This window comes from Pseudomonas sp. MF6747 (assembly GCF_963890955.1).
In the GTDB taxonomy this organism is placed as follows: domain Bacteria; phylum Pseudomonadota; class Gammaproteobacteria; order Pseudomonadales; family Pseudomonadaceae; genus Aquipseudomonas.
Map to the genome: position 1 here is coordinate 229011 of NZ_CAWPSZ010000053.1, position 55691 is coordinate 284701.

A 55691-nucleotide genomic window follows, 5' to 3' on the forward strand; every position below is an offset into this window, starting at 1 on the left:
CGGGCAAGCCTTGTGAAGAGCTGAAAGGCGAAATCGCAGCGAAAATCGACGCCAAGGGCGCCTCGGGTTACTCGCTGGAGGTGGTAGACAAAGGCGCGGCACCCAGCGACCACAAAGTCGTCGGTAGCTGCGAAGCCGGCACCAAGGAAATCGTCTACAAGCGCGGTTAACCCCTTGCTCCAGACATAAAAAACGACGCACAGGTGCGTCGTTTTTTTTTGCCTGCCGATGTTAGCCCTTCATCAACTGCGCCAGCAGCTCGTAGGAATGAATCCGGTCGGCATGCTCGTACAGGTCGCAGGTAAAGATCAGCTCATCGGCACCGGTCTGCTCAACCAGCACGTCCAGTTTCGCGCGGATCTTCGCCGGGCTGCCGACCATTGCCAGGCCGAGGAAGCTGCCAACCGCGTCTTTTTCATGGGGCAGCCACAGGCCGTCCATGGTCTTGACCGGCGGACGTTGCACCAGGCTTTGCCCGCGCATCAGCGCGAGGATGCGCTGGTACACCGAGGTGGCCAGGTAATCGGCCTGCTCGTCGGTATCGGCGGCCACCAGCGGGATGCCCAGCATCACGTAGGGCTTGTCCAATACGGCTGAAGGCTTGAAGTGATTGCGGTACACGCGAATAGCTTCATGCATCAGGCGTGGTGCGAAATGCGAGGCGAACGCGTAGGGCAAACCGCGCTCACCGGCCAATTGCGCGCTGAACAAACTGGAGCCGAGCAACCACACGGGCACGTTGGTTCCGGTGCCCGGCACGGCAATAACCCGTTGATCCGGCGTGCGAGGGCCCAGGTAAGCCATCAGCTCGGCCACATCATCAGGGAAGTCGTCGGCGCTGCCCGAGCGTTCGCGGCGCAGGGCGCGGGCGGTCATCTGATCAGAACCCGGCGCGCGGCCCAGGCCCAGGTCGATCCGGCCCGGATACAGGCTTTCCAGGGTGCCGAACTGCTCAGCGATCACCAACGGTGCATGGTTGGGCAGCATTACGCCGCCGGAGCCGACACGGATGGTCGAGGTGCCACCGGCCAGGTAGCCGAGCAATACCGAGGTGGCAGAGCTGGCGATGCCATCCATGTTGTGGTGTTCGGCGACCCAGAAACGGTTGTAGCCAAACTTTTCCACGTGCTGGGCCAGGTCCAGGGAATTGCGCAACGACTGCGCCGGGCTGCCGTTGGCGCGCACGGGCACCAGGTCCAGGGTCGAGAATTTCACGTCGGACAGCGATTTCATAAGCCTGCTTCTCCAATAGGTGCGCAGGCTTATAGACGAACCAAAACCTGCCGCTTCATGTGCATGTTCTATGCAATGAGGGCATATACCCGAGATTCAATAGCAGGTGGGGAAATTTCCTACTGGAATGCTAGGTTTCTCCGACAAGATGAACTTTGCCAGAGCTTCTATCCTCAGAACCTTACTGAAGCAAAACCACCGTTCGAGGAGACCGCTATGAGTATCGTTAAAAAAGCATCCGCGCATTGGGAAGGTGATCTGAAGACAGGCCTGGGTTCCATTTCCACTGAAACCGGCGTACTGCGCGAAGCGCCCTACGGCTTCAAGGCCCGTTTCGAAGGCGGCAAGGGCACAAACCCTGAGGAACTGATTGGTGCGGCGCACGCCGGCTGCTTCTCCATGGCGTTTTCGATGATTCTGGGCGACGCCGGCCTCAAGGCTGACAGCATCGACACCCAGGCCGAAGTGACGCTGGACCAGGTCGACGGTGGCTTTGCGATTACTGCCGTGCATTTGGTATTGAAAGCCAAGATCCCGGGCGCAAGCCAGGCGCAGTTCGACGAACTGAGCAAGAAGGCGAAGGAAGGCTGCCCGGTGTCCAAGGTGCTGAATGCCAAGATCAGCCTGGATGCCACGCTCGTCAGCTAATGCGGTCTGCGTAGCAGCGTAGATCCAGTGTGGGAGTGGGTGTGTGTAAGAACCGCGCTTGCCCGCGATAGGTACACCTCAGTTTTGCAGTTGCACCGAGGCGCTGCCATCGCAGGCAAGCCAGTTTCACACACGCCCACTCCCACATTTAGTTCTGCTTTAAATCAGAACTCGTGTTTCCCCTATGTGGTCCTATAGCCTATGCAGCTAGGTGCACACTCGTGCGCATGCATTCAGGGAGCTTCACACATGAAACGTTTTGCCTTGGCGATCATCTGCGGTGTTTTGGCCACTTCGGCCGTGGCCGCTCCAAAAGATTGTGAAGAGCTTAGAAAAGAGATCGAGGTCAAGATCCAGGCTAACGCCGTGCCGTCCTACACCTTGGAAATCGTCAGCAAGGAAGAAGCAGACAAGCATGACAGCGCCATGGTCGTCGGCAGCTGTGAAAACGGCACCAAAGCCATCGTTTATCAGAAGAACAACGACTGATCAGATGCAGTTCACGCTGCGTTCCTGCGCCAGCAACTGACGCGCTGAGTTATACAGCCGAATGTTGGGCGTGAAGGCCAGCGAGCGCCCTTCCAGCACATAGCGCTGGCCTGCCTGGAAATTGTCGTACTGCAGGGTCATGAAACAGGTGCGGTCGTGCGTCTGGTCCAGCCCGCCAAAGCCTGTACCCGTGTTCACTTCGAAATCAAAGCGCACCATCAGCTCGTGGCTGCCGGGTGGCACTTGGAAAAAACGCCCGTCATTCAGATTCTTGCCGTCCAGGCGCTGGGCCATCACCAGTTTGGCGCCGGGTGTCGGGGTGGCGAAGTCGACCCAGGCTTGGTGCGGATCCACCGGAGGAATCGGCGTAGAAGCACAGGCGCTGAGAAACAGGACGGTGACAGGTAACAGGAGCTGGCGCATGGCAGGCACTCAACGGTAGGAAGGAATTGAGCCCGGCACCGATGGCAGCAGACTCCTCTTGAGTATAAACACGCTACGCCATGGAAAAATTCCGTGCAGGCAGGATAGGCTGGCGAGCAAATTACCCAGGAGCAGTCGGAGCATGTTGAGGCGTTTTCTTCCAGGGTTGATGGCGGTGCTGCTCAGCGGCTGCTCGAGTGTCAGTTATTACAGCCAGCTCGCCAGCGGCCAATGGCAATTGCTGCGAGCCCGTGAGCCGGTTGCCGAGGTGATTGCCGACCCTTCTCGCCCACAGGTATTGCGTGAGCACTTGGTGCAGTCGCAAAAAGCCCGCACGTTCGCCAGTGAGCACCTGCACTTGCCCGACAACCAGAGTTACAGGTTGTACGCGGACATTGGCCGGCCTTACGTAGTCTGGAATGTATTCGCCACGACGGAATTTTCCCTCTCTCCCGAAACCCATTGCTTCCCGATTGCCGGATGCGTCGCCTATCGCGGTTATTACAACCAGGGCGCGGCGCGCGGTGAGGCGGCGTTGCTGCAGCAACGAGGCATGGACGTGTCGATTGGTGGCGTCGAGGCTTATTCCACCTTGGGCTGGTTCAACGACCCGATCATGAATTCGATGATGAACTGGGGCGATGAGCGTCTGGCCACACTGATTTTTCATGAGCTGGCGCACCAGCGTTTTTATGTGAAGGACGACACCGAGTTCAACGAGTCGTATGCCAACTTCGTCGAGCAGGAAGGCACGCGTCAGTGGCGTGCGGCGCGGGGTTTGGCGCCTCTGAGCGATGCAGCGTTGCAGCAGCGTGATCAATTTATCCGATTGGTGCTGGATACCCGTAAACGCCTCGAAAAGCTCTACGCACAGCCCTTGGCAGTTGATGTGATGCGACAGGCCAAGGCGGCGGAGTTCGAGCGTTTGCGCAGCGATTACCGGCAAATGCGCGATAGCCAGTGGGGAGGTGATAAACGTTACGACATGTGGATCAACCAACCGATGAACAACGCGCGGTTGCTGCCGTTTGGGCTGTATGACCAATGGGTGCCGGCGTTTGCGGCGTTGTTTGCGCAGGAAGGCGGGGACTGGGTGAAGTTCTATGCAGCGGTGGAGAAGCTGGGTGGGTTGCCGGTGGAGCAGCGGAAGGCGGCGTTGCGGCAGTTGGTGGGCGGTGGCCACTAGGGCCTCTTCGCGAGCAAGCCCGCGCCCACATTCGACCGCATGCTCATGTTGAAACTCGGTCAGTGTGGGCGCGGGCTTGCTCGCGAAAGCGGTATCAAGCGCGCTGCAAAAACGCCTGATGCATCTCATCCAGCGTCTCAAAATGCCAAGTCGGCGCCTCAGCGCTCAACTCTTCAAAACTGCCAAACCCATACCCCACCGCCGCCGAGTCAAGCCCATTGCTGCGCGCGCCGATCAGGTCATGCTTGCGATCCCCGATCATCAACGTGGTCGCCGGGTCCAGGCCCTCTTCATTCATCAAATGCGCAATCAACTCAACTTTGTTGGTGCGCGTGCCGTCCAGCTCGCTGCCGTAGATCACCTTGAAGTGCTTGGCAAAATCGAAGTGCCGGGCAATCTCGCGGGCGAATACCCAAGGCTTGGATGTGGCCACATACAGCTGGCGGCCCTGGCCATTGAGCGCTTCGAGCAGCGGCATCACGCCGTCGAACACGCGGTTTTCATACAGCCCGGTAACCTTGAAGCGCTCGCGATAGAAATTCACCGCCTCCCACGCCTTGGCCTCGTCAAAACCGTAGAACTGCATGAAGGCTTGCAGCAACGGCGGGCCGATGAAGTGTTCCAGCTGGGTCAGGTCCGGTTCGTCAATGCCGAGTTTGGCGAGGGCGTACTGGATCGAACGGGTGATGCCCTCACGCGGGTCGGTCAGGGTGCCATCCAGGTCGAACAGGACGGTTTGGTAACGCTGGGTCATTGATCAAATCCTTCAGCCAGGTGCAGGTCTTTGAGCTTCACGTAGTTCGCCGCGCTGTAGGTGAAAAAGGCGCGTTCCTTGTCAGTCAGCGCGCGGACTTGTTTAACCGGACTGCCCACGTACAAAAAACCGCTGTCGAGCTTCTTGCCCGGCGGCACCAGGCTGCCGGCGCCGATGATCACGTCGTCCTCCACTACGGCGCCGTCCATCACGATGCTGCCCATGCCGATCAGGATGCGGTTGCCCACCGTGCAGCCATGCAGCATGACCTTGTGGGCGATGGTTACGTCATCGCCGATCAGCAGCGGGAAGCCGTCCGGGTTGAATGGCCCGGCATGAGTGATGTGCAACACGCAGCCGTCCTGCACGCTGGTGCGCGCACCGATACGGATGCGGTGCATGTCGCCGCGAATCACCGTCAGCGGCCAAACCGAGCTGTCGGCGCCGATTTCGACATCGCCGATCACCACCGCCGAAATATCGACAAAAGCCCCGGCGCCCAGGGTTGGCGTGTGGTTCTGATAGGTGCGAAGGGTCACGATAGCCTCTCTCTCTTCTGCTGATAGCTGCGGTGGGTGTTGATTGTAATTAAGATGGCCCCATCTTTGTTCTTACATGTTTCTTCAGCCAAGGTGCCCACCGTGAGCGCGAACAACCCTCTTCTGCAGTCCTACGACCTGCCGCCGTTCTCGGCGATCCGTGCCGAGCACGTGCAACCGGCCATCGAACAGATCCTCGCCGACAACCGTGTTGCCATCGAAGGCATCCTGCAAAGCCAGGGTAAACATCCGACATGGGCTGGCCTGGTGCTGGCAATGGACGAATTGAATGACCGCCTGGGCGCCGCCTGGAGCCCGGTCAGCCACCTCAATGCCGTGTGCAACAGCGCCGAATTGCGTGAAGCCTACGAGGCTTGCCTGCCGGCATTGAGCGCCTACTCCACCGAGATGGGCCAGAACCGCGCACTGTTCCAGGCCTTCGAAGCCTTGGCCAACAGCCCCGAGGCTGCCGATTTTGACGTGGCGCAAAAAACTATCCTTGAGCACTCGCTGCGCGACTTCCGCCTGTCGGGTATCGATTTGCCGCCTGAGCAGCAAAAGCGCTACGCCGAAGTGCAAAGCAAGCTGTCCGAGCTGGGCAGCAAATTTTCCAACCAACTGTTGGATGCCACCCAGGCCTGGACCAAGCACGTCACCGATGAAGCCACCCTCGCCGGCCTGACCGATTCGGCCAAGGCGCAAATGGCCGCCGCCGCCCAGGCCAAAGGCCTCGATGGCTGGCTGATCACCCTGGAATTCCCCAGCTACTACGCGGTAATGACCTACGCCCACGACCGCGCCCTGCGCGAAGAGGTTTACGCGGCCTACTGCACCCGCGCGTCGGACCAAGGCCCGAATGCCGGTAAGAATGATAACGGCCCGGTGATGGAACAGATCCTCGACCTGCGTCAGGAGCTGGCCCAACTGCTGGGCTATGCGTCGTTCTCCGAGCTGAGCCTGGCGACCAAAATGGCCGAGTCCAGCGACCAGGTGCTGAGCTTCCTGCGCGACCTGGCCAAGCGCAGCAAGCCGTTTGCCGCCCAGGACCTGCAACAGCTCAAGGCGTATGCCGCCGAACAAGGCTGTGCCGATCTGCAAAGCTGGGACAGTGGTTTCTACGGCGAAAAGCTCCGCGAGCAGCGCTACAGCGTGTCCCAGGAAGCCCTGCGCGCCTACTTCCCGATCGACAAAGTGTTGGGCGGCCTGTTTGCCATCGTTCAGCGCCTGTACGGCATCGAGATTGCCGAGCAAAAAGGTTTCGACACCTGGCATCCGGACGTTCGCCTGTTCGAAATCAAGGAAAATGGCCAGCACGTCGGCCGCTTTTTCTTCGACCTGTACGCCCGCGCCAACAAGCGTGGCGGCGCCTGGATGGACGGCGCGCGTGACCGTCGCCGCACGGTTGACGGCGTGCTGCAAAGCCCGGTGGCTAACCTGGTGTGCAACTTCACCCCGGCCGACAGCGGCAAGCCTGCCCTGCTGACCCACGATGAAGTGACCACGCTGTTCCACGAATTCGGCCACGGCCTGCATCACCTGCTGACCCGTGTCGAACACGCCGGCGTTTCCGGCATCAACGGCGTGGCCTGGGATGCGGTGGAATTGCCGAGCCAGTTCATGGAGAACTGGTGCTGGGAGCCGGAAGGCCTGGCGCTGATCTCCGGTCATTATGAAACCGGCGAGCCGCTGCCCCAGGACCTGCTGGAAAAAATGCTCGCGGCGAAGAACTTCCAGTCCGGCCTGATGATGGTGCGCCAGCTCGAATTCTCGCTGTTCGACTTCGAGCTGCATGCCACCCACGGCGATGGCCGCAGCGTTGCGCAGGTGCTTGAAGGCGTGCGCGATGAGGTCTCGGTCATGCGTCCACCGGCGTACAACCGCTTCCCTAACAGCTTCGCGCATATCTTTGCCGGCGGTTACGCGGCGGGTTACTACAGCTACAAGTGGGCGGAAGTACTGTCGGCGGATGCCTTCTCCAAGTTTGAAGAAGACGGTGTGCTGAACGCCGAGACCGGCCGCGCCTTCCGCGAAGCCATTCTGGCGCGCGGCGGTTCGCAGGCACCGATGGTGCTGTTCGTCGACTTCCGCGGACGTGCGCCGTCGATTGACGCACTCTTGCGCCACAGCGGCCTGAGTGAGGACGCGGCAGCATGAGCGAAGGGCCTGTGATTACCAAAAAGCAATTTATCGCCGGGGCGGTCTGCCCGGCGTGCAGTGAGCCAGACAAGTTGAAGATGTGGACCGAAGACAACGTGCCGCACCGCGAATGTGTAGCCTGCGGTTATACCGACACGTTGAATGACCAAGGTCTGTCGGTGCCCAAGGAATTGGGCACGCGGGTGAATACATCGGCATTGAAAGCGCCGGACCCGAAGGTGCAGGCCGTGCAGTTTTTTCCCAATCCTAAGCTGAAAAAAGACTGACGCCCATCAGGGTGTCAGCACCAGTTCAGCGTCTTTTTTGGTGTCGACACGGCTGCTATTGGCCGTGTTGAGCCAACTGTTCATCGAGCACAGGGCAAACGCACTGGTGCTGCAATCGCCATTCGCCAAGGCCGTACGCAACTTGTCGACATCGGCTTTCATCATGTAGCGAACACTGTCCCTGAAACCGTTGCTGGTACCAAAACCGCCCAGGGTCATTTCGTTCAGCGCATCTTCCTTGCTCCAGCCCTGGATCACCACGCGGTACATCGCCGCCATCAGACCTGTGCGGTCCGAGCCGTGTTTGCAGTGCATCAGCACCGGGCCTTTGGTTTCTGCATCCTGGATGGCCCTTAATGCCGCGAGCACGTCCGAATCGTCGACGTGATTGGTGCGATAAGTCAGCTGCACCTGTTTGATATCAGATGTCTTTAGCCACGTCGCATCAGATTCCGGCAGAAAGTTGATCACCGTGGCGATCTTCAGATTTTCCAATACGGGAAGCGCATTGCTGTTGGGCAGCGCGCTGCGATACAGCGTGGGCGTCATTTGGTGCAGATTGAACTGGTCGCCCACAGGCTGGGCCCACTCCGGTGAGCGTAGGGAGGAGGCGCCGTCAGCCCGGGCGTGCGCGGTGGCGAACAAGGCCAGGAACGCCATGCCGAGGGCAGGCAGCAATCGAGTCTCGAACATGTGCGTTGTAACCGAATAGGGAAATGGCTGATGGGCCAAAGATTCGCCTACGCGGGGTCAATGCGGCGTGAGGTACTCGTCAAAGAATCGTGAAGGCCGATCTGATCTGCTGTTTTTCTCGCTGAACGGATTCTTCTCAATTCTTGCCTGCTATCATTTGTAACTATTGTTTGCCACTGTGTTCTATCCTTTTGGATCCCATTTCCTGGCAAGCCTTCACGCTGCTCCCAGAAGCGGCTGATAAACCCGTGACCACATGATGAGGTGCACCCATGTCTGATCAAGATCAAGACAACCCCCGGCGTGATTTTTTGCGCAAATCCTTGACCTTGATCCCGGTGGTCACGGTTGCCAGCACCGGCTTTGGTGGTTCGATGCTGATGGCTACGCCGGAACCGGTGCAGGCTGCCGAGGCTAAACCGCCGGTCAGCGACAAAGCCTACGAACCCGGCTACTTCACCGCCGAAGAGTGGGCGTTTCTCAACGCCGCGGTCGCGCGTTTGATTCCCGCTGATGCCCAAGGCCCTGGCGCCCTGGAGGCCGGTGCGCCGGAATACATCGACCGCCAGATGAATACGCCTTACGCCGCGGGCGCGCTGTGGTTCATGCAGGGCCCGTTCAACGCCGATGCGGCCCCGGAGATGGGCTGGCAGAGCAAGCTGGTGCCCAAGGATATTTATCGCCTGGGCATTGCCGCGACGGATGCGTGGTCGAAGGCGTTCAACGGCAAGGCTTTTGCTGCGCAAGACAGCGCTACCCAAGACGATATGCTGCGCCGCCTTGAAGCAGGCGGCAGCGAAGTGACTGCGCACTTTGAGACAGTGCCGGCAAAGATGTTTTTCAACTTGCTGCTGCAAAACACCAAGGAAGGGTTCTTCTGCGACCCGATCCACGGCGGCAACAAAGGCATGGTTGGCTGGACCATGATCGGCTTCCCCGGCGCCCGCGCCGACTTTATGGACTGGGTTGAACGCAACGAGCAATACCCCTTCCCGGCTGTTTCCATTCGCGGCGAGAGGGCATAAACGTGGCGACCATCATGAAGAAAGTGGATGCGGTGATCGTGGGCTTCGGCTGGACTGGCGCGATCATGGCCAAGGAACTCACGGAAGCTGGCCTCAACGTGGTAGCGCTGGAGCGCGGCCCGATGCAGGACACCTACCCGGACGGCAACTATCCGCAGGTCATCGACGAATTGACCTACAGCGTGCGTAAAAAACTCTTCCAGGACATCTCCAAAGAAACGGTGACCATTCGCCATAGCGTGAATGACGTCGCCCTGCCCAACCGCCAGCTGGGTGCGTTTCTGCCGGGCAATGGCGTGGGCGGCGCGGGCCTGCACTGGTCGGGCGTGCACTTTCGTGTCGACCCTATCGAGTTGCGCATGCGCAGCCACTACGAAGAGCGCTACGGCAAAAACTTCATTCCCAAGGACATGACCATCCAGGACTTCGGCGTCAGCTACGAAGAGCTGGAACCGTTTTTCGACTACGCGGAAAAAGTCTTCGGCACCTCCGGCCAGGCCTGGACCGTAAAAGGTCAGGTGGTGGGCGAAGGCCGTGGTGGCAACCCGTATGCGCCGGATCGCTCCAACCCGTTCCCGTTGGAGTCGCAGAAAAACACCGTCTCCGCACAGCTGTTTCAGAAAGCGGCCGCCGAGGTTGGTTACAAACCCTACAACCTGCCGTCTGCCAATACGTCGGGGCCGTACACCAACCCCTACGGCGCACAGATGGGCCCGTGCAACTTCTGCGGTTTCTGCAGCGGCTACGTGTGCTACATGTACTCCAAGGCTTCGCCGAATGTGAACATCCTGCCGGCGCTGCGTCAGGTACCGAACTTTGAGCTGCGGGCCAATTCCCACGTGCTCAAGGTCAACCTCGACAGCACCAAGAGCAAGGCCACCGGCGTGACCTATATCGACGCCCAGGGGCGCGAATGCGAGCAGCCGGCTGACCTGGTGATCATCGGCTCTTTCCAGTTCAACAATGTGCGCCTCATGTTGCTCTCGGGTATCGGCAAACCCTACGACCCGATTACCAATGAGGGCGTGGTGGGCCGCAACTTCGCCTACCAGAACATGGGTACCATCAAAGCCTTCTTCGACAAGGACACCCACACCAATAACTTCATCGGTGCGGGCGGCAACGGCGTGGCCCTTGATGACTTCAACGCGGATAACTTCGACCACGGGCCACACGGTTTCGTCGGCGGTTCGCCGATGTGGGTCAACCAGGCGGGCAGCCGGCCGATTGCCGGTACGTCCAACCCACCCGGTACGCCGGCCTGGGGCAGTGCGTGGAAACGCGCCACCGCCGATTACTACACCCACCAGGTGTCGATGGACGCCCACGGCGCGCACCAATCCTACCGGGGCAACTACCTGGATCTGGACCCGGTGTACCGCGATGCCTACGGCCTCCCATTGCTGCGGATGACGTTTGACTGGCAGGAAAACGACATCAAGATGAACCGCTTCATGATGGAGAAAATGGGCAAGGTCGCCGAAGCGATGAACCCCAAGGCCATTGCTGTGCTCGGCAAAAAGGTCGGTGAGCACTTCAACACAGCGGCCTACCAGACCACTCACCTCAACGGTGGCGCGATCATGGGCACCGACCCGAAAACCAGTGCGTTGAACCGCTACCTGCAGAGCTGGGACGTACACAACGTGTTTGTCCCAGGCGCGTCAGCTTTCCCACAGGGCTTGGGCTACAACCCTACCGGCCTGGTGGCGGCACTGACCTATTGGTCGGCGCGGGCGATCCGCGAGCAGTACCTGAAAAACCCCGGCCCACTGGTTCAGGCATAAGGAGCGATGACCATGAAAGCACTTGTTATCGCCTCCCTGGCCCTCTTGAGCAGCTGTTCGGTAAGCGCCGCTGAAACCGACCTGGTCAAGCAGGGCGAATACCTGGCCCGCGCCGGTGACTGCGTGGCCTGCCACACCGCCAAGGGTGGCAAACCCTTTGCCGGCGGGCTGCCGATGGAAACTCCGATCGGCGTGATCTACTCCACCAACATCACCCCGGACAAGACCGGCCTGGGCGACTACAGCTTCGAAGATTTCGACAAGGCCGTGCGCCATGGCGTCGCCAAGAACGGTAGTACGCTTTACCCGGCGATGCCCTATCCGTCTTACGCGCGTGTCAGCGACAGCGACATGCAGGCGTTGTATGCCTACTTCATGAAGGGTGTGGAGCCGGTCGCCCAAGAGAACAAGGACAGCGATATTCCCTGGCCCTTGAGCATGCGCTGGCCGTTGGCGGCCTGGCGCTGGATGTTTGCGCCGGCCGTTGAGGAGCATCCGGCACAGCCGGCCGCCGATCCGGTGGTCAGCCGGGGCGCGTATCTGGTTGAAGGCTTGGGGCACTGCGGTGCCTGCCATACGCCGCGCGCCCTGACCATGCAGGAAAAAGCCCTCAGCGCCACTGACGGCAACGCCTTCCTGTCCGGCAGCGCGCCGTTGGAAGGCTGGATCGCGAAGAGCCTGCGTGGCGATCACAAGGACGGGCTCGGCAGCTGGAGCGAAGAGCAACTGGTGCAATTCCTCAAGACCGGCCGCAGTGATCGCAGTGCCGTGTTTGGCGGCATGAGCGATGTGGTGGTGCACAGCATGCAGTACATGTCGCAGGACGACCTGACCGCTATCGCCCGCTACCTCAAAAGCCTGCCGGCGGTGGATCCCAAGGATCAGCCGCATCAGTACGACAAACAGGTCGCCGAGGCGTTGTGGAAAGGTGACGACAGCAAGCCGGGCGCGTCGGTGTACATCGACAACTGCGCGGCGTGCCACCGTACCGATGGCCATGGCTATACGCGGGTGTTCCCGGCGCTGGCGGGTAACCCGGTGTTGCAGACAGCGGATGCCACGTCGCTGATCAACATTGTGTTGAACGGCGGTACCTTGCCGGCTACGCACACGGCGCCTTCGACGTTCACCATGCCGGCGTTTGCCTGGCGGTTGTCGGACCAGGAAGTGGCGGATGTAGTCAGTTTCGTCCGCGGCAGCTGGGGTAACAAAGGCGCGCCAGTAAAAGCCAGCGACGTGGCGGACCTGCGCAAGAGCGATATGCGCACCACCTCGGGCGATGACCTGGGGCAAGTGACGCAAAAGCACTGACCGCCAGACGGCACTGGTCATAACCATCACGCCCCTTTACTGTATATAAAAACAGTATTGGGGCGTTTTCATGTCTACACCTTTACCGCCCCGTGGCCGGGGCACGGCCACCAACCTGCACAATCGCTTTGCGCCTACCGTCAGTGTGGCCGAGGATGACGGCTGGTTTCAGGAAGTGCCGCCCACCCAAGGCACCGAAGTGCGCATCGAAACGGCCAAAAGCATCATCACCCGCAATAACTCGCCGGACCTGCCGTTCGATCGCTCGATCAACCCCTATCGCGGCTGCGAGCACGGTTGTATCTACTATGCGATAAGACACTGCGCAGTGGTTAGGTCAGTTTGACTGTCAGACGCCGCCTAGGCGTCATTTTGAGACGGTCAATGGTGACGGCTAACTCAACCGTTGAAGCACCGTCAGGTGCTAGCAAAATGGCTTTAAACCAATTTCCCCCTTGGGGGTTAGGGGGTAAATCAAACCATCAAAGTAATTTCAATATTGAGAACAACGCAGAAACTCACTGTGTGAGCTTCACGAAATCAACGCAAGAAAGTAGAGCCGAATGGCTCATTAATTCCGTATAGGCAATATTTAGCTTTGGACATATATGACCAAATCAATATGTTATAATGTAATAAACAACCGAGAGAAAAATGGAATATGCAGAAAGGAAAAAATTGCTGGGTGGAATAGGTGGAAAAATTTCTGGACTAAAAAGACGATGGAGGCAATCAGCGATAATTAATTTTATTCAATATCTTGAAATGCAAGAGGTGTATAATTTTTCGCAGACGCTTGCACAGCGTTTAGCGTTTAGCATTTGCTTTTTGCGGGAAAACTATAAATAGCAAAGTTTTGGTTCTTAACTTTAAATCTCATAGAAATGCTTCAAACAAATTTGACGTGTCAAGTATAGTCAAGGATTTGCATGAAAAGTTTGCAGATGAGTTTGAAGAGTATTGGAAAAGCTCAGAAGAATCTTTGTTATACGCAGTAAAAGAAGAGACTGAAAAACTAAAAGGCTTAAATCATATATGACCAAAGCCAAATATTGCGATATATGACAGAAGTAATGAGCCATTCGGCTCATTATCATTCTCTGTACACAAGCATATAATCTTTTAACTCACTACGAACAAACTCAGTTTCATAAGTGATTTTAAAATTATCTCTGTATAAACCCTCAGTTCCTTTGGTCAAATCCCCAGTCATTGTGGTTTTGTAGCAAGTCTTATCATACGAGTTAAATGCATACTCAACAGATATTGCACTTGTCGAACCATATTTTTCCCAGGACTTGGCATTACAATCTTTATATGCTTGTGCATACGCTGCTTTAATTTCTTCTGCTTCTTTTTTCAACCGTGCAACTCTATCTGCTTCTTCTATCTTTTTTTGTAGCGACTCTTCCCGAGTCATTACAATAGCTTGTCCAGTGCTATCAAACTTTAAACGATTCGTGAATGGAGGCATAAAAGGGTATTTCACATTAATCATGAATAATACAATTACTAACACAGCAACAATTGAACCTTCTCCACTTCTCATTATGCACCTTCTTCGTTCTCATCTTCATCTTCAAAATCCTCATCACGTTCTTGATATGCGTAGCAGTTGATAAAAGCTGATTCAATGAGGGTTTCAATAGTGTATTTCAAACTTTTCGTTTCTAAAATTTTAGCCAAATATTCAAGCTGTAATTTTTGTTTAGAGGCAAGTCTCAAAATATAATAATCATAGTCAATTTGACATTCATTACTCTTACTCATTCCGCATCACCATCTTCATATTCTTCTAAATCATCAAACGGTGATGGACCATCAAAATTAATTTCTTCAAGATTTTTTATTTCGGCTAATAGTGCATCACTCGTAATGCCTCTAAGATTCGCTTCTAATAGGATGGCTTCTGGGTCATCAACCAGTTCAGTTTTTACTGTTCTTTTAGCTTGTTTAGACCCTGAATATTCTATTGTCATTTTTAATTTCTTGTACTTAGCTCTATCTTTATAAACTTCTACCCATGGACCTTTACCAAACAATTCAGGATTTACCATGTAGCAGCCTCTGTCTTTTTGTCTGATAATGTCAGATTTTTTTAAGATGAGAAGAGTGTTGTCAAATGTTCCGATAGAAGTATTCAGAAAGGCGCAAATACGTTTTTTTACAGCTGCGTTAAGGATTATCTCACCGCCATAGTTTGTGATTTTTAATAGCTCATTCAGAACTGAATGGTTTGAAGAGTTGAGCTTATATATTGCTTGTATACCATCTAAGTATAACTTTACAAAAGCAGGCTCAGAAGATACTGAAAAAGCAGTCACTTCCTCTTGTTTTGTTAATTCCCCGGTTACACTGTCGTAGGTTTCTTTGATACTGTGTTTAAGGATTTTCTTGGTTTTATTAGGTTGGTTCATTGTAGTTTTATGTTGTTATATATCTATTATACATAATCCTCACTAAAGTCAATGAGGAAACTACATTTATTTTCTAATTATTTTTGATGAGGAAAAATCCTCATCTGGTAGATGAGAAAACCACATCTGCCAGATGAGGAAATCTAACTCATAGAGTGAGGAAAAACGGCTGTAAGCCACGTAACCCGTGATGTCTCCTTTCTATTATATTTACATCGAGGTTTTAATGCCCCCCTAACCCCCAAGGGGGAATTGGTTTAAAGCCATTTCAGCTAAAAGCAAAAGCATCAATCAAGGTTCAATGATGGACCATTTTTGTCATTACGAGGTTTGCTTTTTGGTGCAGAAGGTTTGTAGTGCAGTTCCCACTCGTTCTTGTCAGATTTTTTCGCTGGTGCAGATTTAGTTACAATTGGCTGGAAAATAGTCTCTGTTGGTCTTTGTTTTAATTCGGCTTTTGAAACTTGCTTAACTCTGGTTTCAAATTGCCTATTTTCAGGTTTGTAAATACCATCTATTGAATTAAACAATTCAAGTGATGCTGAGCTTTTGTCAGAGATGATTTTTTTAACTCTGTCATCAAACTCTTGTTCATCAAGAAGATCTCGCTTATAAAAGATTTTCCCAAGTAAACCTGTTTTGATTTTATCGTATAGAGGCAATATTCCTAAAATCTGAGTGTACAGTGTTCTCATATCTTTGAATAAAGTTTGGATGTATTTTTCACCCATATTGCGTAAGTTTTCTTCTTGTGTAGCCGCTTCTTCTTTAAGAGATTCATTTTTGACTGTTAAAGCTTTATTCTCTACCGTAAGTTTCTTTATGTCCTTATCTAAATCATTCTTAGTTTTGGTTTTTGTCTTAATCGTTTCATCTAACTCGGTGATTTTATTTTCTACATTGGTTTGATTTTTGGTTAGTATAGATATGTTGTTTGATACTATGCCCTTGCTCTTATTTAGCTCATCTATCTGTTCTTTTCTTTTGGTAATTATTTCATTGGCACGTTCCTTCGTGTTTTGAAAGTTTTCTTTAAGTTCATTTATTTTTAAGTCTTGGTCTTCAACCTGGCTAAGCAGAAAATTCAAGCGCCTTTCGCTTTTAGGAAGTTTGGATTGTTCATTCATAAACTCATAGACTTTCTTATTATCATCATTCTTTTTGTTAAATACAGCTACAAATCCCATTTCTGCATTTAATGAAAGTTTATTGAAATGTTTATAGAAGTATTTTTGGAGAGTTACTCCGCGCCATTTGTTGGTGCTGTTAAGAAATAGCTTATTTTGCTGTGTGGCGGTTCTGCGTGGATGAGCAAAATCCCCAAGAACGGGTTGTGAATTCTGATTCAAACGGTGGTTTAATTCTGCCAATGATTGTTCTTGCTTTACAAAATCATAGGCATTTGTTTTAGAGTTTTTGAGATTTACGAATAAATGGCAGTGGTTGGTTGTTTCATCGCTATGACTAAAACCGGCGATAATATTATTGTCAGGAAAATTATCTTTAAAGTAAGAAATAGCGGTTTGTAATAGAAAGTCGCTTGTCTTTTCATCTACTGATATACGGTTGGGTTTGGGTATGACAAGAATCACTTCTTTGACAAAGTTAGTGTCTACCTTTAATTTTTTTGATTTGGCTGGATTGTATTTTTCACTCAATTCGCAGTAGCTTTTTATGCAATTTAGCTTTTCACTGATTCGTTTTATTTTATGAGATTCAAGTAATTTTTGGTAATTAATTTCATTGAATGATGATGGCTCTTCAATCACACCTAATACATAGTTGCTAATTTCATCTTCTGATTTACCAGCAAATTCTACAAGCTTGTGCTTGAAACCTTTAAGACGTTTCCCATCAGTTTTTTCAAAATCTGTCTTAGTGTTTAGTTTAATTTCTTTATCAATTTGCGAAATTATTGACTCAAATATCGGGCGATAATTTTCTCTTGGATTGAAATTTTTTAGTTCATTATTGATAAAAATTTTGTTGTTTATTGATAGGTCTTCGTTATAAACGAGATTGTCAAAATCCTTTTGTCTGATTCTAAATGAGTGTTCAAGGCTTGATGATAATCCTTCAATGTTAGAATAATTTATGTCTCTTTTTAATATTGATATTTGTTTCATTATCTCCTCTGTGAGTTTTGTTTTTGTTTTTATAAGCGGAAAAGTTAAAGTGAGAACGTAACTTTTTAAGCGAATTTCTTTTGATTTTGCCTCTGCTTCCGGCAGGACCTGCGTATATGGTTACTGGTTCAAACGAGCGAAGCGAAGTTTGAAACTGTAACCATATACATAGCAGGTAATATAAGGTTCCATTTTCTCCGAAAATTCCACTATATAAATGTTATACCATATCCAGAAGAGGTTTTATTACGATAGCTTGTTTGTGCTGACTTGTTTTCGTAAGAGTCCTTTAAGTTAGACAATTTTCAATTGTCCAACTTAAAGGGCTAGCCTAGTATTTGGTGTCAGCAAATGATTTAAATTGAATCAGCTCATTGTGCATTTCTTGAAACGATTCAACAAAAGTTTTTGCCCCAACATCTTCATCATCACGGACCATTTCTGTTTCAATGATGATTCTTGTTGTGCCATTTTTGAATTTAATAAATAGAGCGGGTTCACCAGCAGAGCGTTTGTCTGGTTTACCAGTGATTGGGTCTTTCTTAGAGAATCCACGCCAAAATATTTTTATCTCTGAAATGATTTGAGAAAGGTGATTGTTAATTGAGATCCGTTTTCTGATTCCTTCATCACTTCTATCATTTAGTAGTTCAAGAATATTCTGCTGTGTGAAGCTTCTCGAAATTTCCAAACGTGTGATGTATTGATTTTTTTCATTCCGCAATAAATCAATTTTTGTAGCAAGTTCTTTTTGAAGAGTTTCGAACTCAATCATCATGTCATTTAGAGTTGAAGAAATACCTTTGCCTTGAATCAGAATTTCTTTAATCTGAGTTTTGAGACGTGCCAATTGTAATGAGTTATTCTTTTGGTCTCTCTCATATTTTTTCAGTTCTGTGTTTAGCCTGAGTAAGTCAGAATCATTTTCAAAAATATCAGACAAATTAAGTTTGTCAGTTTTTTCAAAAAAATACTGCATCGTCTGACTTGCACTGTAAGACAAGCGCCATTTAACTTGGCATTTGTTTGTCATTGAGTTAGTACAAACGAAATATTGTTTGTTGCTTCTGCCTTCACCTGATTTATCCATAAATCTGATTGTGCCGTCACAGTGGTAGCACTTTATAAAACCTTGAAAAATATTCAAGCGCGATTTATTAAATCGACCTGAAAATGGCTTTCGACCAGAAATTTTCTCTTGTACTTCTTCAAAAATCGACTTATCTATAATGGCAGGATAATAATCATGAATAGTCGGACCTTCTGGTATTAGCTTCATTTCACCCGTTTCACTTTCGTGAAATTTCATCGGCTGATGTTCGCCTATTACTTTCCTGTTCTTTAATAGATATTGGATTTGATGAATGGAATATTTAGATTCGGAAGGTTCAAGCCATTCGTTCACAGCTTTGGCTGTTTCGCTCAATCCTCTTGCTAATGCTAAATCGAAAATTTTCCTAATTTTATTAGCTTCATTTTCAATCACGAAAAACTTTGCTGGTTCATCACCTGGGCGTGCCTTAACAACACCAGAAACGCCTATCCAAGAAGGGGTTTTACGAGTTTTAACAGCTTTGCTATTCCTCATTTCATTGCGATGAATATTCCAAGCCGAACTTGTAAAATCGCTTTTGCGTGAAGATTCTGCGTTTGCACGTTCAAACTCAATAATAGCGATGAAAAAATCCGATGTAAGAAGATTGTTCTTGGAGTAGATTTTTCATGTATCTAATACAGCAATATCAATATCACGGTTTAGAAGGTTCAGAAATATTTGCGTTGATTTAATAATTTTCTGCCTTGACAAACGGTCAAAGTTTTCAATCAGCAGAATTGAATTTTGTTCTATCAACCCACTTTCAACAAGGTCAATAAACCCACCTAATTGACCCTGTTTAGCATTTTTGCCTCGAAAAGCAGAAACGCCCAAGTCTTCTAAGGTCGTATCTACTATAAGGTTGTGCTTATCAACGAAATGCTGAATATCGCTCTGCCTAGCAAATGACGTTCCAAGCTCTTGTTTTTTATGAGAAAACCTCACATAGGAATAGCATTTGCGTTGCATTTAGGTCGTTCCGTCAGTGTCAGGGTCTTATAGCGTAACACAGGTGCATCTACTGCTACGCGCGGCCCAGTCACGCCTACTGGGACATGTCGCCGGGGCTGGATTTCGAAACCAAGCTGATCGCCAAGACCAATGCCGCCCAGGTGCTGGAGCAACAGCTGTCGAAGCCGGGGTATGTGTGCGCGCCGATCAATCTGGGCTCCAATACCGACCCTTACCAGCCCATCGAGCGCGAGTACACGATCACCCGGCAGACCCTCGAAGTGCTGCTGCGCTACCGCCACCCGGTGACCATCATCACCAAGGGCTCGCTGATTTTGCGTGACCTCGACCTGCTGACCGAGCTGGCCCGGCAGCGACTGGTGGCAGTCATGATCAGCCTCACGAGCCTGGACGATGAGCTCAAGCGCATTCTGGAACCGCGCACGGCGGCGCCCAAGGCGCGATTGCGGGCGATTCGGGTAATGCGTGAGGCCGGCATCCCGGTGGGCGTGTTGTGTTCACCGATGATTCCGATGATCAACGACAGCGAGCTCGAAAGTCTGCTGACCGAAGCCCACGCGGCGGGTGCCCAAAGTGCGGCCTACATGATGCTGCGCCTGCCGCTGGAGGTGGCGCCGCTGTTCGAGGAGTGGCTGGCGGCGCATTACCCGCAGCGGGCGGCCCATGTGATGAGCCTGGTGCGCCAGGTGCGCGGGGGTGAGGTGTATGACAGCCGCTTTGGTGTGCGCATGCGGGGTGAGGGGCCGTTCGCCGATCTGCTGGCGCAGCGCTTCAGCAAGGCGATCAAGCGCCTGGGGCTTAATCATCGGGAAGGGTTTAATCTGGATTGCACGGCGTTCTGCCCACCGGGCAGGCAGATGGCATTGTTGTAAACTGACGACGAAGAGCGCGATAGGTCTGTAGGAATAGTCGCGTTTTGATATCACTGAAACCCGCGATCTAGAGCGGTTCATTCAGTTTGAGTTAAGTTTCGACGGTTACCTTGTTCAGCGAGTGACGGGTGGGTCGGAACCGTGGTCTTCAGCGTTTTACAACTAATCCACTGGCCCAGCGTCGAAATGACCTGAACACTCTCCCTGCATTAATCAAGAGGATGAATCATGAGTGACAAGGATAAACAGCCGTTGGCTGCGTCGGCTTCAGCCCCTCAGGTGGCCGAATCCGCCGATGCAGCGCTAAAGCACATCGTTGACGGCTTTTTGCATTTCCATCACGACGTCTTCCCCCAGCAGGAAGAACTCTTCAAAAAACTCGCCACGGCCCAAAGCCCACGGGCGATGTTTATCACCTGTGCCGATTCGCGGATCGTGCCTGAGCTGATCACCCAAAGCTCCCCTGGCGACCTGTTCGTCACGCGTAACGTCGGCAACGTGGTGCCACCCTACGGACAGATGAACGGCGGCGTTTCCACGGCCATCGAGTACGCGGTTCTCGCCCTGGGCGTGCAGCACATTATCGTGTGCGGGCATTCCGACTGTGGCGCCATGCGCGCGGTACTCAACCCCCAGAGCCTGGAAAAAATGCCGACAGTCCGGGCTTGGCTGCGTCATGCCGAAGTCGCCAAGTCGATGGTTGAGGACAACTGCGACTGCGCCAATGAAGGCGAAAGCATGAAAGTGCTGACCGAAGAAAACGTCATCGCCCAGTTGCAGCATTTGCGCACCCACCCTTCCGTGGCCTCACGCATGGCCAATGGTCATTTGTTTATCCATGGCTGGATCTACAACATCGAGACCAGCGAAATTCGAGCCTACGATGCAGATCAGGCGGCATTTCGACCGCTGAGCGGCGACGGCCCCATCCCTTGCGCGACGCCTAAAGCGCGCTTCTAAAACACTTCCCTGCCGGGTAATGCGGTGGCTGCCATGGATGCAGCCAGGCATTGCCGCGCCCGGCGAATGCCTTGGGAGAGTCATTATGCGTGCTGCTCAATTGAAAGCTGTATTGCCTCGGGAGCTGCTCGCGTCCGTGGTTGTGTTTCTGGTCGCCCTGCCCTTGTGCATGGGCATCGCGATTGCGTCTGGCATGCCGCCGGCCAAAGGGCTGATCACCGGGATCATCGGTGGCCTGGTGGTGGGTTGGCTGGCTGGGTCGCCGCTGCAGGTCAGCGGGCCCGCCGCAGGTTTGGCAGTGTTGGTGTTCGAACTGGTGCGCCAGCACGGCATGATGATGCTCGGCCCTATTCTGTTGCTGGCGGGGTTCCTGCAATTGGTGGCCGGGCGATTGCGTCTGGGCTGCTGGTTCCGTGTCACTGCGCCGGCGGTGGTGTACGGCATGCTGGCGGGGATCGGCGTGCTGATTGTGCTCTCGCAGGTCCATGTGATGCTCGACGGCGCGCCCAAGCCTTCCGGGCTGGATAACCTGGCGGGCTTCCCGGCCGCCGTGGTTGAGGCGATGCCGACTCTGGGCGGTGGCCTTGGCTGGCAAGCGGGTTTGCTGGGGCTGTCGACGATGCTGGTGATGTACCTGTGGGATAAATTACGCCCGCAAAAACTGCGATTTGTGCCAGGCGCGTTGTTGGGCGTGGGCTTGGCGACGGTCACCAGCCTGATACTGGCGCTGCAGGTCAAGCGTGTGGAAGTCCCGGAAAACCTTGCCGATGCCATTGACTGGCTACACCCCAGCGACTTGCTGAACCTGGCCGATCCGCAACTGTTGATCGCCGCGTTCGCCGTGGCCTTTATCGCCAGTGCCGAAACCCTGCTGTCGGCTGCTGCGGTTGACCGCATGCACAGCGGTCAGCGCTCCGATTTCGACAAGGAATTGTCCGCACAAGGTGTAGGCAACATGCTTTGTGGCCTGGTCGGCGCGCTGCCGATGACCGGCGTGATCGTGCGCAGCTCGGCCAACGTGCAGGCCGGTGCGACCACGCGCTTGTCGGCGATGTTCCACGGTGTATGGCTGCTGGGGTTCGTGCTGCTGCTGTCGAGCGTGCTGCAAAGCATCCCGGTGGCGAGCCTGGCGGGCGTGCTGGTGTACACCGGGATCAAGCTGGTGGACGTGAAAGCGTTTCGCGCCTTGGGCCGATACGGGCGGATGCCGATGTTCACCTATGCCGCGACGGCGCTGGCGATCATTTTTACCGATTTGCTGACCGGTGTACTGGTGGGCTTCGGGCTGACGTTGGTCAAGTTGGCCTTCAAGGCGTCGCGACTGAAAATCAGCCTGATCGACCTGCCCCAGGACGGTGAGATGGAGTTGCGCCTGACCGGTGCGGCGACTTTCCTTAAAGTGCCGGCACTGACCCAAGTGCTGTCGACGGTGCCTGCGGGGACCGCGTTGCACGTGCCGCTGAGCAACTTGAGTTACATCGACCATTCCTGCCTGGAATTACTCGAGGAATGGGGCCGGGCCAATGCGGCCAAGGGCTCACAACTGGTAATCGAGGCGCGCGGCTTGAAGCGCAGGCTTGAAGGCCGGGTGCGCACGACCGTGGGGATAGGTTCGGCGCCCGTCTGAACACCACAAACCAATGTGGGAGCCGGGCTTGCCCGCGATTAAAGGCGTGTCAGTCAACCCATTAGCTGACTGATCCACCGCCATCGCGGGCAAGCCCGGCTCCCACAGTGATTGCTGTGCAGTCCGCACATTTACGCCGGCTGATCCAACGCCAGCTCAACCCCCAACTGACGCGACAGGCACGGCCAGCGCTTCCACGCCGCTTCCGTGTTCGGGCTCTTGAGCGTCTCGCGGTAAGCCTCGACCGACTCCAGCGCAAAGCTGTCTTCGTTGAGCATTTCATCCACCGCCAAATGCACGGCTTCGTCCAACTGGTTGGCAAATGCTTCGCCGATCAGCTGATGAGCGATCAAGTTGGCCACGGTGGTGTCCGCCGGAATCAACGGCTGACCAAAGTGCTTGATGTACAGATCGTTGACTTCTTCTACCAGGCGATGGGCCAGGTAGGCCTCGTCCAGCAGGCCGTCGAGGCCTTCGTGGCCAGCAAGAATCGCGGGCGGTTGCAGGAAGAAATGCTCGGCGATTTTCAGTACCGGCTTGATCTGGCTTTCGATGCCAGCTTCGCGGGCCACGTCATTGGCGGCTTCCAGCAAGTCAGGGACAAGCTCGATGTAGGCGGTAACAAAACGGGTCATGACAATGTTGCGATCACCGTCAGCCAGGGAAATGGCCGAATGCAGGTGCGGCAATTGTTTTTCCAGTTGCTGGGCAAGCTGGCCAGTGCTGGCTTCGTGTTGATGGGCACGGGAAATCTGCTCGCGCAATGCGGCGGTGTTCATGAAAGCTCCAGTGAAACAGGCGTAGGAAAAGGGAAAGGACAAGGTAGCTCGTTTATACGAGGGCCTAAGACGCGTTTGTCATAATTATTTCATGGTTATGCGCATGCGTTATATCGAATCGCCATCGTTCGTCGGATAAACGTTTGCGCCCCCGTATTTATTGGGCCCGCCCGTCTGTTTGTGCTCATTTGCCCCTACACATTGCGGGGTTGCCCCGGCTGTCTATACTCGATTTTGTACGCAATTAGCTGATGACGCCCAACTGCATGAAGCAGGCAAGGCTTGGCGGTTGTAAGCAGTATGGAAGCCGCTCCCTTCGCCGCAGGTGCAAACCGGCGGGATAACAAGAAACATAAAGGGGAACCCGCAATGACGCGACATCCACACGTTTGGATGGGCCTACTGTTGTGGTCGGTATTCGGCCAGGCGCACGCCGCCTGGACAACGAATATGGCGCCAGGGGCTACTGAAGTCAGTCACGCCGTGTTTGACCTGCACATGACCATCTTCTGGATTTGTGTGGTGATCGGCATTGTCGTGTTTGGCGCGATGTTCTGGTCGATGATCCTGCACCGCCGGTCCACGGGCCAGGTGGCTGCCAAATTTCACGAGAGCACGACCGTGGAAATCCTCTGGACCGTGGTGCCCCTGCTGATCCTGGTAGCGATGGCCATTCCGGCGACCAAGACCCTGATCAACATCTATGACAGCACCGAGTCGGATATCGATATCCAGGTCACCGGTTACCAGTGGAAGTGGCATTACAAATACCTGGGCCAGGACGTGGAATTCTTCAGCAACCTGGCCACGCCCGCCGAGCAAATCCATAACCAGGCCACCAAGGGCGAGCACTATCTGCTCGAAGTCGATCAGCCGCTGGTGCTGCCGGTGGGCGCCAAAGTGCGCTTTCTGGTGACTGCCGCCGACGTGATCCATTCGTGGTGGGTGCCGGCCTTTGCGGTCAAGCGCGACGCCATTCCCGGCTTCGTCAACGAGGCCTGGACGCGCATCGAGAAGCCCGGCATCTACCGTGGCCAGTGCGCAGAATTGTGCGGTAAGGACCACGGCTTCATGCCGATTGTGGTCGAGGTCAAATCCCAGGCCGACTACGACACTTGGCTCGGCGAGCGCAAGGCAGAAGCGGCCAAGCTTAAAGAGCTGACCTCCAAAGAATGGACGCTCGAAGAGCTGGTGGCGCGTGGCGACAAGGTCTACCACACCACCTGCGTGGCCTGTCACCAGGCTGAGGGCCAAGGCCTGCCGCCGATGTTCCCGGCGCTCAAAGGTTCGCCGATCGCCACCGGGCCTAAGGAAGATCACCTGCACCGCGTGTATTTCGGCAAGCCCGGCACCGCCATGGCCGCCTTCGGCAAACAGCTGTCGGAAGTGGACATCGCCGCCGTGGTGACCTACGAACGCAACGCCTGGGGCAACAACAAAGGCGACATGGTCACGCCCAAAGACGTGCTGGCTTTGAAACAGGCGGAAAGCAAATGACGGCCTCAACTGCGTATGCCCTGAACCGCACAGCCCATTCCTTTGCAGGAGAACGGCCATGAGCACTGTGATCGATGACCATGGTCACGCCGACCATGCCCATGGCCCCGCCAAAGGCCTGATGCGCTGGGTGCTGACCACCAACCACAAAGACATCGGCACGATGTACCTGTGGTTCGCCTTCACCATGTTCCTGCTTGGCGGCTCGTTCGCCATGGTGATCCGCGCCGAGCTGTTCCAGCCCGGCCTGCAGATCGTGCAGCCGGCGTTCTTCAATCAGATGACCACCATGCACGGCCTGATCATGGTGTTTGGCGCGGTGATGCCTGCCTTCGTGGGCCTGGCCAACTGGATGATCCCGCTGATGATCGGCGCGCCGGACATGGCCCTGCCGCGCATGAACAACTTCAGTTTCTGGCTGCTGCCAGCGGCGTTCCTGCTACTGGTTTCCACGTTGTTCACACCCGGCGGCGGGCCGAATTTCGGCTGGACCTTCTACGCCCCGCTGTCCACCACCTACGCGCCCGAAAGTGTGACGTTCTTTATCTTTGCCATCCACCTGATGGGCATCAGCTCGATCATGGGTGCGATCAACGTGGTCGCGACCATTCTCAACCTGCGCGCGCCGGGCATGACCCTGATGAAAATGCCACTGTTCGTGTGGACCTGGTTGATCACCGCGTTCCTGTTGATCGCGGTGATGCCGGTGCTGGCCGGCTGCGTGACCATGATGCTGATGGACATCCACTTCGGCACCAGCTTCTTCAGCGCCGCCGGTGGCGGTGACCCGGTGCTGTTCCAGCATGTGTTCTGGTTCTTCGGCCATCCCGAGGTGTACATCATGATCCTGCCGGCCTTCGGCGCCGTCAGCTCGATCATCCCGACCTTCTCGCGCAAGCCGCTGTTCGGCTACACCTCGATGGTCTACGCCACGGCGAGCATCGCGTTTCTGTCGTTCATTGTGTGGGCGCACCACATGTTCGTGGTGGGCATTCCGCTGGTGGGCGAGCTGTTCTTCATGTACGCCACGCTGCTGATCGCCGTACCGACGGGCGTGAAGGTGTTCAACTGGGTCAGCACCATGTGGCAAGGCTCGCTGACCTTCGAAACGCCGATGCTGTTCGCCGTGGCCTTCGTGATCCTGTTCACCATTGGCGGCTTTTCGGGGCTGATGCTGGCGATTGCTCCAGCGGACTTCCAGTACCACGACACCTACTTTGTGGTGGCGCATTTCCATTACGTACTGGTGCCTGGCGCGATCTTCGGCATCTTCGCTTCGGCCTACTACTGGCTGCCCAAGTGGACTGGGCACATGTACGACGAAACCCTGGGCAAGCTGCACTTCTGGCTGTCCTTCATCGGCATGAACATGGCGTTCTTCCCGATGCACTTCGTGGGGCTGGCCGGCATGCCGCGCCGGGTACCGGACTACAACCTGCAGTTTGCCGACTTCAACATGGTCTCCTCGATTGGTGCATTCATGTTTGGCGCCACGCAGATCTTCTTCTTGTTCATCGTCATCAAGTGCATCCGCGGCGGCCCGCCGGCGCCCGCCAAGCCGTGGGATGGTGCCGAAGGTTTGGAGTGGAGCATCCCCTCGCCCGCGCCGTATCACACGTTCACCACGCCGCCGGAGGTCAAGTGAATACCCGGTTCGCCATGCCGGTACAAATCCCCTGTGGGAGCGGGCTTGCTCGCGAAAGCGGTGTTTCAGTCGCCGCAAATGGGGCCTGGCCCACCGCATTCGCGAGCAAGCCCGCTCCCACGTTGACCGCGTTCGGTTCAGGTGATCGCCATGCTTGAGTCCATCCCCATCAAGCGCCTCGTCACCCGCCTGCTGATTCTGGTGGTGGCAATGTTCGCCTTCGGCTTCGCCCTGGTGCCGATTTACGACGTGATGTGCAAGGCGTTCGGCATCAACGGCAAGACCGCCGGGCAGTACGAAGGTGAGCAAATCGTCGACCCCACGCGCCAGGTGCGAGTGCAGTTTCTGTCGACCAATGCCATCGACATGGTCTGGGAGTTTCATTCCAAGGCTGACGAAGTGGTGGTCAACCCCGGCGCGGTCACCGAGATGCTGTTCGTCGCCTACAACCCCACCGACAAGGTCATGAAAGCCCAGGCAGTGCCGAGCATTTCCCCGGCCGAAGCGGCGATGTACTTCCACAAGACCGAGTGCTTTTGCTTCACCCAGCAAGTGCTGCAGCCCGGTCAGCGGATTGAAATGCCGGTGCGTTTTATCGTCGACCGCGACATGCCCAAGGATGTGAAGCATTTGACCCTGGCGTACACGCTGTTTGACATCACTGCGCGCCAACCGCCGGTGGCCGTCCATACCGGCGGCTAGCTACTGTTTGCCCCCTCAATCAGGAGAGCGAATACATGTCGTCTCATGATACGTACTACGTACCAGCGCAAAGCAAATGGCCAATAATTGCCACCTTGGGCATGCTCACCACCGTGTACGGTTTGGCTGTGTGGTTCAACGATCTGAAGGCGGCGCGCCCGGAATCCCACGGGCCGTGGATCTTTTTCGTTGGTGGGCTGCTGCTGGCCTACATGCTGTTCGGCTGGTTTGGCGCGGTGATCAAGGAAAGCCGTGCCGGTTTGTACAGCCCGCAGATGGACCGCTCGTTTCGCTGGGGCATGACCTGGTTCATCTTTTCCGAGGTGATGTTCTTCGTCGCGTTCTTTGGCGCACTGTTTTATGTGCGGCACATGTCGGGGCCATGGCTGGGCGGTGAAGGGCACAAGGGCATCGCGCACATGCTGTGGCCGAACTTTCAGTTCACCTGGCCGCTGCTCAATAACCCTGACCCAAAAATGTACCCGCCACCGGAGGGCACCATCAGCCCCTGGGGCTTGCCGCTGATCAACACGGTCTTGCTGGTCAGCTCCAGCGTCACCATCACCCTCGCCCACCATGCCTTGCGCAAGGGCCATCGCGGCGCACTGAAAATCTGGCTGGCGCTGACCGTGCTACTGGGCTGGGCGTTCCTGGCCTTGCAGGCCGAGGAGTACATGCATGCCTACAAAGAACTGGGCCTGACCCTCGGTTCGGGCGTGTACGGCGCAACCTTCTTCATGCTCACGGGCTTTCACGGCGCCCACGTGACCATCGGCACCATCATTCTGTTCGTGATGCTGATGCGCATCCTGCGCGGGCATTTCAATGCCGAGCACCAGTTTGGTTTCGAGGCAGCCAGCTGGTATTGGCACTTTGTGGATGTGGTGTGGATCGGCCTGTTCTTCTTCGTTTATGTGCTGTAAGGCGCCTTACCACGGCGCGTGAGACACCAGCTGGCCGCCGAAAAAGCCCCAGGCGATCAAGCCCACGGTGATCGCGGCCAGTACGACACGCACGGTCAAGGCAGTGACGAGGCGGTTGGAGTTGCCCTCGTCCTTGACCAGAAAGAACAAGCCACTGAACAGGCTCACGACAGTCGCGATCAGCATCAGGGCAATGGCTGCTTTGAGCATGGTCAGGTTCCCTTCGGATGGGCGGGCAATGAAAACAAGTATAGCCAGCGCCATAAAAGACTTTCGCCCAGGACTCGCACCCACGCTGGTGGTGCTGGTGCTGCTGCCGTTGATGGTAGGCCTGGGGTTCTGGCAACTGGCGCGCGGCCATGAAAAACAGTTGCTGGTGGACAGTTACGCCGAACGGCGCGTGGCCGACCCCATCAGCAGTGTCCAGCTCAATGAGATGCCCGACCCCGCCTTTCGCCGCGTACGCCTGCGCGGCCAGTTCGACGCCGAGCACAGCGTGTTGCTCGACAACCGCATGCGCGACGGCAAGGCCGGCGTCGAGTTGCTGCAACCCTTTCACGATCAGGCCAGCGGCCAGTGGCTGTTGCTCAATCGCGGGTGGCTGCCGTGGCCAGACCGGCGTACGCCACCAGTCTTCACTACACCCGATCAGCCGTTGAATCTCGACGCGTGGGTCTACGTCGCCCCCGGCGAAACCTTCCAACTGCACGCCGACCCGGCCACCACGCAATGGCCGCGCCTGCTCACCGCGCTGCATCCCGCCGCACTGTGGGCTGAGTTAGGGCGTGGCGGCTTTGCCTACGAACTGCGCGCCGAACCCGGCCCGGCCACGTACGACACCACGTGGCCGGTGGTCGCCATGGGCCCGGAAAAACATTTGGGGTACGCCGTGCAGTGGTTCGCCATGGCCTTGGCGCTGCTGGCGCTTTACCTCTACCTCGGATGGCACAACAAAAAGGAGAAGTCCCATGGGAGCGGCCATGAATCCACCCAGCATGTCTGAGGCGCCCGACCGGCGCAAAGGCCGCTGGCAGCTGATCTTGATCCTGATGATGGTGGTCGGCCCGATGGCGCTGGCCACGTTCATGTACAAGTTGCAGTTCTGGGTGCCGGACAGCCGCAGCTATCACGGCGAACTGATCGGCAACGGGCAGACCCGCGCCGACATTGGCGTGCAGGCCGATGAAGATCGCTGGCAACTGCTGGTCACCGCGCCCACTGCCTGCGCCGCTGAGTGCCAGCAGTTGGTGTACCTGGCGCGCCAACTGCAAATCAGCCTGGGCCGTGATGCCTCGCGCGCCAGCCATGCCTTGGCCAGCGCGCAGCCAGTGAGCACCGCCTACGAGGCCAAGCTCAAGGCCGAATACCCGCAACTGCAACGCTACCCGCTGGACCTGTCGACCTTCACCAGGGACGCCGCCGCACCCGGCGATGCGCAACTGTGGATCGTCGACCCACACGGCAATCTGGTGCTGCGCTACGACGCCAAGGTCAAGGGCAAGGACCTGCTCAACGACCTGCGCTTGCTGCTGAAACTGTCGAATATCGGATAAGGGCATCGTCATGGCCAAACCTGGATTTCGCCTCGCGTTGTTTGCCACCTTGCTGGCGCTGATCGTTGTGCTGCTCGGCGCCTATACGCGCCTGACCCACGCCGGCCTCGGTTGCCCGGACTGGCCCGGCTGCTACGGTTTTATCAGCGTGCCGCAGAGCGAAGCCCAACTGGCGCATGCCGAGCTGCATTTTCCCGATACACCGGTGCAGGCCGACAAGGGCTGGGCCGAGATGACCCATCGCTACTTTGCCGGCACCTTGGGTTTGCTCATCGTGCTGTTGGCGGCGCGTTCGTGGAGCCATCGGCGTGATCCGGGCCAGCCGGTGAAGTTGCCGCTGTTTGTGCTGGCGGTGGTGTTCGCCCAGGCCGCGTTTGGCATGTGGACGGTGACATTGAAGTTGTGGCCGCAAGTTGTAACGGGCCATCTGCTCGGCGGTTTTGCCACCTTGAGCTTATTGTTTCTGCTGACCCTGCGACTGTCTGGCGTGTTGCCCGCGTTGATCGTGCCCAAGCGCCTGCAATATTGGGCAACGGCCGGGCTGGTGTTGGTGATCGGCCAGATTGCGCTGGGCGGCTGGGTGAGTTCCAACTATGCGGCGGTGGCCTGTGTCGACCTGCCCACCTGTCATGGTGAGTGGTGGCCGGCGGCGGACTTTGCCAACGGGTTTCACCTCACCCAACATATCGGCCCCAATTACCTCGGCGGCCAGCTCGACAGTGAAGCGCGTACCGCTATCCATCTGACCCATCGCCTTGGCGCGATGCTGGTGACACTGGTGCTGTTGGGGCTGGCCTGGCAATTGCGCGCAGTGGGCATGACGCGACTGGCGGGCTTGTTGCTGATCGCCCTGGCGGTGCAAATCAGCCTGGGGGTGAGCAATGTGGCGTTCGGCTTGCCGCTGCCGGTGGCGGTCGGCCACAACGCAGGCGGCGCAGCGTTGCTGCTGACATTGGTGCTGGTCAATTACCACGCGCGTACCAGCCTGGTCCGGGTGCGCCATCAGTTGCCGTTCGGCTGGCGCTTTATTCCACGCAAACACGTTTCGGGCCTCATCACCCTTAAAGGAGAGACGCCATGGCGACCTTGATCGACGCGCGCCGCGATCAGGCGATCTGGCGAGACTATTTGGAACTGACCAAGCCAAAAGTGGTGGTGCTGATGCTCATCACCTCCTTGGTGGGCATGTTCCTCGCCACCCGCGCCGGGGTGCCATGGGCGGTGCTGATTTTTGGCAACCTGGGCATTGCGCTGTGTGCCGGCGGTGCGGCGGCGGTTAACCATGTAGTGGATCGGCGCATCGATGCGGTGATGGCGCGCACGCATAAGCGGCCGATGGCCGAAGGGCGGGTGTCGCCGGTGGCCGCCCTGGCCTTTGCTTTGTTTCTGGCTGTTGCAGGTTTGGCCCTGTTGCTGACGTTTACCAACCCTTTGGCGGCGTGGCTGACGCTGGCCTCGCTGCTCGGTTATGCGGTGATCTACACCGGCTTTCTCAAGCGCGCCACGCCACAAAATATCGTCATCGGTGGCCTCGCTGGCGCGGCGCCGCCGCTGCTGGGCTGGGTTGCTGTTACCGGGCATATCAGCGCCGAGCCGCTGCTGCTGGTGTTGATCATCTTCGCCTGGACCCCGCCGCACTTCTGGGCCCTGGCCATTCACCGCAAGGAGGAATACGCCAAGGCCGACATCCCGATGCTGCCGGTCACCCACGGCGAGCACTACACCAAGGTGCACATCCTGCTCTACACCTTCGCCCTGCTGGCAGTAAGCCTGATGCCGTATGTGATTCACATGAGCGGCCTGCTGTACCTGGCGTGTGCGCTGGTGTTGGGTGCGCGCTTTCTGCAATGGGCCTGGGTGCTGTACCGTGGCAGCCAGCCGCACGCGGCGATCAACACCTTCAAGTACTCTATCTGGTACCTGTTTGTGCTGTTTATCGCCCTGCTCGTAGACCACTACTTACTGTTGAACCTATGACTCGAACTCAAAAAACCGTCTTTATCCTGGTGGCCATCGTCGCGTTGATCATGGGCCTGACCGTCAACAAAGTGCTGAACAGCAAGGGCCAGGGCGACCCTACTGCGCTGATCGACGCGGGCATCATCCTGCTGCCGCAAAGCCGCCAGCTGCCGCCGGTGACCATGACAGACCAGAACGGCCAGCCGGTGGTGGTCAACGAGTTGAAAGGCAAATGGAACCTGCTGTTTTTCGGCTATACCTTCTGCCCCGACATCTGCCCCACCACCCTCGCCCAGCTGCGCCAGATCAAGAGCGAGCTGCCCAAAGAGGCGGTGGATAAGTTGCAGGTGATTCTGGTCAGCGTCGACCCGAACCGCGACACCCCGGCTCAGCTCAAGCAATACCTGGGTTACTTCGATCCGCAGTTCGAAGGCCTGACCGGCGCGAATGTGGACGATGTGCAGAAGGTCTCGAATGCGGTGAGCATCCCGTTTATTCCAGCGGATACCAGCAAGCCCAACTACACCGTCGACCACAGCGGCAACCTGGCGCTGATCGGACCGGACGGCACGCAGCGCGGGTTTATTCGTGCGCCGCTGAACAATCAAAAGCTGGTGGCGCAGTTGCCGGGGTTGCTGCAGCGGAAATAACAGGCCCCGCACCATACATGTGGGAGCTGGCGTGCCGGCGATGGCGGTGGTTCAGGGGCTAATAGGCTGACTGACCTACCGTCATCGCCGGCAAGCCCGCTCCCACAGTGCTTTGTGCAAGGTTTGAACAATGCGTAAGCAGGCAAGTGTGCTGGCCTGGTCTTTCAAGCAACACACAACAAATGTGGGAGGGGGCTTGCCCCCGAAGGCGGTGGTTCAGTCGATAAATTCGGTGACTGACACAGCGCTTTCGCGAGCAAGCCCGCTCCCACATTTTTTGATCTTCAGTGTGTTGGAGATCGGGTCAGATCAGAACGCCGGCAGAATCGCGCCTTTGTACTTTTCAAGAATGAACGCTTTCACTTCCGGCGTGTGCAGGGCTGCAACCAGCTTCTTCACGGCGTCCGAGTCTTTGTTGTCTTCGCGGGTCACCAGGATGTTCACGTAAGGCGAGTCGTTGCCTTCGATCACCAGGGCGTCCTTGGATGGGTCCAGTTTGGCTTCCAGGGCGTAGTTGGTGTTGATCAGCGCCAGGTCGACCTGGGTCAGCACGCGCGGCAGTGTGGCGGCTTCCAGTTCGCGGAATTTCAGGTTTTTCGGGTTACCGGAGATGTCCTTGATGGTCGACAGGATGTTGGTCGGGTCCTTCAAGGTGATCAGGTTGTGCTTGGCCAGCAGCAGCAACGCGCGGCCACCGTTGGTGGCGTCGTTCGGAATCACGACATTGGCGCCATCCGGCAGGTCTTCGAGTTTTTTGTACTTGCTGGAGTAGGCGCCCAGGGGCTCCAGGTGCACGGCGCCGACGCTCACCAGGTGAGTGCCCTTAGCCTTGTTGAACTCATCCAGGTACGGCTGGTGCTGGAAAAAGTTGGCGTCCAGGCGCTTTTCAGCCACCTGTACGTTCGGCTGCACGTAGTCGGTGAAAACCTTGACCTGCAGGTCGACGCCTTCTTTGGCGAGCGCGGGCTTCACAAACTCCAGGATTTCCGCGTGCGGCACTGGCGACGCGGCGACCGTGAGGGTCTCGGCAGCGTGGGCGGAAAACGCGGCAACGGCGGCGAAAGCAACCAGTAGTTTTTTCATCCAGCAAGCTCCTTGTTCGGGCATGCGCCGGCGGGGGCCGGCCATGGCCGTTATTTTCGAGAAAAGTGCACCACCAGCTTATCGCCGACGGTTTGCAGAATTTGCACCAGGATCAACAGCATCACCACGGTGACAACCATCACATCGGTCTGGAAGCGCTGGTAACCAAAGCGGATCGCCAGGTCGCCCAAGCCGCCGGCACCGACTACACCGGCCATGGCCGTGTAGGAAACCAGTGTAATGGCCGTCACCGTAATCGCAGCGAAAATACCGGGGCGGGCTTCGGGCAGCAGTGCATTGATGATGATCTGACGCGTGCTGGCACCCATGGACTGCGTGGCTTCGATGATGCCGCGGTCCACTTCACGCAGGGCGGTTTCCACCAGGCGCGCGAAGAACGGCGTCGCGCCTACGACCAGTGGCGGAATCGCACCGGCCACGCCCAGCGAGGTGCCGGTGATCAATATGGTGAACGGGATCATCACGATCAGCAGAATGATGAACGGCAGCGAACGCAGGATGTTCACGATCAGCGACAGCAGCGCGTACAGGCCTTTTTGTTCGAACAGTTGGCGCGGGCTGGTAAGAAACAGCAGCACACCCAGTGGCAGGCCGAGCAGGATGGTGAAGAACAGCGAACCGAGCAGCATGGTCATGGTGTCGCCGGTGGCGAGCCAGATCTCGGACCAGTCGATATTGGCGAAGAAACTCAACAGGATTTCCATTAGCGCAGAACCTCCATGTGGACGTCTGCCGCGGTAAAGCGGGCGAAGGCGGCGTCCATGTCCCCACCGGTCACGGCGAGGGTCAGTTGGCCGTAGGGAATGTCTTTGATGCGGTCAATACGACCGGCGAGGATGCTGTAGTCCACGCCTGTTTCGCGGGCGACGGTACCCAGCAGCGGCGCGTAGGTTGCTTCGCCCTGGAACGTCAGGCGCACGATACGGCCTGGTACGTTAGCGAAGTCATCGCGCTGCTCGCCTTCGTCGACCTGCTCGGCTTCTTGCACGAAGCGCTTGGTGGTCGGGTGCTTGGGGTGCAGGAACACATCGGCCACGGAGCCTTGCTCGACGATCACGCCGGCATCCATCACCGCCACTTGGTCGCACACGCGGCGGATCACGTCCATTTCATGGGTGATCAGCACGATGGTCAGCTTCAACTCGCGGTTGATCTCAGCCAGCAGTTGCAGCACCGAGGCGGTGGTTTGCGGGTCGAGGGCGCTGGTGGCTTCGTCGCACAGCAGGATCTTTGGCTTGGTTGCCAGGGCGCGGGCGATGCCGACGCGCTGCTTCTGGCCGCCGGACAACTGCGCCGGGTATTTCTTGGCGTGGTCCGACAGGCCAACACGGGCGAGCAACTCAGCCACGCGCTGGTCGATTTCCTTGCGCGACAGTTCGCCAGCCAGCGTCAGCGGCAGCGCCACGTTGTCGGCGACGGTCTTGGAGGCAAGCAGGTTGAAGTGCTGGAAGATCATCCCGACTTGCTGGCGGAAACGGCGCAGGCCGTTGGCGTCCAGGGCGGTGACTTCTTCGCCGTCGACATTGATCTGGCCACCGCTGGGTTGCTCCAGGCGGTTGATCAGACGCAACAGGGTACTTTTTCCCGCACCGGAGTGGCCAATCAGGCCGAACACCTGGCCGTTTTCGACACGCAGGCTGGTGGGGTGCAGCGCGGGGATTTCCTTACCGGCGACGCGGTAGGTTTTATGGACGTTATGAAACTCGATCACGTAGCGAACCTTGTGGGGCGCATGGAAAAGGGATCAGCGGTTAGCCGGGCGCGCATTTTAGCCTGTCCGTATAGTGTTTCTTAGCATTTATTTCGCATTCAACCAGCGATTTGGCAATAACGCGATCAAAAGTCATAAAAAAGGAACGGTGCAAAACCGTGTCAGTCACTACTTAAGCAACTCAATTTCCCAGGTGCCGTGCCTGGGGGTTTGCTCAAACGAGCCGGGGACCGCTCTGGCCAATTTGATAAGGAGTTTTGACTGATGAGTACCAAGAAGCCAGCTACCCCGCCGAAGAGTGAACTCGCGGGCACCGATACCCTGGACCGTGGCAACACCAACGCCAAGCTGCAGGCCCTGGAAGAGTTCCGTTCCGACGCAACCGGCCAGGCGCTGCGCACCAATCAAGGCGTAAAGATTTCCGACAACCAGAACACCCTGAAAGTCGGCGCCCGTGGCCCATCGCTGCTGGAAGACTTCATCATGCGTGAAAAAATCACGCACTTTGACCATGAGCGTATCCCGGAGCGCATCGTGCATGCTCGCGGTACTGGCGCTCACGGCTACTTCCAGACCTATGAAAACCATTCGGCGCTGAGCAAGGCCGGTTTCCTGCGCAACCCCGAGCATAAAACGCCGGTGTTTGTGCGTTTCTCCACCGTGCAGGGCCCGCGCGGCTCGGGCGACACGGTGCGTGACGTGCGCGGGTTTGCGGTGAAGTTCTTCACCGACGAAGGTAACTTCGACCTGGTGGGCAACAACATGCCAGTGTTCTTTATTCAGGACGCGATCAAGTTTCCCGACTTCGTGCACGCGGTCAAACCTGAGCCGCATAACGAGATTCCTACCGGCGGTTCTGCCCACGACACGTTCTGGGATTTCGTCTCGCTGCAGCCAGAATCTGCGCACATGGTGCTGTGGGCCATGTCCGACCGTGCCATCCCCAAAAGCCTGCGCGCCATGCAGGGCTTTGGCATTCACACCTTCCGCTTGATCAATACCGAAGGTAAGTCGAGCTTTGTGAAGTTCCACTGGCATCCAAAAGTGGGCACCTGCTCGCTGGTGTGGGACGAAGCGCAAAAGCTTGCCGGTAAAGATACCGATTACCACCGTCGCGACCTGTGGGAAGCGATCGAGAGCGGCGACTACCCTGAGTGGGAACTGGGCGTGCAAATCGTTGCGGAAGAAGACGAGCACAAGTTCGACTTCGACCTGCTCGACCCGACCAAGATCATTCCTGAAGAGCTGGTGCCGATTACGCCGCTGGGCAAGATGGTGCTTAACCGTAACCCGGATAACTTCTTCGCTGAGGTTGAACAGGTCGCTTTTTGCCCAGGCCATATCGTGCCGGGTATCGACTTCACCAACGACCCGCTGCTGCAAGGCCGTCTGTTTTCCTACACGGATACTCAGATCAGCCGTCTCGGTGGCCCGAACTTTCATGAGCTGCCGATCAATCGGCCGGTCACGCCGTTCCATAACGGCCAGCGTGACGCTCAGCATCGCACTGTGATCGACAAAGGCCGCGCTGCCTACGAGCCGAACTCGATTGATGGCGGCTGGCCGAAAGAAACGCCACCGGCTGCGCAGGATGGCGGTTTCGAGACCTACTACGAACGTGTCGACGCCAATAAAGTGCGTGAGCGCAGCGAGTCGTTTGGCGATCACTTCTCACAAGCCACGCTGTTTTTCCACAGCATGAGCCACCACGAGAAAGAGCACATCATCGCGGCGTACAGCTTCGAGTTGGGCAAGGTAGAGCGTGAGTTTATCCGCGCCCGTCAGGTCAACGAGATTCTGGCCAATATCGACCTCGAGCTGGCCAAGCGCGTAGCACAGAACCTCGGTTTGCCAGCACCAACCAAAGGCACCGTGCCACCGCGTGAATCGTCGCTCAAAGAGTCGCCGGCGTTGAGCCAGGTGAACCTGCTGTCGGGCGATATCAAAACGCGCAAAGTCGCGATCCTCGCGGCTAACGGTGTGGACGGCGCGGCAATTGCTGCGTTGAAGAAAGCGCTGGAGGCTGAGGGCGCGCACGCCAAGTTGCTGGGGCCGACTTCGGCGCCGGTGACCACCGCCGATGGCAAGAGCCTGAAGGTGGATGCGTCGATGGAAGGCATGCCGTCGATTGCCTTTGACGCGGTGTTCGTGCCGGGCGGCGCCAAGTCGGTGCAGGCATTGAGCGGGGACGGTGTGGCGTTGCACTTCCTGCTGGAGGCGTACAAACACCTGAAGGCGATTACGGTTGCCAATGATGCCAAGCCGTTGCTGGATCTGCTGAAGCTTGAGGTGGATGCGGGGCTGATCGTGGGTTCTGATGCGAAAGCGTTCAAGGCGTTCTTCGCCGCGATTGCACAGCACCGGGTTTGGGATCGTGAGCCGAAGGCCAAGGCGATTCCGGCTTAATTCATTGGTTGTGTGTTAGACAGCTATCGCGGGCGAGCCCGCTCCCACAGTTGAAGTGTGAATACACTCAACTAGGGGAGCGGGCTTGCCTGCGATGCTTTTATTGCGCCTTGCGCGGAATCAGCACTACCTGCGCCGGAATGTGTTTCACAATCTGCCGGTGTATCTTCAGGTCATACCCCGAATCAATTCGCTTCACCCGTTTGGTCAGCAATGTGGCCAGCCATGGGTAGTCCTGCGTGCGCGGCGCCTGAATAGTCACGTCGCACTGGTAATTCACCACGTCGGTGGCGATCGCGTCCAGTTGATGGCGAAGTTCTTCGATATCGACGAGGTTCAGCGCCACTGTGGTGCTTTCAGCGGCCGGGTCAATGACCTTGGCGGGCGGCTTGGCTTCAGCGGCTTTCAAGGCAGCTTCGGCTTTATCCAGCTCGGCTTTACGCGCATGGCTGATGGCGCTGTTGACGCCACCGGTGAGCGCCGGGGCCTTGGGCATCAGCGCACGGGCACGGCTCAGGGCCGTGGCGGCGGCGTTGACATCGCCTTTTTGCAGCACAATCTGGCTGCGCTGCAGGTAGGCTTCGGCCAATTGACGCTGGTAAGGCTCAAGGGCCGGGTCGTTGGGCGACTGGGCCTGTAACGCGGCCAGTTCGTCTTCGGCGGTGGCAAGCTCACTGCTGGCCAGGTTTTGCTCCAGCTGCGCGATGGCCGCAGCGCGTGCGTCCGGTACCTCGGGGGCGGCGGGCGGCGTACTTTGACAGGCGCCCAGCAGCAGGGAAAATGCGGCAAGGAGCAGATAACGGGCGTTGAACAGCTTCATTCCTGCGACTCTCTATTTGCGCAAAAAGCGAGCAAGTCTACACCCCTCGACGGGGCAGGACAAAACTCAGCAGAAAGAGGGCGGCCGCCGTGACGACAATCGACGGGCCGGCTGGCGTGTCCTTGAACCACGACAGCGCCAGGCCCCCGCACACTGCAAGCATGCCCAACAGGCTGGCGCCGACGGCCATTTGCTCGGGTGAGCGCGCATGACGTTGGGCGGCGGCTGCGGGAATGATCAGCAGCGAGGTGATCAACAATACGCCGACAATCTTCATCGCGACAGCGATCACCACCGCGATCAACAGCATCAGGGTCATGCGCAGCGCCGGTACGGGCAAACCCTCCACCGTGGCCAGTTCTTCATGCACGGTGATTGCCAGCAGTGGGCGCCACAGGGCCACCAGCAAGAGCAGCACCGCAGCGCTGCCACCGAGTATCCACGCAAGGTCTGTAGGGCTGATCGCCAGCAGGTCGCCGAACAGGTAGGCCATCAAGTCGATGCGCACTTCATGCATAAAGCTCAGCACCACCAGGCCCAGCGACAGCGTGCTCGGCGCCAGGATTCCCAGCAGTGTGTCGGAGGCCAGCGGTTGGCGCTGTTGCAGGGTCACCAGCAGCACGGCCAGTAGCAGGCAGCCCACGGTGACGGCGATGGTCGGGCTCACGTCCAGCAAAAAGCCCATGGCCACGCCCAACAGCGCGGCATGCGACAACGTGTCGCCAAAATAGGCCATGCGCCGCCACACCACAAACGAGCCCAACGGGCCCGCCACCAGCGCCAGAGCCAAGCCTGCCAGCAGGGCGTAGAGCAGAAAATCAGCCATGCTTGCAGCTATCTCCATGAACGTGTGTATGAGGGGTGGCGGGATCGTCAACCACGGCGCCGTGCAAATCATGGGCGTGGTCGTGATGGTGGTGGTAGATCGCCAGGCTCGGGGCATTTTTGCCGAACAACTCGACAAACGCCGGGTCGCTACTGACTTGTTCCGGGTGGCCGGAGCAGCAAACGTGGCGGTTGAGGCACACCACCTGATCGGTGGTGCTCATGACCAGATGCAGGTCGTGGGAGACCATCAACACGCCGCAGCCGTGGCGGTCACGCAGGCGGGTAATCAGGCTGTACAGCTCGGCCTGGCCGGCAACGTCAACGCCTTGCACGGGTTCATCGAGCACCAGCAGTTCAGGCTCGCGCAGCAAGGCGCGGGCCAGCAGCACGCGCTGCATTTCGCCGCCGGAGATGCTTTGCACCGGGCTGTCGATCACCTGTTCGGCACCGACTTCCTTGAGCGCAGCCTGCGCGCGGGTGCGGTCTACACCAGGCACCAGGCGCAAAAAACGCAGCACGGACAGCGGCAGTGTCGGGTCGACGTGCAATTTTTGCGGCATGTAACCGACGCGCAGCTTGGGCTTGCGCCATACGCTGCCACTGTCCGGCTTCAATAAACCGAGTACTGCGCGCACCAGCGTAGTCTTGCCGGCGCCATTGGGGCCGATCAGCGTGACGATCTGGCCCGGCTCGACGCTCAGCGCGATGTTATCCAGCACGTTTTGCCCGGCGAACGTGACACCGACCCCTTCGAGGCGGATTAACGCAGTGCTCATCAAGCCTCCTGGCAACCCGAGCAGAGCCCGACCACTTCGACCGTTTGCCCTTCGACCCTGAAGCCGACATCGGCCGAGCTTTCGATGATGGCGTCGCTGATGCTTTTTTGTTCAAGCTCGATGGCGGCATGGCACTCGCGGCAAATCAGGAACTGGCCCTGATGCGCGTGTTCCGGGTGGTTGCAGCCAACAAAGGCATTGAGCGAGGCGATGCGGTGCACCAGGCCGTTTTCCAGCAGGAAATCCAGCGCGCGGTACACCGTCGGCGGCGCGGCGCGGCGGCCATCCTGCTCGCTGAGCACGCCAAGAATGTCGTAGGCGCCCAGCGGCTTGTGGCTTTGCCACACCAGTTCCAGCACCCGGCGACGCAGCGCGGTCAGGCGCAGGCCCTTCTGTGCGCACAGGGTATCGGCCTCCGACAGCGCGGTGTGCACGCAGTGAGAGTGGTCGTGGGGGCGGCTGGCAATGGGTGTTTTAGGCATGAGCGGCGACAGACATTTGATAGAGACGTTATTATGTTACCCGTTCCTACGTCATTGAGTGGTCATCGTGTCCCGACTTTTTCCCGTTTTTGTCGTATTTGTCACCAGTTTGTTCATTGCTGGGGCCGCTCAGGCCGAGGTCAAGGTACTGACGAGCATCAAGCCGTTGCAGTTGATTGCCGCGGCTGTGCAGGACGGTGTGGCCATTCCCGAGGTGTTGTTGCCGCCCGGGGCATCTCCGCACAACTACGCCTTGCGTCCATCCGACGTACGGCGCGTGCAGTCGGTGGACCTGCTTTATTGGATCGGCCCGGACATGGAAAGCTTTCTGCCACGCGTGCTTAAAGGCCGAAGCCTGCCGACCGTGGCGGTGCAGGATCTTGCGGGGATGAAATTGCGGCGTTTCGCCGAAGATAGTCACTCGCACGCCGATGATGCAGATGAACATGACCATGATCACCGCCCAGGCAGCCTGGATGCGCACTTGTGGTTGTCGACGGTCAATGCTCGGGTGATTGCGGCGCGCATGGCGGCTGATCTGAGCGCGGCCGACCCGGCCAATGCTGCGCGTTACCAGAGCAACGTGCAGGCATTCGATGAGCGTCTGGATGCGTTGGATGCCCGTTTGAAAGCGCGCTTGGCGAGTGTGGGCGACAAACCTTACTTCGTGTTCCACGAGGCCTTTGATTATTTCGAAGACGCTTACGGGCTCAAGCACACTGGTGTGTTCAGCGTGGCCGCCGAAGTGCAGCCAGGCGCCCAGCACGTGGCAGCAATGCGTACACGGCTGCAGGAAGTCGGCAAGACCTGTGTATTCAGCGAACCGCCGTTGCGTCCGCGATTGGCTGAGACGTTGGTGGCCGGGTTGCCGGTGAAGTTGGCGGAATTGGATGCGTTGGGTGGTTACACCCCGGCCACGGCGCAGGGTTACGAGCAGGTATTGGAGAAATTGGGGAATGACCTGGCTGGGTGCCTGGAGTCGTTGTAATAGCCGACACAGAACCACTGTGTGAGCGGGCGTGTGTGGGAGCGGGCTTGCTCGCGAATGGGAGTGTCAGTCAAACCTCTGTTACTGATCCACCGCATTCGCGAGCAAGCCCGCTCCCACAATTTCTGACCACGTGCAGCTTTAGAGCGCGAATGGCAGGTGGACGCTGACTTGCTGACGCTGCGCCAGCCGATGCTCGAACTCTGCAGGGTCATGAATCAACACGTCCTGCCCGGCAAACGACTCCGCCGCGATCAGGCGTGACAGCCAGAAGCGCACACACGCTACCCGCAGCATCGTTGGCCACAACTCCGCTTCCTTGGCCGTGAACGGCCGCAGGCCCGCGTAGGCACCTAGCAGCGCACGGGCGCGTTGCCCATCAATCACGCCGTCGGCGTCCGAGCACCAGTCATTCAAGGCGATCGCCACGTCGTACAGCATCGGGCCTGAGCAAGCGTTGTAAAAGTCGATCAGCCCGGTCAGGTGCGTGCCTTCGAACATCGCATTATCGCGGAACAGATCGGCGTGAACGTTGGCGCGTGGCAGTGCGAGGATTTGAGCCTTGTGGGCTTCGATCTCGCTCAGCGCCTCTTTCAGCAGGCGCTGCTGCGCGTCGTTAAGGTGCGAAATCAGCTGCGCACCTTCGGTGAGCATCCAGTCCAGCCCTCGATCGGTCTTGCGCTCCAGCACTTTCTCGCCTTGAGTCGCCAGGTGCAAATGGCCGAGCAGGTCGCCAACCTGGGCGCAATGCTGTGCGTTGGCTTCCTTGATGTGCTTGCCGGCCAGGCGTGGCTGCAGCAGCGCCGGTTTGCCCTTCAATTCGCGCAAGGCCACGCCGTCGGTGGTGCGCAGCGCATAGGGTACGGGCAAGTCAGCGTCATGGAGCACGTCGAGCAGTTCGATGAAAAACGGCATTTCTGCGACTGGGCCGCGCTCAACCAGGGTCAGGACGAATTCGCCCTGTTCCAGGCTGATAAAGAAGTTGGTGTTTTCGCTACCGGCGGCAATCCCCTGGAAATCAAGCAGGCGGCCGAGCCCGTAAGGGGCGAGAAAGGTTTCCAGCTCGGGCCGAGCCAGCGGGGTGAACACAGACATGGTTAAAACTGCCAGTACGGGCGCCGCGAGGGGCGGCGCCAATTTAAGTTAAGAAATCATTTCCATTCGAAGATCTTCCATGACGGGATCAGCATATCCGGCTGGTCAGAACGGATGAAGTTTGCATCGGATCCGTCCGCGCGCACCAGGAAATACGGCGGCGCGCCCTTCACGGTGACCTTGATCGCGTACAGGAAACCGTTTTGGCGGTACTCCTGGATGGTTCTGTCACCTTCGGTACGGATCGTGACTTCCGGGTCTCCCGAGGGTGCGCTGTCAGCTGCCGTGGCGGCCAGCGGCAAGAACGCAATCAAGCCGGTCAACAACAGGCGATTTACTGTACGCATGATAACCTTGTCCCTTTGTCGTCATTGGTCCGGCTATTCTAGCGCCTGACCCGCCGAAAAGGTTGATCCTGCTCATGAGCCAAGCCCCCCTCGTCCTGGTGGACGGTTCTTCTTATCTGTACCGCGCCTTTCACGCGCTGCCACCGCTGACCACCTCCAAAGGCCTGCCAACCGGTGCGGTCAAGGGCGTGTTGAACATGCTCAAAAGCCTGCGCAGGCAGTACCCGGACAGCCCGTTCGCCGTTGTGTTCGACGCCAAGGGTGGGACCTTCCGCGATGAGATGTTCGCCGAATACAAGGCCAACCGCCCGAGCATGCCCGATGACATGCGCCTGCAAATCGAGCCGCTGCACCAAAGCGTCATCGCGCTGGGCTTCCCGCTGCTGTGCGTCGAAGGCGTCGAGGCTGATGACGTCATCGGCACTTTGGCCCGCAGCAGTGCGGCGGCAGACCGCCCGGTGGTGATTTCTACTGGCGACAAGGATATGGCGCAGTTGGTCGACGGGCACATTACCTTGGTCAACACCATGACCGGTAGCGCGATGGACATTGAGGGCGTGAAGGAGAAATTCGGTGTCGCTCCCGAGCAGATCATCGATTACCTGGCGCTGATGGGCGATTCGTCCGACAACATCCCGGGCGTTCCGGGCATTGGCCCGAAGACCGCCTCCGGCTTGCTCGTAGGCGTGAATGGCGGCCTCAAAGAGCTTTATGAACAGCTGGATATCGTGCCGACCCTGCCGATTCGCGGGGCCAAGAATCTCCCGGCCAAGCTGGAAGAGCACAAGGAGATGGCGTTTCTGTCCTATCAACTGGCGACGATCAAAATCGACGTACCGCTGGATGTAGGCCTGGAAGATCTGCACCTGATCGAGCCTGACCGCGAAAAGCTGCTGGAGCTGTACACGCTGCTGGAGTTCAAGAGCTGGATTGATGAGATTCAGCGCGACGCCAAGCGTGTCGAGCTCAAGGCCTCGACCGAAGCGGCGCCGTCTGCCGAAGCCGTTGTTGAGGTGGTAGCGGCCGCGCCGGTAGAGGCGTCCTACACGACCGTCCTGGACCAGGCGACATTCGATAGCTGGCTGAAGAAGCTCAACGACGCCAAGCTGTTCGCATTCGATACCGAAACCACCGGGATCGACGCGCAAAAAGCGCAGTTGGTCGGTGTTTCCTTCGCCGTACAGCCCCATGAAGCCGCCTACATCCCGTTGACCCATTCCTACGTCGGTGCGCCCGAGCAGTTGGATCGCGACACGGTTCTGTTGGCGTTGAAGCCTCTGCTCGAAGACCCGACCAAACTCAAGGTCGGCCAGCACGCCAAGTTCGACATGAACATCCTGGCCAATTGCGCCATCGGTGGTGACCCTGCGCACGGCATCACCGTGCGCGGCATTGCCTTCGACACCATGCTTGAATCCTACGTGTTGAATTCCACCGCGACCCGGCACGACATGGACAGCCTGGCCAAGAAGTACCTGGACTACGACACTGTCAGCTTCCAGGACATCGCCGGCAGAGGCGCCAAGCAACTGACATTCGACCAGATCGCGCTTGAGCAGGCTGGCCCGTACGCGGCTGAAGATGCGGATATAACACTGCGCCTGCACCAGGCGTTGCATGCACAGCTGGCAGCCATACCGAGCCTGGCCAGTGTGCTGACCGATATCGAAATCCCGTTGGTGCCGGTGCTGGCGCGTATCGAGCGCCAGGGCGCGTTCGTGGATAAGGAACTGCTGGGCATCCAGAGCATCGAGCTGGGTAACAAGATGGTTGAGCTGGAGCGCCAGGCGTTCGAGATCGCCGGTGAAGAATTCAACCTGGGTTCGCCCAAGCAGCTCGGGGCGATTCTCTACGAAAAGCTCGGCTTGCCGGTGCTGAAAAAGACGGGCAAGGGGCAGGCGTCCACGGCCGAGGAAGTGCTGGCCAAGTTGGCCGAAGACGATTTCCTGCTGCCCAAAGTGCTGATGCAGTACCGCAGCATGAGTAAGCTGAAAAGCACCTACACCGATCGGCTGCCAGAGCAGATCAACCCGCGTACCGGGCGTATTCACACCTCTTATCATCAGGCTGTGGCGGCGACTGGACGCTTGTCTTCGAGCGATCCGAACCTGCAGAACATTCCGGTGCGAACCGCTGAAGGGCGGCGGATTCGCCAGGCGTTTGTCGCGCCCAAGGGCTACAAGCTGCTGGCGGCGGACTATTCGCAGATCGAGCTGCGGATCATGGCGCACTTGTCCAAGGACGAGGGCTTGATGAACGCGTTCCGTAACGATTTGGACGTGCACACCGCTACAGCGGCTGAGGTGTTCAAGGTTGAGTTGGCTGAGGTCAGTTCCAACCAGCGTCGCGGTGCCAAGGCGATCAACTTTGGCCTGATCTACGGCATGGGCGCGCAGAAGCTGGGCAAGGATATCGGCGTCGATACCAAGACCGCCAAGGCGTATATCGACGTGTATTTCGCGCGCTACCCTGGCGTTCGCGAGTACATGGAGCGCACGCGGGCCCAAGCGGCAGACCAAGGCTATGTAGAAACCTTCTTCGGGCGTCGGCTGTACTTGCCGGATATCAACTCCAACAAGCCTCAGGAGCGCGCGGCGGCCGAGCGCACGGCGATCAACGCGCCGATGCAGGGCACCGCGGCTGACATCATCAAGAAGGCCATGGTGTTGGTGGATAACTGGCTGACGGAGTCGGGCCTGGATGCCAAGGTCATCCTGCAAGTGCACGATGAACTGGTGCTTGAGGTGCGCGAGGACTTGGTTGCGCAAGTCAGCGAGAAGATCCGCGAGCACATGAGCGCAGCGGCCAAGCTGGATGTACCGTTGGTCGTGGACGTAGGCGTGGGCGATAACTGGGACGAGGCGCACTGATTTCGCGGCTCTGCCACTGCCGGGGGTGGTGGCAGAGCGCTTTAGATCGGAAACCGGTGCCAGTTATTTCCAATAGTTTTTTAAGCTGCCGGAACTTAACCTGTGAACTGCTACTCAGAGTTACTGAATGGGTGGTGAAGCCCTTCAATGCTCCTATGTTGTGTTAAGTGTTGGCAGATATCTGGACCCCGCCCTAGCGGTCCGGAACTTGGACCCCGAACTTCCCCTCCCCATACGAAGTCCGGGGTTTTTTTTGCCCGCAGAAAAGTTATTCCGCGACTTCAGCGCCCTTGTCCGCCAATTCCATCCAACCGGCCAACACCGTGTAGGCGTCTTCCAGGCCCATGCGCTTGGGCGCGGAGAACAGCTGGATGGTGATTGCATCACCCCAACCCTTACGGATGTCGGACTGCACTTTGAGCAGGGTGTTCTTGGCTGCGCCGTAGGTCAGCTTGTCTGCCTTGGTCAGCAGGATATGCATCGGCATGCCGCTGGCGACGGCCCAATCGAGCATCAGCAGGTCGAAGTCGGTCATTGGATGACGGATGTCCATCATCAAAATCAAACCCTTCAAACTCTCCCGGCCACCCAGGTAAGCCTCCAGGTGACGCTGCCAGTGCAGCTTCAACGGGATAGGTACTTTTGCGTAACCGTAGCCCGGCAGGTCGACCAGACGCCGATCATCGTCTAGCTTGAAGAAATTGAGAAGTTGCGTGCGGCCCGGGGTTTTCGAGGTGCGTGCCAGGCTGGCGTGGGTCAGGGTGTTCAGCGCGCTGGACTTGCCGGCGTTGGAACGACCGGCAAAGGCGACTTCAAAGCCTTCGTCATCGGGGCATTGGTCTACTTTGGCGGCGCTGAGCATGAACGTGGACTGTTGGCACAGGCCGAGGATGGGATTCTTGAGTTGCATGAGATTTCCGATGTGGGCGGTGCCGAAAAAGGGTGCGGCAAGCGGTGTCGTTTCCGTTTCAGTAGCGCCAGTATATAATGCCGCAGATTTTGTGTGTGCTTTGTCCCAGCGAAGGATGAGGTTCACGGGAGCGAAAGACCTTCATTGCGCATTAGAACGCAAAACGCTCTCAAACCCTGAAAAGGTCGATGTATGACCCGATAGTTGCTCGCTTTTGGTGTCCTGATTCCGCTTTACGGCGCTCAGGCTACACAGGATCCGGAGGCGGTGTACAACCGAGTTTGCGTAGCTTGCCATGCCGGCCAGCTGCCTAATGCCCCTAAACGGGTGACCAGGCAGCCTGGCAGCCAAGACTGGCCAAGGGCATGGGCACGTTGATGCAACACGTGACCCAGGGTTTCAAGGCGATGCCGCCGCGTGGTTTGTGCATGGACTGCAGTACTGAGGATTACCAGGCCATCATTGAATTGATGGTGAGTAAACCCGGTAGATAACTCTTAAACCCTTAGCCGTAGTTGGATTAGCTGATGAACAAACTGATCGTGAGTCTGCTGTTGACCTTGGGCATCACCGGTGTTGCCCATGCTGCAGGCGACGCTACAGCGGGTCAGGCGAAAGCCGCCGTGTGTGGTGCTTGCCATGGACCGGATGGCAATAGCCCGGCACCAAACTTCCCCAAACTCGCCGGCCAGGGTGAACGTTACCTGACCAAGCAGATGCACGACATCAAGGACGGCAAGCGCACGGTGCTGGAAATGACCGGCCTGCTGACCAACCTCAGTGATCAAGACCTGGCGGACATCGCGGCGTATTTTGCCAGCCAGAAAGGCAGTGTGGGAGCTGCCGATCCGAAACTGGTGGAAAAAGGCCAAGCGTTGTTCCGCGGTGGCAAGCTCGCCGAAGACCAGCCTATCGGCGGCATGCCGGCGTGCAAGGCTTGCCACATTCCGGACGGCGGGGGTGTCGCAGCGGCGGGCTTCCCTCACCTGAGTGGTCAACATGCTCAGTACACGGCCAAGCAATTGAAGGATTTTCGCGAGAAGGTTCGCTATATCGATGGCGACGCGGGTAACAAAATGATGACTGATATTGCGGCCAAGCTTTCGGATAAAGACATCGAAGCGCTGTCCAGCTACATCCAAGGCCTGCACTGATCCGGGCAGGACGTTAACGCTCGATTAATCCGTCGATGCAAGCATAAAAAGGGTGGCTTAGGCCGCCCTTTTTTGTGGCCGGTGCCGTTACACTAACGAACTCATGCCCGCGTAGACCTGTCACACCTAAAGGTCGCGTGAGGCGACTTTATTTGTCCAGGAGTAAAGCATGCGTAATCTGATCCTCAGCGCCGCTCTCGTCACTGCCAGCCTCTTCGGCATGACCGCACAAGCTGCCGATAATGTGCCGCTTGAAGCCGGTAAAACCTACGTTGAATTGGCCAACCCGGTGCCGGTTTCGGTGCCAGGCAAGATCGAAGTCGTGGAGCTGTTCTGGTATGGCTGCCCGCATTGCTATGCTTTTGAGCCGGTCATCAATCCATGGGTCGATAAGCTGCCTGAGGATGTGAATTTCAAACGCGTCCCAGCGTTGTTCGGCGGCCCGTGGGATGCTCATGGTCAACTCTTCATCACGCTGGACACCATGGGTGTAGAGCACAAAGTGCACGCAGCGGTGTTCAATGCCATTCAGAAAGAAGGCAAGCGCCTGGTCAAACCTGAAGACATGGCTGATTTCGTCGCCACTCAGGGCGTCGATAAAACCAAATTCCTTGAAACGTTCAACTCGTTCGCTGTGAAGGGCAAGATGGCCCAATACAAAGAGCTCGCCCAGAAGTACGGCGTACAAGGCGTACCTACGCTGATCGTCAACGGTAAATACCGTTTCGACATCGGCAGTGCTGGTGGCGAAGAGCAAGCGCTGAACGTTGCCGACCAACTGATCGCCAAAGAGCGCGCAGCCAAGTAAGGGGCCTACCATGCGCCGCTGGGGTACCGAACGTGTCGTTGGCCTGCATGATGCGAAGGTCAACGAGCATCACCTGGAATCCACAGGCCTTCCGGCAGATAGCCGCTTGCGCTTGCTCAGCTTCAATATTCAGGTGGGCATCAGCACTGAAAAGTATCGGCACTACCTCACCCGTGGCTGGCAGCATTTGCTGCCCCACAATGGGCGTGCCGTTAACCTGCAAAAAATCGGCAACCTGCTGAACGACTTCGATTTGGTCGCCCTGCAGGAAGCTGACGGCGGCAGCATACGCTCCGGCTACATCAACCAGGTGGAACACCTGGCCCAGCTCGGCGCGTTCCCGTACTGGTATCAGCAACTCAACCGCAACCTCGGGCGTCTGGCGCAGCACAGCAATGGCGTGCTCAGCCGCTTGAAGCCGACTGCCATCGAAGATCACCCCTTGCCAGGCCCCAAAGGGCGCGGGGCGATCCTCGTGCGTTTCGGCGAAGGCCCCGAAGCCTTGGTGGTGGTGATGATGCACCTGGCACTCGGGGGGCGTACGCGCAACCTGCAGCTCGCCTACATTCGTGAATTAATTGGCAACTACAAGCACCAGGTACTGATGGGTGACATGAACACCCATGCCAACGACCTGTTGCAGAATTCCCCGTTGAGGGACCTCGGGTTGCTGGCGCCGCAAGTCGAAGCCACGTTCCCCAGTTGGCGCCCGCAACGCTGTCTCGACCACATCCTGCTCAGTCCGACACTCACACTCGAAAGTGTGCAAGTACTGGCGCAGCCCATCTCCGATCACCTGCCCGTCGCGGTAGAGATTCGTCTGCCGGGTTCGCTTACGGCTGATGCATTACCCGCGTTGAGCCCAGGCCCTCGCGGACCCATTGCATGAGCGACGACGCCCAGCGCTGGAAAGAGAAATACCTGAAAAGCGTCGAGCAGCAAGACAAGCTCGAACGTCGCTGGGCTGCCCGCCTCGACTTGTTACGTCGAGGCCTGGTGCGCAGCACGCTGGCGGCTGAGGGCACCGATCGCGCGGTTGACCAATGCATGAAAGAGATGCGCGACGTCGTGCGTACCGACGACATGGACGCGGCCCTCGCAGCCTTGCTGCCGCGCCTGGAAAAGGCCGTGCTGGATTCAGAACAGCGCCGCGAAACCCGGGTCGACCAGATCAGCACTGCGCTCACGGCCCTGGTCGCGCAGTTGCAAAAGCTGCCGCTGCCGCGTGAAGTCGCACGCCCGCTGAAAACCTTTGCCAAGCAACTGGAGGGGCGAGTCGGCCAGGCACGCGAGATTCCATTGTTGCTCAGCGAGCTGAGCAGCCTGCAAGGGCAGGCGCTGAATAACCTGGATTCGGATGGCGAAACCCCGCGCCCTGGGCCGGGTTTGCTGCAACGCCTGTTTGGCGCGAAAGAGGGTTCGAATGAAGCGCCGGTGGTTGAAGCTGCACCAGCGTCGGCTGCGCCAAAATCCACGGCGCCCAAGCTCGCCCCTGAGCCTCAGGAACCGGAGCAATCCGAAGAACTGACCCAAGCCTTGCGCGCCTTTGCGCCACTGCCGAAAACGCCGGCAGCGTCACAACCCGAACACGTTGTGCCTGTCAAAGTGGCGGAGGTTGCCGGCGAAACCTTTGCCTTCGAGGCACCGGCTGCAGAGGGGCCTGTCGAGGTGCCTGAACCTGAAGCGGTGGAGGTGCTGATAGAAGAAACCGCCCCAGAAAGCGCACTCGCCGCCTTTATCGAAGAGGCGCAGGTCGAGGTCGACACTCCAAACGAAACCGCCATTGGCAGCTTGTCGCTCCCGCCTGTGCTGGAAGGTCTGGAGCCTGACCCCGATGCGTTGGAATCGGATGGCGTCTACGCACTCCCCGACTCGCCCGAACCTTCGTACAGCTCGGTTGCCAAGCACATCGAAGACACCTTGCTTGGCCTGCTGGAAGACCTGTCACTGCCCGAGCGTCACCGTCCCCAGGCTGAGGCCATGCGCGAACGCCTGGCTCATGGCTTGAACTGGTACGAACTGCTGCCGATTCTCGATGACTTGGCGGTGTTGATGCTGGCGATCACCGACAGTGGCCAGCACGAGTTCGAGGCTTACCTCAAACAGCTCAATGAGCGCCTCGAAGCGTTCCAGGGCCATCTGCAAGTAGCCAGTGATGGTCACGCTGACAGCCGCTCGGCCGCGCGTGAGCTGGACACGCAGATTCGTGAACAAGTCGACGGCCTGCAAAGCAGCGTGCAGGAGGCGGCCGACCTGGACAGCCTCAAGCACGTGCTAGAGAGCCACCTTGAAGGCCTGCTCGGCACCATGGATCAACATCAGCAGCAGCGTGATCAGCGAGAGCAGGAAGTGGCGGCGCGCCTCAAGGGGCTGGCTGAGCGGGTGGCGAATATGGAGCAGGAAGCCCAAGGGTATCGCGAGCATCTGGAAGTCCAGCGCCAGAAGGCGTTGATCGATCCGCTCACCGGCCTGCCCAACCGGGCAGCCTGGAGCGAGCGTCTGGACCACGAAGTCAACGCCTGGCACCAGCGCGGCAACAGCCTGTCGCTGGCCATGCTGGACCTTGATCACTTCAAGCGCGTCAATGACGGCTACGGACACTTGGCGGGCGACAAAGTGTTGAAGATCATCGCCAATGTGTTGCGCAAGTACCTGCGCCCGACTGACTTTATCGCGCGGTTTGGCGGTGAAGAGTTTGTATTGCTGATGCCTGACTCCGCTTTGTCGGACGCCTTGGGCGTGGGTGAGGTGTTACGCGCGGCTATCGAGGCCTGCCCTTTCCATTTCAAGGGCGAACCGGTGACGATAACGGTGTCCATGGGTGTGGCGCAGTTCCAGCCGGGTGAGCGCAGTGACTTGGCGCTAAAGCGTGCCGACGAAGCGCTCTATCGAGCGAAGGCGGCGGGACGTAATCAGGTGCAGGCGGCGTAAAAGATGTTCCATTTTGTAATTTGACCGCTCAGGCACAATCCGTACGTTACACTGTTGCATTATCGTCTTCAGCGTAATGTCTTCTGCCATGAAATCCTTTTACCTCGCCTTCGTATTGTTCTTGCTCGCCGGCTGCGCGAGCGGCCCTCGCCTGGACACCAACCATCCTTCGCTCAATCACGACAATCGTGTGCAGTTCGTTGTCGTCCATTACACCTCCACCAACCTTGAACGCTCCCTGGCGCTATTGACGCATGGCCAGGTCAGCAGTCATTACCTGATCGGCGACGATGCTTCAGGCACCATCTATAAGCTGGTGGATGAGAGCCAACGCGCCTGGCACGCCGGAGAAAGCGAGTGGATGGGCCGTACGTGGCTCAACTCCAGCTCCATTGGTATCGAGATCGTCAACCCGGGTTATCGCGACACGCCGACTGGCCGCGTCTGGTACCCGTATTCCGAGGCGCAGGTGCAGTCGTTGGTGGTGTTGCTCAAGGACATCAGCAAGCGCAATGGCATCGACCCCAAGAACATCATTGGTCATAGCGATATCGCGCCGCTGCGCAAGCTCGATCCGGGCCCGTTGTTCCCGTGGAAGCGCTTGGCAGCTGAGGGGCTGGGAGCTTGGCCGAATGCGCAGGCCGTCGCTCGATTCCAGACGCAGTACGCCGCTAACCTGCCGAGCATCACCTGGTTCCAGGAAGAGTTGGCGCGGTTGGGCTATCAGACACCACAGACCGGCGAGCTGGATGTTGCCACTCGGCATGTGATCGCGGCGTTCCAGATGCATTTCCGGCCATCGCTGTTTGATGGCACGCCGGATGCCGAAAGCGCTGCGATCCTGCGCGCATTGAACCGGAGTTAGGCGCTAAAGCGGCAGCGCCATGTAGAACTGCGTGCCCTGCCCCGGCCGCGAGTAGACGCCCATGCGCCCGCCGTGCAGTTGCACAATTTCCTTGCACAGCGCCAGCCCCAGGCCGGCGCCGCCTTTCTTGCGTCCAACCTGCACGAAAGGTTCGAAGATACGTCCTTGCTGGCCATAGGCGATACCTTCGCCGTTATCCTCGACGCTGATAATCACCCGTTCGCCATGACGGCGCGCCTGCAGGCGAATTTGCCCGCCATCGGCGGTATGTCGCAATGCATTGCCTAAAAGGTTGTCGAGTACGCGCTCAAGCTGGGCCTGGTCTGCGTACAGCCTGGGCAAGTCAGATTGGGCTTCCACCAGCAGTTCGATGTGCTGAGCATTTGCCAGCTCGGTAAAGCGGGCTCGTGCATGCTCCAGCAGATCGGTGACATCGCACGGCCCTAGCGTGAGTTTTTGCAGGCCATTCTGGTAGCGCGAGAAGTTGAGCAAGTCGTTGATCAACTGCATCAAGCGCTGCATTTCTTCATTAACCGTATCCAGCAGGTCCGCTTCACGGGACTCTGCGGGAAACTTCGCGCGCTCACGAAACAGCCCGAAGGCCATGTGCATACCGGTGACGGGCGTACGCAGTTCGTGGGAGGCGCGCAAGACGAATTCGCTACGCACGCGCTCAAAAGCGCGCTGCTCGGTCACATCGTGCAGCACCATCACCGCCCCAAGAATATGCCCCTGGGTATGACTGACTGGCGTCAGGCTGTAGGTCAGCAGGCGCAATTCGCCCTCGACCTCCACTTCCAAGTCCTCAGGTGCCCGCTCCAGGTTGCCGCCGCGCAGCACCAGTTGCAGCTGCTCATCCATTTCCGGGCGACCCAACGCTTCGCCCAAACCCTGCCCCAGCCGTGCCTCGTCCCAGCCCAGCTGGCGCTGTGCTACGGGGTTGAGGTGTTCGAGGCGGCCTTGGCGGTCGATCATCAGCAGGCCATCGTCGATGCTGTCGAGCACCGCTTGCAGACGCTGCTGGCCGGCCAGCAGTTCGTCGACATTGGTTGCCTGATGCTGGCGCAACGCTTCGGCCATGATGCCGAAGCGGCGGGTCAACTGGTTCATCTCCGCGGCAGACGAGATGGGCAGCGTCACTTCGAAATCACCCTGCCCGATCTTGTCGGCGGCTTTGGCCAAGGCTTCGATGGGGCCACCAAAGCGTCGGGCGATACCGTGTGCAGTGATGAAGCCGATGATCAACACTGCTAGCCCGACCAGGCCCAGAAGACCGGCAATCAGCAGCGCCCGGTCGCGGGATTTGTGTTCACTCTCGTTGATATTCTCCAGCGCGTGCTTGTGCTCGGCGATCAGGCCATTGCGCAAGGCGTTGAAGGTTTCGGTCAGCTTCGGGTCTTTGCTATTTGCCAGTGGGCTTTGCTGGGCTTCGTCAAATGCCTTGAGGAAGTTCAGGTAGTCAATGCGTGCCTGGCTGAACCCGCTGAGCTTGCCGTCTTGCTGTTCATGGGCGATGCCCTCATCCAGCAAGGCGAAATATTGCTCTTTTGAAGTTTTCAGTACCTCGGGGTCCGGTTGCTCCTGCAGCATCAGGATCAACTGGTCACCCAGGGTCTGACGCAGCTTGAGGCCAAGGTCCAAGGTGATGAAGTTGCTGCGGATCAGCGACTCCTGGCTCTTGGCCATTTGCATGACACTGACCAGTCCCAGGACCAGTCCCAGCAGGGCGACGGTGATCAGCGCTGAGATACTCAGGAACAAACGAGTGCGCAGTTTCATCGCTAGCTTCATAGGGTACAGCTCACAAGTTGTACTGTTTACGTTTGCGGTACAGGGTCGACGCGTCGATACCGAGAGTGCGGGCCGCCTGGTCCAGCGTGTCACTGGTGGCAAGTACCGCGCCGATGTGGGCTTTCTCCAGCTCATCCAGGCTCAGCGCCGCACCAATGCGCGGCGCATTGTTGGTCGGCTGCTCGGCCATCCCGAGGTGGCTGATTTCAACCTTTTCCTGAGGGCAGATGATGCTGGCTCGCTCCACAACGTTTCGCAGTTCTCGGATATTCCCCGGCCAGCGGTAGTTGAGCAGTGCTTCGCGCGCTTCATCGCTGAAGCCGCGTGCCGGTCGGGCGTATTCCTTGACGAAGCGCGCCAGGAAGCGGTCGGCCAACGTCAGAATGTCTTCACTGCGCTCACGCAGCGGTGGCAAGTGCAAGGTGATGACATTCAGGCGGTAAAGCAAATCTTCACGGAAGCGGCCGTCGCGCACCATGTCTTCCAGGTTGAGGTTGGTCGCCGCGAGAATGCGTACATCGGCGCGTCGGGTGACCGGATCGCCCACGCGTTCATATTCCTTGTCTTGAATGAAGCGCAGCAACTTTGGTTGCAACGTGAGGGGGAAATCGCCGATTTCGTCGAGAAACAGCGTGCCGCCATCCGCCTGGTTGACTCGGCCCAAGGTGCTTTCGCTGGCACCGGTAAAGGCGCCGCGGCTGTGACCGAAGAGTTCGCTTTCCATCAGCTCTGCCGTCAGTGATGGGCAGTTGATGGTCACGCAGGACTTCTTCGAGCGCTTGCTCCAGCCGTGAATGGCGCGGGCCAATTCACCCTTACCTGTGCCTGATTCACCAAGGATCAAGATGTTGGCGTCGGTGCCCGCGACTTGGCGCGCGGTTTCCAGCACTACCATCATCGCCGGGCTGTGGGAGTCGAGGCCATCCTTTGGCTGGCGAACTTCGCCTTCCAGTGCTTCGAGGCGAGCGGAGAGTTGGCGCACTTCCAATTGCTTGGCGGTAGCGAGGCGCAGTTGGTCTGGGCTGCAGGGCTTGACCAGATAATCGGCGGCGCCAGCCTGGATCGCGTCTACTGCGGTATCCACGGCCGAGTGTGCGGTCACAATCACCACGCGCATCCACGGCGCCTGGATGCGCATCTGCGCCAACACGTCCAGGCCATTGTCCTCGCCCAGGCGCAGGTCCAGGAAGCACAAGTCGAACACTTGGCGCTGCATCAGCGCATCCGCCTGCGCAGCGCTGTTGGCGGTGGCTACGGTGTAGCCTTCATCTTCCAGGCAGTAACGGAAGGTGCGAAGGATCGCGGATTCGTCATCCACTAAAAGAATGCGGCCTTGAAGTTCCTTGGCTGATTCCATCTGTCCCGCGCTCCCCTTAACTATGAATGATGGTGTTTAGTCCCGGAATAATCGGGCAAGTTGCATGGTTTATTCTGATCGATAAAAGCCATCTTCGGGCAGGTATCTGCACAACCTCCTACAAACGCGCGATTTGATGGCCTTTTCATGCCTAGTAGC

The 55691-nt window shown here is 57.4% G+C and carries 53 protein-coding genes and 3 pseudogenes (1 of these 56 only partly in view); 31 read left to right on the forward strand and 25 right to left on the reverse strand.

From position 1 onward, the window contains the following. A protein-coding gene (locus AACW30_RS31040; RefSeq protein ID WP_106576003.1) for a DUF1161 domain-containing protein crosses the window boundary here: on the forward strand, nucleotides 1-170 show its 3' portion. It extends 58 nt beyond the left edge of the window; the window shows 170 of its 228 coding nt (coding positions 59-228); the start codon falls outside the window, past its left edge; it ends in the stop codon at nucleotides 168-170. A gap of 61 nt (nucleotides 171-231) precedes the next feature. On the opposite strand, the gene AACW30_RS31045 is transcribed toward AACW30_RS31040, so the two are convergent. After that, nucleotides 232-1233 carry an LLM class flavin-dependent oxidoreductase gene (locus AACW30_RS31045; protein ID WP_106576004.1) on the reverse strand — a complete coding sequence of 334 codons (1002 nt, stop codon included), beginning with the start codon at nucleotides 1231-1233 and terminating at the stop codon, nucleotides 232-234. 216 nt (nucleotides 1234-1449) lie between these two features. On the opposite strand from AACW30_RS31045, the gene AACW30_RS31050 reads away from it, so the two are divergent. Both AACW30_RS31050 and AACW30_RS31055 read left to right on the forward strand, forming a co-directional pair. Continuing rightward, a complete protein-coding gene (locus AACW30_RS31050; protein ID WP_027608131.1) occupies nucleotides 1450-1881 on the forward strand; it encodes an OsmC family protein in 432 nt (143 codons plus the stop codon). Between the two features lie 249 nt (nucleotides 1882-2130). Continuing rightward, nucleotides 2131-2370: a DUF1161 domain-containing protein gene (locus tag AACW30_RS31055; protein ID WP_010207769.1), complete on the forward strand. Its 240-nt coding sequence runs from the start codon at nucleotides 2131-2133 to the stop codon at nucleotides 2368-2370. Here the strand turns inward: AACW30_RS31055 and AACW30_RS31060 are convergent, their stop codons facing one another. Continuing rightward, nucleotides 2371-2793, reverse strand: a complete 423-nt coding sequence (locus AACW30_RS31060) for a PA0061/PA0062 family lipoprotein (RefSeq protein ID WP_106576005.1) — start codon at nucleotides 2791-2793, stop codon at nucleotides 2371-2373. Nucleotides 2794-2935: 142 nt separating this feature from the next. Here AACW30_RS31060 and AACW30_RS31065 point away from each other — a divergent pair, with 142 nt between their 5' ends. Next, complete coding sequence (locus AACW30_RS31065) at nucleotides 2936-3979, forward strand: aminopeptidase (RefSeq protein ID WP_200624172.1); 1044 nt, start codon at nucleotides 2936-2938, stop codon at nucleotides 3977-3979. Nucleotides 3980-4073: 94 nt separating this feature from the next. Here AACW30_RS31065 and AACW30_RS31070 read toward each other — a convergent pair whose 3' ends face one another. Continuing rightward, complete coding sequence (locus AACW30_RS31070) at nucleotides 4074-4733, reverse strand: HAD family hydrolase (protein ID WP_119741294.1); 660 nt, start codon at nucleotides 4731-4733, stop codon at nucleotides 4074-4076. Then, the gene (locus AACW30_RS31075; protein WP_106576008.1) at nucleotides 4730-5272 is read right to left on the reverse strand and encodes a gamma carbonic anhydrase family protein; all 543 of its coding nucleotides are present in this window, start codon (nucleotides 5270-5272) and stop codon (nucleotides 4730-4732) included. Before AACW30_RS31075 ends, AACW30_RS31070 begins: the two co-directional genes overlap by 4 nt. Before the next feature lie 54 nt (nucleotides 5273-5326). Here AACW30_RS31075 and prlC point away from each other — a divergent pair, with 54 nt between their 5' ends. Together prlC and AACW30_RS31085 are read left to right on the forward strand one after the other, a co-directional pair. Beyond that, a complete protein-coding gene (prlC, locus tag AACW30_RS31080; protein ID WP_200624173.1) occupies nucleotides 5327-7426 on the forward strand; it encodes an oligopeptidase A in 2100 nt (699 codons plus the stop codon). After that, nucleotides 7423-7695 carry a YheV family putative zinc ribbon protein gene (locus tag AACW30_RS31085; protein WP_065902760.1) on the forward strand — a complete coding sequence of 91 codons (273 nt, stop codon included), beginning with the start codon at nucleotides 7423-7425 and terminating at the stop codon, nucleotides 7693-7695. The genes prlC and AACW30_RS31085 overlap by 4 nt, the downstream gene beginning before the upstream one ends. A 6-nt stretch (nucleotides 7696-7701) precedes the next feature. Here the strand turns inward: AACW30_RS31085 and AACW30_RS31090 are convergent, their stop codons facing one another. Continuing rightward, on the reverse strand, nucleotides 7702-8388 hold the full coding sequence (locus tag AACW30_RS31090; RefSeq protein WP_200624174.1) for a dual specificity protein phosphatase family protein: 687 nt from the start codon (nucleotides 8386-8388) through the stop codon (nucleotides 7702-7704). Between the two features lie 272 nt (nucleotides 8389-8660). Between AACW30_RS31090 and AACW30_RS31095 the strand changes: the two genes are divergently transcribed. The 4 genes and pseudogenes from AACW30_RS31095 to AACW30_RS31110 all read left to right on the forward strand — a co-directional run. Continuing rightward, complete coding sequence (locus tag AACW30_RS31095; RefSeq protein ID WP_200624175.1) at nucleotides 8661-9413, forward strand: gluconate 2-dehydrogenase subunit 3 family protein; 753 nt, start codon at nucleotides 8661-8663, stop codon at nucleotides 9411-9413. Nucleotides 9414-9415: 2 nt separating this feature from the next. Then, nucleotides 9416-11200, forward strand: a complete 1785-nt coding sequence (locus AACW30_RS31100; protein ID WP_106576012.1) for a GMC family oxidoreductase — start codon at nucleotides 9416-9418, stop codon at nucleotides 11198-11200. Between the two features lie 12 nt (nucleotides 11201-11212). Continuing rightward, nucleotides 11213-12511, forward strand: coding sequence for a cytochrome c (locus AACW30_RS31105; RefSeq protein WP_106576013.1), 1299 nt, complete (start codon nucleotides 11213-11215; stop codon nucleotides 12509-12511). A 70-nt stretch (nucleotides 12512-12581) separates the two neighbouring features. Beyond that, a pseudogene (locus tag AACW30_RS31110) lies at nucleotides 12582-12818 on the forward strand (PA0069 family radical SAM protein); the annotation flags it as partial. A gap of 786 nt (nucleotides 12819-13604) precedes the next feature. Here AACW30_RS31110 and AACW30_RS31115 read toward each other — a convergent pair. The 6 genes from AACW30_RS31115 to AACW30_RS31140 form a co-directional block, all read right to left on the reverse strand. Further along, the gene (locus AACW30_RS31115; protein ID WP_200624177.1) at nucleotides 13605-14060 is read right to left on the reverse strand and encodes a hypothetical protein; all 456 of its coding nucleotides are present in this window, start codon (nucleotides 14058-14060) and stop codon (nucleotides 13605-13607) included. After that, entirely contained in the window at nucleotides 14060-14281 is a 222-nt protein-coding gene (locus AACW30_RS31120; RefSeq protein ID WP_200624178.1) for a hypothetical protein, read from the reverse strand. Before AACW30_RS31120 ends, AACW30_RS31115 begins: the two co-directional genes overlap by 1 nt. Further along, a complete protein-coding gene (locus AACW30_RS31125; protein ID WP_200624179.1) occupies nucleotides 14278-14928 on the reverse strand; it encodes a replication/maintenance protein RepL in 651 nt (216 codons plus the stop codon). Before AACW30_RS31125 ends, AACW30_RS31120 begins: the two co-directional genes overlap by 4 nt. A 287-nt stretch (nucleotides 14929-15215) precedes the next feature. After that, nucleotides 15216-17054, reverse strand: a complete 1839-nt coding sequence (locus tag AACW30_RS31130) for a plasmid recombination protein (protein WP_200624180.1) — start codon at nucleotides 17052-17054, stop codon at nucleotides 15216-15218. Nucleotides 17055-17385: 331 nt separating this feature from the next. Beyond that, nucleotides 17386-18642, reverse strand: a complete 1257-nt coding sequence (locus AACW30_RS31135; protein ID WP_200624181.1) for a recombinase family protein — start codon at nucleotides 18640-18642, stop codon at nucleotides 17386-17388. Nucleotides 18643-18774: 132 nt separating this feature from the next. After that, a complete protein-coding gene (locus tag AACW30_RS31140; protein WP_200624182.1) occupies nucleotides 18775-19119 on the reverse strand; it encodes a recombinase family protein in 345 nt (114 codons plus the stop codon). Nucleotides 19120-19157: 38 nt separating this feature from the next. On the opposite strand from AACW30_RS31140, the pseudogene AACW30_RS31145 reads away from it, so the two are divergent. The 3 genes and pseudogenes from AACW30_RS31145 to AACW30_RS31155 all read left to right on the forward strand — a co-directional run. Then, a pseudogene (locus tag AACW30_RS31145) lies at nucleotides 19158-19994 on the forward strand (PA0069 family radical SAM protein); the annotation flags it as partial. A 228-nt stretch (nucleotides 19995-20222) separates the two neighbouring features. After that, nucleotides 20223-20954 (forward strand): carbonic anhydrase, encoded by a 732-nt coding sequence (locus tag AACW30_RS31150; protein ID WP_106576015.1) that lies wholly within the window; start codon nucleotides 20223-20225, stop codon nucleotides 20952-20954. A gap of 85 nt (nucleotides 20955-21039) precedes the next feature. Then, nucleotides 21040-22581, forward strand: a complete 1542-nt coding sequence (locus AACW30_RS31155) for a SulP family inorganic anion transporter (protein ID WP_200624183.1) — start codon at nucleotides 21040-21042, stop codon at nucleotides 22579-22581. Nucleotides 22582-22712: 131 nt separating this feature from the next. On the opposite strand, the gene AACW30_RS31160 is transcribed toward AACW30_RS31155, so the two are convergent. Next, nucleotides 22713-23360, reverse strand: a complete 648-nt coding sequence (locus AACW30_RS31160) for a hypothetical protein (protein WP_106576017.1) — start codon at nucleotides 23358-23360, stop codon at nucleotides 22713-22715. 369 nt (nucleotides 23361-23729) lie between these two features. On the opposite strand from AACW30_RS31160, the gene coxB reads away from it, so the two are divergent. The 4 genes from coxB (at nucleotide 23730) to AACW30_RS31180 (ending at nucleotide 28127) form a co-directional block, all read left to right on the forward strand. Beyond that, nucleotides 23730-24857, forward strand: a complete 1128-nt coding sequence (coxB, locus tag AACW30_RS31165; protein ID WP_119741308.1) for a cytochrome c oxidase subunit II — start codon at nucleotides 23730-23732, stop codon at nucleotides 24855-24857. Nucleotides 24858-24915: 58 nt separating this feature from the next. After that, nucleotides 24916-26502 (forward strand): cytochrome c oxidase subunit I, encoded by a 1587-nt coding sequence (gene ctaD / locus AACW30_RS31170; protein WP_106576019.1) that lies wholly within the window; start codon nucleotides 24916-24918, stop codon nucleotides 26500-26502. Nucleotides 26503-26652: 150 nt separating this feature from the next. Next, nucleotides 26653-27204, forward strand: a complete 552-nt coding sequence (locus AACW30_RS31175; protein WP_106576020.1) for a cytochrome c oxidase assembly protein — start codon at nucleotides 26653-26655, stop codon at nucleotides 27202-27204. A gap of 35 nt (nucleotides 27205-27239) precedes the next feature. Then, nucleotides 27240-28127 carry a cytochrome c oxidase subunit 3 gene (locus tag AACW30_RS31180; protein ID WP_200624184.1) on the forward strand — a complete coding sequence of 296 codons (888 nt, stop codon included), beginning with the start codon at nucleotides 27240-27242 and terminating at the stop codon, nucleotides 28125-28127. A gap of 6 nt (nucleotides 28128-28133) precedes the next feature. Here the strand turns inward: AACW30_RS31180 and AACW30_RS31185 are convergent, their stop codons facing one another. After that, entirely contained in the window at nucleotides 28134-28337 is a 204-nt protein-coding gene (locus AACW30_RS31185) for a twin transmembrane helix small protein (protein ID WP_200624185.1), read from the reverse strand. Nucleotides 28338-28365: 28 nt separating this feature from the next. On the opposite strand from AACW30_RS31185, the gene AACW30_RS31190 reads away from it, so the two are divergent. From AACW30_RS31190 to AACW30_RS31210, 5 genes are read left to right on the forward strand one after another with little or no spacing between them, the layout of a single operon-like run. Then, complete coding sequence (locus tag AACW30_RS31190; RefSeq protein ID WP_200624186.1) at nucleotides 28366-29130, forward strand: SURF1 family protein; 765 nt, start codon at nucleotides 28366-28368, stop codon at nucleotides 29128-29130. Further along, nucleotides 29096-29680, forward strand: coding sequence for a hypothetical protein (locus AACW30_RS31195; protein WP_124416098.1), 585 nt, complete (start codon nucleotides 29096-29098; stop codon nucleotides 29678-29680). The genes AACW30_RS31190 and AACW30_RS31195 overlap by 35 nt, the downstream gene beginning before the upstream one ends. Nucleotides 29681-29690: 10 nt before the next feature. Further along, a complete protein-coding gene (locus tag AACW30_RS31200) occupies nucleotides 29691-30770 on the forward strand; it encodes a COX15/CtaA family protein (protein WP_106576023.1) in 1080 nt (359 codons plus the stop codon). Beyond that, the gene (gene cyoE / locus AACW30_RS31205; protein ID WP_200624187.1) at nucleotides 30758-31657 is read left to right on the forward strand and encodes a heme o synthase; all 900 of its coding nucleotides are present in this window, start codon (nucleotides 30758-30760) and stop codon (nucleotides 31655-31657) included. The genes AACW30_RS31200 and cyoE overlap by 13 nt, the downstream gene beginning before the upstream one ends. Beyond that, nucleotides 31654-32289, forward strand: a complete 636-nt coding sequence (locus AACW30_RS31210) for an SCO family protein (RefSeq protein WP_200624188.1) — start codon at nucleotides 31654-31656, stop codon at nucleotides 32287-32289. Before cyoE ends, AACW30_RS31210 begins: the two co-directional genes overlap by 4 nt. A 309-nt stretch (nucleotides 32290-32598) precedes the next feature. On the opposite strand, the gene AACW30_RS31215 is transcribed toward AACW30_RS31210, so the two are convergent. Genes AACW30_RS31215 through AACW30_RS31225 form a run of 3 tightly spaced genes read right to left on the reverse strand, consistent with a single transcriptional unit; the run spans nucleotide 32599 to nucleotide 35104 of the window. Then, nucleotides 32599-33372 carry a MetQ/NlpA family ABC transporter substrate-binding protein gene (locus AACW30_RS31215; protein ID WP_106576026.1) on the reverse strand — a complete coding sequence of 258 codons (774 nt, stop codon included), beginning with the start codon at nucleotides 33370-33372 and terminating at the stop codon, nucleotides 32599-32601. Between the two features lie 50 nt (nucleotides 33373-33422). After that, nucleotides 33423-34097: a methionine ABC transporter permease gene (locus AACW30_RS31220; RefSeq protein WP_106576027.1), complete on the reverse strand. Its 675-nt coding sequence runs from the start codon at nucleotides 34095-34097 to the stop codon at nucleotides 33423-33425. After that, nucleotides 34097-35104, reverse strand: a complete 1008-nt coding sequence (locus AACW30_RS31225) for a methionine ABC transporter ATP-binding protein (RefSeq protein ID WP_119741316.1) — start codon at nucleotides 35102-35104, stop codon at nucleotides 34097-34099. Before AACW30_RS31225 ends, AACW30_RS31220 begins: the two co-directional genes overlap by 1 nt. Nucleotides 35105-35368: 264 nt before the next feature. Between AACW30_RS31225 and katE the strand changes: the two genes are divergently transcribed. After that, nucleotides 35369-37510: a catalase HPII gene (gene katE / locus AACW30_RS31230; protein ID WP_106576029.1), complete on the forward strand. Its 2142-nt coding sequence runs from the start codon at nucleotides 35369-35371 to the stop codon at nucleotides 37508-37510. A 100-nt stretch (nucleotides 37511-37610) separates the two neighbouring features. On the opposite strand, the gene AACW30_RS31235 is transcribed toward katE, so the two are convergent. The 4 genes from AACW30_RS31235 to AACW30_RS31250 are packed head-to-tail and all read right to left on the reverse strand — an operon-like array spanning nucleotide 37611 to nucleotide 40416. After that, nucleotides 37611-38330: a PA5502 family lipoprotein gene (locus AACW30_RS31235; protein ID WP_119741320.1), complete on the reverse strand. Its 720-nt coding sequence runs from the start codon at nucleotides 38328-38330 to the stop codon at nucleotides 37611-37613. Nucleotides 38331-38367: 37 nt separating this feature from the next. After that, nucleotides 38368-39156 (reverse strand): zinc ABC transporter permease subunit ZnuB, encoded by a 789-nt coding sequence (znuB, locus tag AACW30_RS31240; protein ID WP_106576031.1) that lies wholly within the window; start codon nucleotides 39154-39156, stop codon nucleotides 38368-38370. Further along, complete coding sequence (gene znuC / locus AACW30_RS31245; protein WP_119741322.1) at nucleotides 39149-39934, reverse strand: zinc ABC transporter ATP-binding protein ZnuC; 786 nt, start codon at nucleotides 39932-39934, stop codon at nucleotides 39149-39151. The genes znuB and znuC overlap by 8 nt, the downstream gene beginning before the upstream one ends. Then, complete coding sequence (locus AACW30_RS31250; RefSeq protein ID WP_442793497.1) at nucleotides 39934-40416, reverse strand: Fur family transcriptional regulator; 483 nt, start codon at nucleotides 40414-40416, stop codon at nucleotides 39934-39936. The genes znuC and AACW30_RS31250 overlap by 1 nt, the downstream gene beginning before the upstream one ends. Nucleotides 40417-40474: 58 nt before the next feature. Between AACW30_RS31250 and AACW30_RS31255 the strand changes: the two genes are divergently transcribed. Next, nucleotides 40475-41404, forward strand: a complete 930-nt coding sequence (locus AACW30_RS31255) for a zinc ABC transporter substrate-binding protein ZnuA (RefSeq protein ID WP_119741324.1) — start codon at nucleotides 40475-40477, stop codon at nucleotides 41402-41404. Nucleotides 41405-41545: 141 nt separating this feature from the next. Here the strand turns inward: AACW30_RS31255 and AACW30_RS31260 are convergent, their stop codons facing one another. Both AACW30_RS31260 and AACW30_RS31265 read right to left on the reverse strand, forming a co-directional pair. Next, on the reverse strand, nucleotides 41546-42499 hold the full coding sequence (locus AACW30_RS31260; protein WP_106576035.1) for a homoserine kinase: 954 nt from the start codon (nucleotides 42497-42499) through the stop codon (nucleotides 41546-41548). A 56-nt stretch (nucleotides 42500-42555) separates the two neighbouring features. Beyond that, nucleotides 42556-42846, reverse strand: coding sequence for a DUF2782 domain-containing protein (locus tag AACW30_RS31265; RefSeq protein WP_119741326.1), 291 nt, complete (start codon nucleotides 42844-42846; stop codon nucleotides 42556-42558). 74 nt (nucleotides 42847-42920) lie between these two features. Here AACW30_RS31265 and polA point away from each other — a divergent pair, with 74 nt between their 5' ends. After that, a complete protein-coding gene (gene polA, locus AACW30_RS31270; protein ID WP_200624189.1) occupies nucleotides 42921-45716 on the forward strand; it encodes a DNA polymerase I in 2796 nt (931 codons plus the stop codon). Nucleotides 45717-45984: 268 nt separating this feature from the next. Here polA and yihA read toward each other — a convergent pair whose 3' ends face one another. Next, complete coding sequence (gene yihA / locus AACW30_RS31275; protein ID WP_106576038.1) at nucleotides 45985-46626, reverse strand: ribosome biogenesis GTP-binding protein YihA/YsxC; 642 nt, start codon at nucleotides 46624-46626, stop codon at nucleotides 45985-45987. A 204-nt stretch (nucleotides 46627-46830) separates the two neighbouring features. Here yihA and AACW30_RS31280 point away from each other — a divergent pair. The 6 genes and pseudogenes from AACW30_RS31280 (at nucleotide 46831) to AACW30_RS31305 (ending at nucleotide 52384) form a co-directional block, all read left to right on the forward strand. Beyond that, nucleotides 46831-47120: pseudogene (locus tag AACW30_RS31280) on the forward strand (c-type cytochrome). 33 nt (nucleotides 47121-47153) lie between these two features. Beyond that, a complete protein-coding gene (locus AACW30_RS31285; protein ID WP_106576039.1) occupies nucleotides 47154-47780 on the forward strand; it encodes a c-type cytochrome in 627 nt (208 codons plus the stop codon). A 169-nt stretch (nucleotides 47781-47949) separates the two neighbouring features. Continuing rightward, nucleotides 47950-48588, forward strand: a complete 639-nt coding sequence (locus AACW30_RS31290; RefSeq protein ID WP_200624190.1) for a thiol:disulfide interchange protein DsbA/DsbL — start codon at nucleotides 47950-47952, stop codon at nucleotides 48586-48588. A gap of 10 nt (nucleotides 48589-48598) precedes the next feature. After that, entirely contained in the window at nucleotides 48599-49477 is an 879-nt protein-coding gene (locus AACW30_RS31295) for an endonuclease/exonuclease/phosphatase family protein (RefSeq protein WP_200624191.1), read from the forward strand. Beyond that, entirely contained in the window at nucleotides 49474-51519 is a 2046-nt protein-coding gene (locus AACW30_RS31300) for a GGDEF domain-containing protein (RefSeq protein ID WP_200624192.1), read from the forward strand. Before AACW30_RS31295 ends, AACW30_RS31300 begins: the two co-directional genes overlap by 4 nt. An 88-nt stretch (nucleotides 51520-51607) precedes the next feature. After that, the gene (locus tag AACW30_RS31305) at nucleotides 51608-52384 is read left to right on the forward strand and encodes an N-acetylmuramoyl-L-alanine amidase (RefSeq protein WP_200624193.1); all 777 of its coding nucleotides are present in this window, start codon (nucleotides 51608-51610) and stop codon (nucleotides 52382-52384) included. A gap of 3 nt (nucleotides 52385-52387) precedes the next feature. Here AACW30_RS31305 and AACW30_RS31310 read toward each other — a convergent pair whose 3' ends face one another. Further along, nucleotides 52388-54175, reverse strand: a complete 1788-nt coding sequence (locus tag AACW30_RS31310; RefSeq protein WP_106576044.1) for a KinB sensor domain-containing domain — start codon at nucleotides 54173-54175, stop codon at nucleotides 52388-52390. 10 nt (nucleotides 54176-54185) lie between these two features. Continuing rightward, complete coding sequence (gene algB, locus AACW30_RS31315; RefSeq protein ID WP_078740007.1) at nucleotides 54186-55532, reverse strand: sigma-54-dependent response regulator transcription factor AlgB; 1347 nt, start codon at nucleotides 55530-55532, stop codon at nucleotides 54186-54188. Nucleotides 55533-55691 lie beyond the last annotated feature (159 nt).

Bases quoted from the DNA above. Each gene is read 5' to 3' on its own strand.
- AACW30_RS31045 (WP_106576004.1), bottom strand. From the start codon at position 1,233: ATGAAATCGCTGTCCGACGTGAAATTCTCGACCCTGGACCTGGTGCCC.
- AACW30_RS31285 (WP_106576039.1), top strand. From the start codon at position 47,154: ATGAACAAACTGATCGTGAGTCTGCTGTTGACCTTGGGCATCACCGGT.
- AACW30_RS31155 (WP_200624183.1), top strand. From the start codon at position 21,040: ATGCGTGCTGCTCAATTGAAAGCTGTATTGCCTCGGGAGCTGCTCGCG.
- AACW30_RS31065 (WP_200624172.1), top strand. From the start codon at position 2,936: ATGTTGAGGCGTTTTCTTCCAGGGTTGATGGCGGTGCTGCTCAGCGGC.
- AACW30_RS31150 (WP_106576015.1), top strand. From the start codon at position 20,223: ATGAGTGACAAGGATAAACAGCCGTTGGCTGCGTCGGCTTCAGCCCCT.
- AACW30_RS31200 (WP_106576023.1), top strand. From the start codon at position 29,691: ATGGCCAAACCTGGATTTCGCCTCGCGTTGTTTGCCACCTTGCTGGCG.
- AACW30_RS31195 (WP_124416098.1), top strand. From the start codon at position 29,096: ATGGGAGCGGCCATGAATCCACCCAGCATGTCTGAGGCGCCCGACCGG.
- AACW30_RS31120 (WP_200624178.1), bottom strand. From the start codon at position 14,281: ATGAGTAAGAGTAATGAATGTCAAATTGACTATGATTATTATATTTTG.
- AACW30_RS31060 (WP_106576005.1), bottom strand. From the start codon at position 2,793: ATGCGCCAGCTCCTGTTACCTGTCACCGTCCTGTTTCTCAGCGCCTGT.
- AACW30_RS31235 (WP_119741320.1), bottom strand. From the start codon at position 38,330: ATGAAGCTGTTCAACGCCCGTTATCTGCTCCTTGCCGCATTTTCCCTG.
- AACW30_RS31210 (WP_200624188.1), top strand. From the start codon at position 31,654: ATGACTCGAACTCAAAAAACCGTCTTTATCCTGGTGGCCATCGTCGCG.
- AACW30_RS31135 (WP_200624181.1), bottom strand. From the start codon at position 18,642: ATGAGGAATAGCAAAGCTGTTAAAACTCGTAAAACCCCTTCTTGGATA.
- AACW30_RS31095 (WP_200624175.1), top strand. From the start codon at position 8,661: ATGTCTGATCAAGATCAAGACAACCCCCGGCGTGATTTTTTGCGCAAA.
- AACW30_RS31105 (WP_106576013.1), top strand. From the start codon at position 11,213: ATGAAAGCACTTGTTATCGCCTCCCTGGCCCTCTTGAGCAGCTGTTCG.
- znuC (WP_119741322.1), bottom strand. From the start codon at position 39,934: ATGAGCACTGCGTTAATCCGCCTCGAAGGGGTCGGTGTCACGTTCGCC.
- AACW30_RS31160 (WP_106576017.1), bottom strand. From the start codon at position 23,360: ATGAACACCGCCGCATTGCGCGAGCAGATTTCCCGTGCCCATCAACAC.
- AACW30_RS31130 (WP_200624180.1), bottom strand. From the start codon at position 17,054: ATGAAACAAATATCAATATTAAAAAGAGACATAAATTATTCTAACATT.
- AACW30_RS31215 (WP_106576026.1), bottom strand. From the start codon at position 33,372: ATGAAAAAACTACTGGTTGCTTTCGCCGCCGTTGCCGCGTTTTCCGCC.
- algB (WP_078740007.1), bottom strand. From the start codon at position 55,532: ATGGAATCAGCCAAGGAACTTCAAGGCCGCATTCTTTTAGTGGATGAC.
- ctaD (WP_106576019.1), top strand. From the start codon at position 24,916: ATGAGCACTGTGATCGATGACCATGGTCACGCCGACCATGCCCATGGC.
- prlC (WP_200624173.1), top strand. From the start codon at position 5,327: ATGGCCCCATCTTTGTTCTTACATGTTTCTTCAGCCAAGGTGCCCACC.
- AACW30_RS31085 (WP_065902760.1), top strand. From the start codon at position 7,423: ATGAGCGAAGGGCCTGTGATTACCAAAAAGCAATTTATCGCCGGGGCG.
- AACW30_RS31090 (WP_200624174.1), bottom strand. From the start codon at position 8,388: ATGTTCGAGACTCGATTGCTGCCTGCCCTCGGCATGGCGTTCCTGGCC.
- AACW30_RS31180 (WP_200624184.1), top strand. From the start codon at position 27,240: ATGTCGTCTCATGATACGTACTACGTACCAGCGCAAAGCAAATGGCCA.
- AACW30_RS31295 (WP_200624191.1), top strand. From the start codon at position 48,599: ATGCGCCGCTGGGGTACCGAACGTGTCGTTGGCCTGCATGATGCGAAG.
- AACW30_RS31125 (WP_200624179.1), bottom strand. From the start codon at position 14,928: ATGAACCAACCTAATAAAACCAAGAAAATCCTTAAACACAGTATCAAA.
- coxB (WP_119741308.1), top strand. From the start codon at position 23,730: ATGACGCGACATCCACACGTTTGGATGGGCCTACTGTTGTGGTCGGTA.
- AACW30_RS31185 (WP_200624185.1), bottom strand. From the start codon at position 28,337: ATGCTCAAAGCAGCCATTGCCCTGATGCTGATCGCGACTGTCGTGAGC.
- polA (WP_200624189.1), top strand. From the start codon at position 42,921: ATGAGCCAAGCCCCCCTCGTCCTGGTGGACGGTTCTTCTTATCTGTAC.
- AACW30_RS31310 (WP_106576044.1), bottom strand. From the start codon at position 54,175: ATGAAGCTAGCGATGAAACTGCGCACTCGTTTGTTCCTGAGTATCTCA.
- AACW30_RS31055 (WP_010207769.1), top strand. From the start codon at position 2,131: ATGAAACGTTTTGCCTTGGCGATCATCTGCGGTGTTTTGGCCACTTCG.
- AACW30_RS31220 (WP_106576027.1), bottom strand. From the start codon at position 34,097: ATGGAAATCCTGTTGAGTTTCTTCGCCAATATCGACTGGTCCGAGATC.
- AACW30_RS31290 (WP_200624190.1), top strand. From the start codon at position 47,950: ATGCGTAATCTGATCCTCAGCGCCGCTCTCGTCACTGCCAGCCTCTTC.
- znuB (WP_106576031.1), bottom strand. From the start codon at position 39,156: ATGGCTGATTTTCTGCTCTACGCCCTGCTGGCAGGCTTGGCTCTGGCG.
- AACW30_RS31300 (WP_200624192.1), top strand. From the start codon at position 49,474: ATGAGCGACGACGCCCAGCGCTGGAAAGAGAAATACCTGAAAAGCGTC.
- AACW30_RS31050 (WP_027608131.1), top strand. From the start codon at position 1,450: ATGAGTATCGTTAAAAAAGCATCCGCGCATTGGGAAGGTGATCTGAAG.
- AACW30_RS31140 (WP_200624182.1), bottom strand. From the start codon at position 19,119: ATGCAACGCAAATGCTATTCCTATGTGAGGTTTTCTCATAAAAAACAA.
- AACW30_RS31250 (WP_442793497.1), bottom strand. From the start codon at position 40,416: ATGCCTAAAACACCCATTGCCAGCCGCCCCCACGACCACTCTCACTGC.
- AACW30_RS31175 (WP_106576020.1), top strand. From the start codon at position 26,653: ATGCTTGAGTCCATCCCCATCAAGCGCCTCGTCACCCGCCTGCTGATT.
- AACW30_RS31305 (WP_200624193.1), top strand. From the start codon at position 51,608: ATGAAATCCTTTTACCTCGCCTTCGTATTGTTCTTGCTCGCCGGCTGC.
- AACW30_RS31265 (WP_119741326.1), bottom strand. From the start codon at position 42,846: ATGCGTACAGTAAATCGCCTGTTGTTGACCGGCTTGATTGCGTTCTTG.
- AACW30_RS31070 (WP_119741294.1), bottom strand. From the start codon at position 4,733: ATGACCCAGCGTTACCAAACCGTCCTGTTCGACCTGGATGGCACCCTG.
- yihA (WP_106576038.1), bottom strand. From the start codon at position 46,626: ATGCAACTCAAGAATCCCATCCTCGGCCTGTGCCAACAGTCCACGTTC.
- AACW30_RS31260 (WP_106576035.1), bottom strand. From the start codon at position 42,499: ATGTCTGTGTTCACCCCGCTGGCTCGGCCCGAGCTGGAAACCTTTCTC.
- AACW30_RS31190 (WP_200624186.1), top strand. From the start codon at position 28,366: ATGAAAACAAGTATAGCCAGCGCCATAAAAGACTTTCGCCCAGGACTC.
- cyoE (WP_200624187.1), top strand. From the start codon at position 30,758: ATGGCGACCTTGATCGACGCGCGCCGCGATCAGGCGATCTGGCGAGAC.
- AACW30_RS31115 (WP_200624177.1), bottom strand. From the start codon at position 14,060: ATGAGAAGTGGAGAAGGTTCAATTGTTGCTGTGTTAGTAATTGTATTA.
- katE (WP_106576029.1), top strand. From the start codon at position 35,369: ATGAGTACCAAGAAGCCAGCTACCCCGCCGAAGAGTGAACTCGCGGGC.